The following is a 57,407-nucleotide window of genomic DNA, read 5'->3' as shown; positions in this document are numbered from 1 at the left end:
GTAGACGGATCCGATTCGTCGCGTGTGATGGATCGCACACGGATTCGCCGGATGCTGTTTCCGAAAATTCCGCTTAAAGCGAACATCGACCGGAAACTCAGACCGGAAGAGTGACACGCATCACCAGCCCGCCCCCCTCGCGCGGCACCGCGGAGATGCGGCCGCCGTGGGCGCGGGCCACCGATCGCGCGATGGACAGGCCCAGGCCGACCCCCTTGTCGCTGCCTGTGCGCTCCTGGCGCAGGCGCCTGAACGGCTCGAAGAGGTTGTCGATCTCGTACGCGGGAACCACCGGTCCGGTGTTGGTCACCAGCAGCACCGCCTGGCCGTGCTCGACCTCCGTGGTCACCTCCACCCAGCCGCCCGGCACGTTGTACCGGACGGCGTTCTGCACGAGGTTCAGCGCGATCCGCTCCAGCAGCACGCCGTTGCCCTGGACGACCGCGGCCCGGCGCTCGCCCCGCACCTCCACGCCCGTCTCCTCCGCCTCCGAGCGGACCTGGTCCATGGCGCGTGAGGCCACCTCCGCCAGGTCCACCGGCTTGCGTTCGACGATCTGGTTGTCGCTGCGGGCGAGCAGCAGCAGGCCCTCGACAAGCTGCTCGCTGCGCTCGTTGGTGGCCAGCAGCGTCTTGCCGAGCTGCTGGAGCTCCACGGGAGCTCCCGGATCGGAGAGGTGCACCTCGAGCAGCGTGCGGTTGATCGCCAGGGGCGTCCGCAGTTCGTGCGAGGCGTTCGCCACGAACCGCTGCTGGGCGGTGAAGGCCCGCTCCAGGCGGTCAAGCATCTCGTCGAAGGTGTCGGCGAGCTCCTTGAGCTCGTCGTCGGGTCCGTCCAGCTCGATCCGGCGCGAGAGGTCGGAACCGGCCACCTGGCGCGCGGTGCGGGTGATCCGGCCCAGCGGCGACAGCACCCGGCCGGCCATCGCGTAGCCGAAGGCGAACGCGATGATGCTCAGACCGAGCAGGGCGAACAGGGACCGGCGCAGCAGGTCGTCCAGGGCCAGTTCCCGCTGGTGCTGGAGACAGGCGGAGACGGCCTGGTTGAACTGCTCGCCGGAACCCTCCTCCGGGAGCGTGCACCAGTCCGTGGTGGGCTGGACCTTGCCCTCGACGATCTTGAAGGGCAGATCCGCGACGCCGACGTGCAGCGCCTGCGCGGTGAAGAGGTAGATGATCGACAGCAGCAGGATGCCCGCGATCAGGAACATCCCGCCGTACAACAGCGTGAGCCGTATCCGGATGGTGGGGCGCAACCAGGGACGGACCGGCTCCCTGGGGTCCCAGGTCGGCTTCGGAGGCGCCTCCGGCGGCGCGGGAATGCTGGCCACGCGATCAGATCCGGTAACCGGAACCGGGCACCGTGACGATCACGGGCGGTTCGCCGAGCTTGCGGCGCAAGGTCATCACGGTCACCCGCACCACGTTGGTGAACGGGTCCGTGTTCTCGTCCCAGGCCTTCTCCAGCAGTTGCTCGGCCGAGACGACCGCGCCCTCGCTGCGCATCAGGACCTCCAGGACCGCGAACTCCTTGGGGGCCAGCTGGATCTCCCTGCCGTCCCTGAAGACCTCGCGGCGGTTCGGATCGAGCTTGATGCCGGCACGCTCCAGCACCGGCGGCAGCGGCACCGTCGTACGCCGCCCGAGGGCACGCACACGTGCGGTGAGCTCGGTGAACGCGAACGGCTTGGGCAGATAGTCGTCGGCGCCGAGCTCCAGGCCCTCCACACGGTCGCTCACGTCCCCCGAGGCCGTCAGCATCAGCACCCGGGTCGGCATGCCCAGCTCGACGATCCTGCGGCAGACGTCGTCCCCGTGGACCAGGGGGAGGTCGCGGTCGAGCACCACCACGTCGTAGTCGTTGACCCCGATGCGCTCGAGGGCGGCGGCGCCGTCGTACACGACGTCGACCGCCATGGCCTCCCGGCGCAGTCCGGTGGCCACCGCATCGGCGAGCAGCTGCTCGTCCTCGACGACGAGTACGCGCACGTCGCTTTCCTCTCTCGGAAGCCCGTCACCGTGACAGGGCAGGTCTACGCACTGACTGTGCGGCTCCATCCTGCCCGTTACGCGCGTAAACCGGCTGTAAGGCGAACAGGCTCGACAACCGCACCGCGGAATAAGGAGGATTTCCGGGACAGTTGAGGTTTCCACCCGGGAAGGCCTGGGGAGGACGACTGCACATCCCGATCACGCCCTGTGTGTGGCGCACCACGACCTGTTCCAGGGTTGATCAACCCACCGTCGGCACACCCCCGTGCCACCGACCTACGACGAGGGGGCGCATCATGGACGCTTTCACTGCCGGACTGCTGCAGCGCATAAAGGCCGCCGAGGACGACCTGACGGTCGCCCGGGAGACGGGCGACGACTTCCTCGCTGACGTCGAGCAGGCGGAGCTGGACGACCTCCACCGCCTCGCCGCCGAGCACGGGGTGAAGCTCACCGCGGCCTGATCCCCGACCGTGCAGCCCCGAGGCCCGGCCCCGCTGAGCGGGGCCGGGCCTCGGGCATGGGGGGCGCCGCGGGTGGGGAACAAGCCCGCCGCAGACGGCACGCGCGCGCTCAGTCGTGCCACGCCCCCAGTTCCTCCAGCAACGCCTGCAACGGCTCGAAGACCCCCGGCACCGCCGCCACCGTGAGGTCGCCGGAGGGGCCGTCCCCGGGGCGGCCCCCGGTCAGCGCGCCGGCCTCGCGGGCGATCAGGTCGCCCGCGGCGAGGTCCCACGGACTGAGCCCGCGCTCGTAGTAGCCGTCCAGGCGGCCCGCCGCCACGTCCGCCAGGTCGATCGCCGCCGAGCCGCTGCGCCGGATGTCGCGCAGCTGCGGGATCAGCCGCTGGACTACGTCCGCCTGGTGGGTGCGGACGGTGTGGACGTAGTTGAAGCCGGTCGAGACCAGGGCCTGATCCAGCGGGGGCGCCGGCCGGCACCGTACGGGCCGGTCGTTGAGGAACGCGCCGCCGCCCCGCACCGCGTGGAAGGTCTCGCGGCGCATCGGCGCCTCGACGACACCGACCACGCCCTCGCCGTCGAGCTCCGCGGCGATCGAGACGGCCCAGGTGGGCAGCCCGTACAGGTAGTTCACGGTGCCGTCGAGCGGGTCGATGACCCAGCGCACACCGCTGGTGCCCACCGTGGCCGCGCCCTCCTCGCCGAGGAAACCGTCGTCCGGGCGGTGCTCGGTGAGGAAGCCGGTGATCAGCTTCTCCGCCGCGATGTCCATCTCGGTCACGACGTCGATGGGGCTGGACTTGGTCCTGGCGACGCCCAGGTCCTCCGGGCGGCCGTCCCTCAGCAGGGCGCCGGCCTTCCGGGCGGCTTCCAGGGCGAGGGGCAGCAGTTCCGAGGTGAGCGGGTCGGTCACAGGGGTCTCCTTCACGCGTACGGGCTGTCGGCGCCGGCCGCCGCCGGCTTGGGCGCGCGGGCCGGGCAGCATCCGACGGGGCAGAGGTCGTGGCTCGGACCGAGCCTTCCGAGCGCGCAGCGTTCCGCCGCGATGCCGCGCTCACTGGCGGCCCGTTCCAGCAGTAGGTCGCGCACCGCGCCGGCGAACCGACGATCGGCGCCCACGGTCGCGGAGCGGCGCACCGGCAGGCCCAGCTCCGCGGCCTTCGCGGTGGCCTCCGTGTCGAGGTCGTACAGGACCTCCATGTGGTCGGAGACGAAACCGATCGGGACCATGACGGCTGCCGGCGCGCCGGCAGCGTGCAGGCTCTCCAGGTGGTCGCAGATGTCCGGTTCCAGCCAGGGGATGTTCGGGGCGCCGCTACGGGACTGGTAGACGAGCTCCCAGGGGTGCTCGACGCCGGTCTCGTGGGCGACGGCCTCGGCGACGGTCCGGGCCACGTCGAGGTGCTGGCGGACGTAGGCGCCGCCGTCCCCGTGATCGTCGGCGGGGCCGGAGGCGTCGGCCGCGGAGGTCGGGATCGAATGCGTGGTGAAGGCGAGGTGCGCACCGGCGCGGACGTCTTCCGGCAGGTCCGCCAGGGAGGCGAGAACGCCGTCGATCATGGGCCGTACGAAGCCGGGGTGGTTGAAGTAGTGCCGCAGCTTGTCGACCCGCGGCAGTGGCCGCCCCTCCGCCTCCAGCGTCGCCAGCGCGGCCGCGAGATTCTCCCGGTACTGGCGGCAGCCGGAGTACGAGGCGTAGGCGCTGGTGGCGAGGACGGCGATGCGCCGGTGTCCCGCGTCGGCCATCTCGCGCAGGGTGTCGGTGAGGTACGGCGCCCAGTTGCGGTTGCCCCAGTGGACCGGGAGGTCCAGCCCGTGCTCGGCGAAGTCCTCGCGAAGGGCTTCGAGCAGCGCCCGGTTCTGGTCGTTGATGGGGCTGACGCCGCCGAAGAGGAAGTAGTGCTGCCCCACTTCCTTCAGCCGTTCCTTCGGGATGCCTCGACCGCGGGTCACGTTCTCCAGGAACGGGACCACGTCGTCCGGGCCTTCGGGGCCACCGAACGAGAGCAGCAGAAGGGCGTCGTAAGGCGCTGGGTCACGCAGATCGGACATGGGGTCGATCCTGCCACCCGCCTCCGACGGCGGAAAAGCCGCGGTGCGTCGGCGGAGGTTCGGCGCGTAATCTGTGAAGGCTGCCCTTACGCCTTACCGGAGTCCCTGTTGCCCAGTCCGTACCGCGCGATTTTCGCCACCCCCGGCTCTTTGGCGTTCTCCACCGCCGGCCTCCTCGGCCGGATGCCGCTGTCCATGCTGGGCATCGGGATCATGACCATGGTCTCCGAGCTCACCGGACGCTACGGCCTGGCCGGCACGCTCACCGCGACGCTCGCGCTGTCCGCGGCCGTTCTGGGCCCTCAGGTCTCCCGTCTGGTGGACCGCCACGGCCAGCGCCGAGTGCTGCGTCCCGCCACTCTCGTCACGCTCGCCGCCGTCACCGGACTGCTGATCTGCGCCCAGCAGGGAGCGCCGGACTGGACGCTGTTCGCCTTCACGGCCGTCGCGGGCTGCGCGCCGAGCGTCGGCGCGATGACCCGGGCGCGCTGGGCCGCCCTCCTGGAGGGCTCGCCGCGGGAGCTGCACACCGCCTACTCGGTCGAGTCGATCATCGACGAGGTGTGCTTCATCTTCGGGCCGATCATCTCCATCGGGCTGTCCACCTTGTGGTTCCCGGAGGCCGGACCGCTGCTCGCGGCCGGGTTCCTGCTGGTCGGCGTCTGGTGGCTGACGGCTCAGCGGGCCACGGAGCCGAAGCCGCACCCGGCGTCGCACGACACGGGTGGCAGCGCGCTGCGCTCCCCCGGCCTCCAGGTGCTGGTCGCGGCGTTCGTCGCCACCGGAGTGATCTTCGGCGCGGTGGACGTGGTCACGGTGGCGTTCGCGGAGGAGACGGGACACAAGGCCGCGGCGAGCTGGGTGCTCGCGGTCTACGCGCTCGGTTCCTGCCTCGCGGGCGCCGTCTTCGGCCTGTTGCACCTGAAGGGCGAGCCCGCCCGCAGGTGGGTGCTGGGCGTCTGCGCGATGGCCGTGAGTATGATCCCCCTCCAACTGGCCGGGAGCTTGCCGTTCCTGGCCGTGGCGCTCTTTGTCGCGGGCCTCGCCATCGCGCCGACGATGGTGACGACCATGGCCCTCGTCGAGGCGCACGTACCGCGCAGCAAGCTGACCGAGGGCATGTCCTGGACCGGTACCGGGCTCGCGGTCGGCGTCGCACTGGGTTCCTCGGCCGCCGGCTGGGTGGTCGACGCGCAGGGCGCCGCTGCGGGGTACGCGGTGCCCGGCGTCGCAGGGGTGTTCGCGGCCGTGGTGGCGTTCCTGGGGTACCGCCGGCTGCGCAGGCCGGTGCCGATGCGGGAGGGGCAGCGTGAGCAGCGTGATCAGGACCCGGAGCAGCGGGAGCAGTCCGTGGCGTAACTGGGCGGGGACAGTTGTCTCCCGGCCAGCGAGGGAAGTCCGCCCCGCGTCCGTGGAGGAGCTCGCCGACGCGGTCCGCTCGGCGGTCTCCGAGGGCCTTCGGGTCAAGACGGTCGGCACGGGACATTCGTTCACGGCCATAGCGGCGACCGACGGGCTGCTGATCCGGCCGGACCTGATGACGGGGATCCGCCGGATCGACCGCTCGGAGATGACCGTCACCGTCGAATCGGGCACCCCGCTCAAGCGGTTGAACACCGCCCTCGCCCGTGAGGGGCTGTCGCTCACGAACATGGGCGACATCATGGAGCAGACCGTGGCCGGCGCGACGTCGACCGGTACGCACGGCACCGGACGTGACTCCGCCTCGATCGCCGCGCAGATCAAGGGCCTTGAGCTGGTGACGGCCGACGGGGCGGTGCTGACGTGCTCGGAGAAGGAGAACCCCGAGGTCTTCGCCGCGGCCCGGATCGGTCTGGGGGCGCTCGGAGTCGTCTCGGCGATCACGTTCGCGGTGGAACCGGTCTTCCTGCTGACCGCCCGTGAGGAACCGATGTCCTTGGACCGGGTCCTGGCGGACTTCGACGCGCTGCACGCGGAGAACGAGCACTTCGAGTTCTACTGGTTCCCGCACACCGGGAACTGCAACACCAAGCGCAACAACCGCAGCTCCGGCCCGCCGGCGCCGCCCGGCAGGGTCGGCGCCTGGATCGAGGACGAGCTGCTGTCCAACGGGGCCTTCCAGGTGGCCTGTTCGCTGGGCCGCGCGGTACCCGCGGCCGTTCCCGCGATCGCCAGGCTCTCCAGCCGAGCGCTGTCCGCCCGTACCTACACGGACATTCCCTACAAGGTCTTCACATCGCCCCGCCGGGTGCGGTTCGTGGAGATGGAGTACGCGGTGCCCAGGGAGACCGCGGTCACGGCGCTTCGCGAGCTCAGGGCGATGATCGAACGCTCGCCGCTGCGGATCGGGTTCCCGGTCGAGGTGCGCACGGCCCCCGCCGACGACATCGCGCTGTCGACGGCCTCGGGCCGGGAGACGGCGTACATCGCGGTGCACATGTACCGCGGCACGCCGTACCGGTCCTACTTCACCGCCGTGGAGTCGATCATGACCGCCCACGGCGGGCGGCCGCACTGGGGAAAGATCCACACGCGGGACGCGCGATACCTCGCGGACGCCTACCCCCGGTTCGGCGAGTTCACTGCCCTTCGCGACCATCTCGACCCGGACCGGGTCTTCCAGAATCCGTATCTGCGCCGGGTACTGGGCGACTGACCCCGGCCGGCTGCGGCGCTTGGTGCGGCCCGTTCGTCGCCTTCCTGACGTTCCGTCCACCCATCGGGCTTCTGACGCACCTTCAGCTGCCTTGCCTCGTCTACCCGTTGCGCACCGAGATAGGACATTTGAACGAAGAGAACAGTTCCGTTTCTGGTGTTCTTGTGAAGCACAACACCTGGTCAGCGCGCGCTCGAGCGCCGATCCAGCACCCTCCTGCCGAAGTTCGGCGGCGCGGTTGTCCACCCGGATGGCCCGAATGGAGTACTGTGGCGAGCCCTGGGCCCGGCCTCCCTCGTGGTGTCCGGATCCCCAGGTTGGGGGCCGAAAGCGGCGCTCGATCCGGCGGCACCGCGGTGAAGCATGGAGATCTATCGCTCAGAGTGACGACCGATCACGCTGAGTGGCCAATAGATCACCGTGCCATAACGGCGATCCAGGGCTCGCGCCCGACACGCCGGGCAACTCGGCAAGGTTGTGGCAGGCTGCACCCGGGCAGGCCACACTCGACTCGACTAGCGGAAGCAGCGACGCAGGTGACGTCGGCAGGCACCACCCGGGAGGTCCCCATGCCCGAACTGCGTGTCGTGGCCGTCTCCAACGACGGCACACGACTGGTGCTCAAGGCTGCGGACAGCACGGAATACACGCTTCCGATCGACGAGCGCCTGCGTGCCGCCGTGCGTAACGACCGTGCCAGGCTCGGCCAGATCGAGATCGAGGTGGAGAGCCATCTCCGCCCCCGTGACATCCAGGCCCGTATACGTGCCGGTGCCTCCGCGGAGGAGGTCGCCCAGCTCGCCGGCATTCCCGTCGACCGGGTGCGCCGCTTCGAGGGCCCGGTCCTTGCCGAGCGCGCCTTCATGGCGGAGCGGGCCCGTAAGACGCCCGTGCGCCGCCCCGGCGAGAACACCGGTCCGCAGCTGGGCGAGGCCGTGCAGGAGCGGCTGTTGCTGCGCGGCGCCGAGAAGGACACCGTCCAGTGGGACTCGTGGCGCCGCGACGACGGCACCTGGGAGGTCCTGCTCGTCTACCGGGTGGCGGGCGAACCGCACTCGGCGAGCTGGACCTACGACCCGCCGAGGCGGCTCGTCCAGGCCGTCGACGACGAGGCACGCGCCCTGATCGGTGAGACCGACGACACGATCGCGCAGGAGCCGAGCTTCCCGTTCGTCCCGCGCATCGCGCGTCTGCCCAGGGACCGGCCGCTGGACCGCGCCCTGGACCGGCAGATCGAGCGCCCGGCCGTGCCGTCCGCCGACGCCGACGACGACGAGCGGGACTCGCTGACCAGCCTGCTGGAGGCCGTGCCGAACTTCCGCGGCGACATGGTCGTGCCCGAGCGGCCCGTGGCGTCGGAAGCACCCGCCGTCGAGCCCGGTCAGGAGGCCGAGGCCGAGGAGGAGCCGGTGGCGCCCGCCGCGTCGGCCGGCGCGGGTTCCGCGTATGCGGACGTGCTGATGCCGCGCTCCGTGGCCGGGCACCGGGATCGCCTGACGGGCACCACCGACCGGCAGGCGGAGGCGGACGGCGTCCGCCCCGGCCGTCGCGCCGCCGTGCCGAGCTGGGACGAGATCGTCTTCGGCACACGCCGTAAGAAACAGGAGTAGGAACGTTCCGCACAAGGGCCGGCCCCATGAGGGCCGGCCCTTGTGCTGTGCGCGGATCAGCCCGGCTGCGGTCCGGTCGCGACAGGACGGTCCGGGTTCCGCGACCATTCGGACCACGAGCCCGCGTACAGGGCCGCGTCGAAGCCGGCGATCTCCAGGGCCAGTACCTGCTGGGCGGCCGAGACGCCGGACCCGCAGTAGACCCCGACGGGCCCCGACTCCTCATGGGCCCCGAGCTCCATGAACCGCGCCGCCAGCCACTCGGCAGGGCGGAAGCGGCCCTGGTCGTCCAGGTTCTCCGTGGTCGGCGCGGAGACGGCACCCGGGATGTGCCCGGCTACCGGATCGATGGGCTCCACCTCACCGCGGTACCGCTCCCCCGCACGCGCGTCGAGCAGCAGGCCGTCACGGGCCGTCGCCGCCGCGTCGTCGGCGTCCAGCAGGGGCAGCGCCCCCGGCTTCGGCTCGAAGGCGCCCTCCTCCGGTACGGGAACCGTCGTCTCGAGCGGCCCCGTCCACGCCGCGAGTCCGCCGTCCAGCACCCGGACGTCGTCGTGCCCGGCCCAGCGCAGCAGCCACCAGGCGCGAGCCGCGCCCCAGCCCTTGTCGGCGTCGTACACGACGACAGGGGTGTCGGGACCGACGCCCGCCCGACGCATCACCGCGCCGAACTCCGCGACGTCGGGCAGCGGATGACGCCCGCCGACTCCGGGCGGACCGGCCAGTTCGGCGTCGAGGTCGATGAAGACGGCACCCGGGATGTGCCCGGCCTCGTACTCGGGCCGGCCGTGCGGCCCGCCCAGCCGGTAGCGGACATCGAGAAGGGCCGGCGGGGTGGGGCCGGCGAGCTCGGCGGCGAGCTCGGCCGCGGAGATGATCGGATTCATACGGCCATCCTTGCGCACATGCCTGGCGCACCGTAACGCCCCCGAAGCGGACGAGCCGCACCAAAACGGGCAACCTCCGGCGGGAACCCGCCATATCCGGCGCGGCCAGGGCGCAGCAGGCCCCCGGTGATGACAACATCGGCTCGAGCGCAACGGTCTCCGCAGAGCCTCCCCCGACCGTGGACGCGCCAAGTCCCCCCGTACGGCCACCACGATGGTCCGAGGAGAGAGTGACGATGACCGAGGCGACTCGGCGCCCCCCGGGCACGCCCTGCTGGGTGAGCCTCATGGTGCACGGCCTTGACGCGACACAGGAGTTCTACGCTGCACTGTTCGGCTGGGAGTTCTCGCCCGGCCCCACGCAGCTGGGGCCCTACGTGCGCGCGATGCTCGACGGCAAGGATGTGGCCGGCATCGGCCGGCTGCCCGCCGACCGCCATCTGCCCGTCGCCTGGACCGCGTATCTGGCGAGCGACGACGCCGACGTGACCGCGGAGGCGATCCGCAGCTGCGGCGGCACGATCGGCGTCGGGCCGCTCGACGCCGCCGAAGCGGGACGGCTGGTCATCGCCTCCGACCCGGCGGGCGCGGTGTTCGGGGTCTGGCAGGCGGCGGGTCACACCGGCACCGCCGTGCACGGCGCGCACGGGACACCCGTCTGGAACGAGCTGCGGACCAGGGACACTTCGTCGATCGGCAAGTTCTACCAGGCGGTCTTCGGCCATGACGCCAAGGAGGACGACACGGGGCCCGACCGGCTCACGCTGCGACTCGAGGGCCGTCCCGTCGCCACGGTGCAGGCAATGGGCCAGGCCCTGCCGCGCGACCGCGGCCCGCACTGGATGACGTACTTCGAGGTCGAGGACACGGACGCGGCCGCGCGCCGGGTGGTGGAACTGGGCGGGCATGTCGTCGAGGTGCCCGGGCCGGGCCCGCGCGGGCGGGCGGCGACCGTCAGCGACCCCGAGGGCGCCGTCTTCACGATCGTACGGTCGGACGTCCCCTGAGATCACGGGCGTCATGGCCGCCGGCACCGCCGTCCGCGTCGGTCTCGACGGGCAGGACGTCCGGGGAGAGCGCCGCCGCGTGGGCAGAGGCGGCCGTCATCCGCCGGCGGTGGTGACGCCGGCACAGGACCTCGTAACCGATCTCGTCCGGTGACTGGTTGACGTCCCCGACGACGACCTGCGCGCCTTCGACCACCATCACGCCGCCGACGGTGCGGGCGTTGTGCGTGGCGCGCGCACCGCACCAGCACAGTGCCTCGACCTGGAGCACCTCGACCCGGTCCGCGAGTTCGACGAGCCGCTGCGAGCCGGGGAACAGCTTGGAGCGGAAGTCCGTGGTGATACCGAAGGCGAAGACGTCCAGTTCCAGGTCGTCGACCACGCGGGCGAGTTGGTCGATCTGTTCAGGCGCGAGGAACTGCGCCTCGTCGGCGATCACGTAGTCGCAACGACCGCCCTTGGAGAAGCGGTCGACGAGGTACGCGTAGAAGTCGAAGCCCTCGGCGGCCTCGACCGCGTCGGTGACCAGTCCCAGCCGCGAAGAGAGCTTGCCCTCACCGGCCCGGTCGTCACGCGTGAAGATCATGCCCTGCAGGCCGCGCGCGGACCGGTTGTGCTCGATCTGAAGAGCGAGGGTGCTCTTTCCGCAGTCCATCGTTCCGGAGAAGAACACCAGCTCGGGCATGGGGGGTGGAGACCTTTCGGGTCAGGCGGCGGGGAGGATCACGTGCGTACCCGGCGGGTCAGGTACGGGCACGGCGGGTCACGAGCGTACTTCGAGGAGCGGCACGAGCTGTTCGGCGGGAGTCATCGAGCCGTGCATGCCCACCATGGCGGACTCGTTCGGTTCGTTGACGGAGGCGGTGATCACCACGTCGTCGTGCGCGGCGGCCACGACGTCGCCGATCCGCCCGTACACCCTGTCGTCGACCTCCGGACCGAACCAGCCTGCGGCGACGGCCTCGTCGCGGCTCGCCACCCAGAACTGCTCCCCCAGCACCTCGCGCCACACGGCGAGGACGTCGTTCTCCGCGCCGGGCACGGCGTACACGTGGCGTGCCCTGCCCTCGCCGCCGAGCAGGGCGACACCGGCCCGCAGTTCCCAGTCCTCGTCGAAGTCGATGCGGGACTGCTCGTCGAACGGGATGTCGATCATGCCGTGGTCGGCGGTGACGTACAACGCGGCGCGGGGCGGCAGCTGGTCGGCGAGCCGCTCCACCAGCCGGTCCGCGTACATCAGTTGTCCGCGCCAGGCGTCGGAGTCGATGCCGAACCGGTGCCCCTTGCCGTCGACCTCGCTGTAGTACGTGTAGACCAGCGAACGGTCACCCGCGGCCAGTTGCTCGGCGGCGAGGTCCATACGCTCCTCGCCGGTCAGCCGGCCGTGGAACGTGCCGCCGCTGAGCGCGACCTTGGTGAGCGGCGTCTGCTCGAACGCGGGCGACGACACCTGGGCGGTGTACACCCCCGCCCGGTCCGCCAACTCGAAGACGGTGGGATACGGCTGCCAGGCCTTCGGCGAGGTCCACGGCCTCCAGCGGAGCTGGTTCATCAGCTCGCCGGTCTCCGGGTTGCGCACCGTGTAGCCGGGCAGGCCGTGCACGCCCGGCGGGAGGCCCGTACCGACGGAGGCGAGCGAGGTGGCGGTGGTGGCGGGGAACCCCGCCGTGATGGGTGCTCCGGTACCGCCGCGGGACGTGCCGAGGAGCGAGGTCAGGAACGGCGCCTCGTCGGGGTGGGCCCTGATCTGCTCCCAGCCGAGCCCGTCGATCAGGAAGACGCAGTTCCGGTCGGCGGGCGTGAGCTCGGCGATGGACTGCTCGAGCCCCGGGACACCCTGGCCGGCGGCGAGGGTGGGGAGCAGGTCGGCGAGCGAGCCGCTGCCGTACTCGGGCGCGGGAGCCGCGTACACATCGAGCGAGACGGGGTCGTCCGGCCACACGGCGGGCTGGGCCATCAGCGCGTGGCTGCCGTGGCTTCGGAGAGCGCCTGGGCGAAGACCAGGGTCTGGCGGACGGTATCGGGCCCGTCACCGGCCTCGCTGACGCGCAGGCTGAGGTCGTCGGCGGTCGAGCTGCCGGTGTAGCCGTGGTCGGCGTCGCAGTTCGGGTCGCCGCAGGCGGCGGGCTCCAGATCGAGGCGCGAGACCGCGCCCCAGCCGATGGTGAGCACGACCTCGCGGGGCAGCGTGCCCGGGGTGTACGACTCCGGGTTGGCGACCACGCGGCTGACGACCACCGACGAGATCCGGCCGAGCTTCACCGACTCGGTGGACGTGGTGGCGTAAGGGGTCGGGGAGCCGGAGTCGGCGGCCTGCTCGTCGGTGTGGCTGACGATGAACCGGTTCGCCGTCAGGACGAGGACGGTGACATGGCGGCGGACCTCGTTCGCGTCGAACGTGGTCTCCTGGTGCACCAGGTACGACGCGATCGGCTCGCCGCCGACGGCGGCTTCCACCGCCTCGGCCACGAGTGCCGGGTAGTAGCCGCTGCGCTCGATCGCGGCGCGCAGCCCCTGGGTCGTCGTACCGGTCTTCGCCATGCGGTCCATCCTACGGGGCCCCAGGGGCACCGGGCGCTCAGTAGCTGGGGAGCCGGCGGGGCCCGAGATCGCTTCGGGGCGGCGGCGGGGCCAGTCGTACGGACGCGTCCAGCACGGTGAGGCCGTGCTGGGCGACGACAACGGGCTCGAGGCTGATGCCGACCACTTCCGGGTGGTCGTCGACCAGTCGTGACACGCGCAGCAGCAGTTCCTCGAGCGCGGAGGTGTCGACCGGGGCGGATCCGCGCCAGCCGAACAGCAGCGGCGCCGCGCGGATGGTACGGATCAGCTCCGTCACGTCACGGTCGGTGGCGGGAACGAGCCGGTGGGCGGTGTCGCCGAGCAGCTCGGAGGCCACACCGGCCAGCCCGAAGGAGAGCACGGCGCCGACGGCGGGATCGATGGCCGCGCGCACGACGGTGTCCACACCGCGCGGCACCATGGCCTGCACCACCGGCTGGAGCTCGGCGGGCTTGCCGAGCGTCTCCCCCAGCTCGCGGTACGCCTGGCGCAGCTGCGTCTCGTCGGCCAGGTCGAGGCGTACCCCGCCGAGATCGGCGCGGTGGCGCAGATGGGGGGCGGTGGTCTTGAGCGCGACGGGGTAGCCCAGCCGCGCGGCGGCCCGCACGGCCGCGCCCGGGTCGGGCGCGGGCAGGGTCGGCCGCACATGGACGCCGTAGCGCGCCAGGAGTGCGTGGGCGTCGGCCGTGGCGAGGCTGAATCCCCTGTCGTCGTCCGCCGCCGCGAGCATCCGCTCGATGTGTGCGGCGGCTCCGGCCTCGTCGATGTCGTCGTACACAGGGACCCGACCGGGCTCCGCGGCCTGTCGTCGCCACTGGGCGTACCTCACGGCCTCTGCGAGGGCCCGAACGGCCCGCTCGGCGGCGGGGTAGGCGGGGATCCGGCGGGTGTCGGCGCCGGGCGACGACGGGCCGCTGCCTTCGGCGGACCCCGTGGCGCCGGGGTCCGCGGGCGCGGCTTCCCCGGGCCCGCCGACGGCCGGGCGGGGCGCCTCGCTCAGCGTCGCCGCGCCGGGGCCGGCGGGCCCGTCATCCCCGTCGCGTTCGGCGGTGTCGGCCCGCCCGGAGGGGTCGGACGGCGGGGCGGTGCTGGCCGCCGCCGCGAGGGCGTCGGCCAACGCGCCCATCTCCACGTGCACGACCGCCACGGGCTTGGCCGGGGCCGTGGCCGACGCGTCTCGGAGGGCAGTGGCGAGGACCTCGCCGTCGCCCGATTCCGTGACGCCGTTCTCGCCGACCCAGGGGATCGCCGTGACGACGACGGCGTCGCACCCGTCGTCCTCCAGCGCCTGCGCGAGGGCGGCGCGGAAATCCGAGGGGGTGGCCGCCGTCGTGAGGTCGCGCGGCGGGAGCGGACGCAGCCCCTCCGTGAGGCAGGCGTCGTAGGCGAGCAGACCGAGCGACTCGGAGTTGCCGAGGATCGCCACCCGCGGCCCGCGGGGCAGCGGCTGCCCGGCCAGCATCAGGCCCGCGTCGACGAGTTCGGTGACCGTGTCGACGCGGATCACTCCCGCCTGGCGCAGCAGCGCCCCGACGGTCGCGTCCGGGATACGGGTGAACGGCACCGCGTGGCCGGGCGGCACGCTGCCGCTGTGCCGGGCTCCCTTGACCACCACGACCGGCTTGACCGCGGCGGTCCGGCGGGCGAGGCGGGTGAACTTGCGGGGGTTGCCGATGGACTCCAGGTACATCAGGACGACATCGGTGTCCGGGTCCTCGTGCCAGTACTGGAGGAAATCGTTGCCGGAGACGTCCGCGCGGTTGCCGGAGGAGATGAACGAGGACAGGCCCGCGCCGCGCCGGTGGAGTCCCGACAGCAGCGCGATGCCGATCGCACCGGACTGGGTGAACAGGCCGATCCGCCCGGGCACGGGGGCCTCGGGGGCCAGTGAGGCGTTGAGCCGGACGGCGTCCGAGGTGCTGATGATCCCGAACGAGTTGGGCCCGATGATCCGCATTCCGTACGACCGGGCCTGCCTCACCAACTCGCGCTGGCGCTCCCGTCCCGCCCGGCCGCTCTCCGCGTATCCGGCGCTCAGCACCACGAGCCCCTGCACTCCGTGCTCGCCGCAGTCCGCGACCACGTCGGGCACCCGCTCCGCCGGGACGGCGACGACCGCCAGGTCGACGGGCTCGCCGATCTCGCCGACCGACCGGACGGCGGGCACACCGTCGATCTCGCGCTGTTCCTGCGGGAACGCGCGGTTGACCGCGTACACCCGGCCCATGAACCCGCCGTCCAGAAGGTTGCGCAGCGCGGTGCGTCCGACGCCGCCGGGCAGCCGGCCGGTGCCGACGACGGCCACGGAGCCGGGCGCGAGCAACCGCTGGACCGAGCGTGCCTCGGCGCGCTGCTCGCGTCCGCGCTGCACGGCGAGGGACTCCGCCGTCGGTTCGAGGTCGAGGGTCAGATGGACGGATCCGTCCTCGAAGCTGCGCCGCTGTGTGTATCCGGCGTCGCGGAACACCTTGATCATCTTGGAGTTGGCGGGCAGCACCTCAGCGGCGAAGCGCCGGATGCCCCGCTCCCGCGCCACCGCCGCGATGTGCTCGAGCAGCGCGGACGCGACACCGCGCCCCTGGTGCGCGTCCTGGACGAGGAAGGCGACCTCCGCCTCGTCAGCCGGGGCGCTCGCCGGCCGACCCTGTGCGTTGATGCGGTCGTAGCGGACCGTGGCGATGAACTCGCCGCCGACCGTCACCGCGAGTCCGACCCGGTCGACGTAGTCGTGGTGCGTGAACCGGTGGACGTCCTTGTCGGAAAGCCTCGGGTAGGGGGCGAAGAAGCGGTAGTACTTCGACTCGTCCGAGACCTGCTCGTAGAAGCTGACCAGCCGGTGCGCGTCCTCCGGCGTGATGGGCCTGATCCGGGCGGTGCCACCGTCGCGCAGCACCACGTCTGCTTCCCAGTGAGCGGGGTAGGCGTGCTCCTGCGAGGTCTGCATGGGGGAAAGCCTACGCGCGGCCACCGGTCGCGGAGGCGGTTGTGCGCGGGCAGTCTGAGGGGGCCGACGGCGGCCCGCACCCCGGCAGGGTGGGCGGGGAGCACGCCGGGACACATGAGAGACTGGTCTAGACAACCCGCTAAGACTTGAAGGGCAACACCATGGCTGAGCGCCGCGTCAATGTCGGCTGGGCCGAGGGCCTTCACGCCCGCCCCGCGTCCATCTTCGTCCGTGCCGCGACGGCTGCCGGCGTCCCTGTGACGATCGCCAAGGCCGACGGCAATCCGGTCAACGCGGCCTCGATGCTCGCCGTGCTCGGCCTGGGCGCCCAGGGTGGCGAGGAGATCGTCCTCGCTTCCGACGCGGACGGCGCGGAGGCGGCCCTCGACCGCCTGGCCAAACTGGTGGCAGAGGGTCTCGACGAGCTTCCCGAGACGGTCTGAGGACGGTCCGGGCCCGACCGGCCTGACGCCCGCCGCCATTCACAGAAAAACCGCGGTGTTCCGGATCCGGAGCACCGCGGTTCTGCATTTCAGGACCGCGTTCGGCATTTCGCCTTCGGAGGTCGGACGGAAAAGTAAAACAGGGAAAAGGCCGACCCCATCACGCCTTCTTTTGTATACGCCCTCTGTTAATTCCGGCCGCTCGTGGTGTTTACGGCATGTTGCGAAGTCCTCACCCGCACGGTGCGGCGCAGCCGGTGCGCCGTGGCGGCACGCTCGGCGTGCGCGGCCGTCAACGCGCGCGCCCGCTCCGCGTCACCGCGCGCCACGGCGTCGACGATCGCGCCGTGCTCGGCCCACGACTCGACCGGGGCGAGAGGCTGCTCCACCGAGTACATCCAGGCGATCTTGTGCCGCAACTGGGTCAGCAGCGAGGTCAACCCGGGACTGTCGCAGGACTGCGCGAGCGTCTCGTGGAACCAGGAGCCGAGCGAGCGCAAGTCCTCGCCCTGTCCCCGGCGCGCCCGCTCCTGACCGAGTCTCACCAGGCCGCGCAGCACCCGCAGATGCGCTTCCGTGCGGCGTTGCGCGGCGCGCGCAGCGCCCAGCGGCTCCAGAAGCATACGGATCTCCAGGAGGTCGGCGGCCTCCTGCTCCGTCGGCTCCGCCACACAGGCGCCGGCGTGCCGGCGGGTCACGACGAAGCCCTCCGACTCCAGGGTGCGCAGCGCCTCGCGGACCGGGACGCGGGAGACGCCATAGCGGCGTGCCAGGTGTTCCTCCGTGAGCCGGCTGCCGCGCTCGTGGACCCCGGAGACGATGTCGTCGCGGATCGCCGTGCATACCGAGTGCGCGGGAATACGCATGACCGAACCTCCGCATTGATCCGAGCGAAACGCAGCCGATTGACGCGTGTTCCCGTGACTCTATTGCAATGAACGCGTTTTTCCGACGCCAGGGTGAAAACCATGGAAGTCTCTTGACGGAGACGGCAATCACTCAATGGCCGAAACGCCGCGGAATGCGCAGAAGGCCCCCGGCCAAGCCGGGGGCCTTCGAAGACGAAGCGCGGGGCGCCGGACGGTGGGCGCGGCGCGGCTCGACCAGCCTCAGATCCGCGGCCGCATCTCGGCCGGCAGATCCGTGACGGCAAGGTCGCGCGCCGAACTCGGCCCGCGGCCGCCGGGACGGCGCCATGAGTGTGGCGCAGGCCCAGGCGCGGCGGGGACGAGGGCGACGGACATGGGCCCGAAACCGGCGCGGGCGCGGGAACGGTGGGCGCGGTCCCGGGTGCGGCCGAGGGTCAGACGTTGACGCCGCGCGAGCGCAGGTAGGCGACCGGGTCGATGTCGGAGCCGTACTCGGCGGTGGTCCTGGCCTCGAAGTGCAGGTGCGGCCCGGTCGAGTTGCCGGTCGAGCCGGACAGTCCGATCTGCTGGCCGGGGGTGACCTGCTGACCGACGGAGACGCTGATGGACGACAGGTGGCCGTACTGGGTGTACGTGCCGTCGTTCATCCGGATCACGACGTTGTTGCCGTACGCGCCGCCCCAGCCCGCCTCGACGACGGTGCCGGAGCCGACGGACACGACGGAACTGCCGGAGGCGGCGCGGAAGTCGACGCCGGAGTGGCTGCCGGAGGACCAGAGGGCGCCGCCGGTCCGGTACCCGGTGGTCACGTGCGAACCGGCGATCGGGAGCCGGAAGGAGTTCAGCCGCTTGCGCTCGGCCTCGCGGGCGGCGCGCTCCTTGGCCTCGCGGGCCTCCTTGGCGCGCGCCTCGGCCTTGCGCCTGGCTTCCGCCTTCGCCTCGGCCTCGGCCTTCGCCTGCGCCCTGGCCTTGGCGGCGGCCTCCTGGGCCTCTCTCTCCTGGGCGGCGGCCTGGTCGGCTATCTCGTCGGCGAGCGACCCCATGGAGACGATCTGGGTGAGGCCGGTGTCCTCGACGGAGGGGGCCTCGGTGTCGGCGGCGAGCGCCGGGGAGGCGAGGGTTCCGATGACGCCGGTGGTGGCGAGGGCGGCGACGCCGGCCAGGTTCGCGCTCCTGCGCGTCAGGCGGCTCGGGGCACGATGCTTCCCGGTGGCACGGGTGAACGCCATGAAGAGGCTGGTCCTTTCCTTCCTTCTCGCCTACCGGGTTAGCTGACGGGTTCGGAGCAGGAAGGTCTCCTACGGCCCCCTCCGCACGGGCGAAGGAGGGCCGATTCACCCCAGGGACTACGTGGGTCCCCGGCTCCCCAGGCTCGCGCCTGACGGGGACTCGGCGATGGCTGCCCGATGCCGCGGGCGCGACGATCTCCAGGCGGACAGCCGGACCGACGCTAGGCAACCCGTTCGTCAATCACCAAACAGACAGCCCGTTTTGTAGCGCATACCACAGGGCAGACAGGCATTCAGTCCTGCAAATCGGACATAGAACGGAACCCCGGCAAACGATTCGAAGCCGGGGTTCCGTTTTCACGCGATGCGCGTTTTGAGTCGTCCCGCCGGGCGGCGTCCGATCAGCCCGTGACAACCCTCACTTCACCGATGCCGAGGGCCTTCACCGGCTCCTCGATCTGCGACGCGTCGCCGACGAGCACCGTCACCAGCCGGTCGACCGGGAAGGCGTTGACGACCGCCGCGGTCGCCTCCACCGTGCCCGTCTCCGCCAGACGCACGTACATCTGTGCCTGGTAGTCGTCCGGGAGGTGCTGCTCGACCTGGTCGGCCAAGGTGGCCGCCACGGACGCCGCCGTCTCGTACTTCAGCGGGGCGACGCCCACCAGGTTCTGCACGGCGACGTCCCGCTCGGCGTCCGTGAGCCCCTCGGCTGCGAGCGTGCGGAGCACCTTCCACAGGTCACCGAGCGCCGGACCGGTGTTGGGCGTGTCCACGGAGCCGCTGATGGCGAGCATCGAGGCGCCGGAGCCGTCCGGAGCGGAGCGCAGCACCTGGCCGAAGGCGCGCACACCGTAGGTGTACCCCTTCTCCTCGCGCAGCACCCGGTCGAGGCGGGAGGTCAGCGTGCCGCCGAGGCAGTACGTGCCGAGCACCTGCGCGGGCCAGACACGGTCATGGCGATCGCCACCGACGCGGCCGATGAGGAGCTGCGTCTGCACCGCACCAGGGCGGTCGACGATGACCACACGGCCGGTGTCGTCAGCGGTGATCGCGGGCACCGGGCGCGGGTCCGCCTTGTCGCCCGTCCACGCCCCGAGCGTGTCGCCGAGGACGGCGTCCAGGTCGATACCGGTGAGGTCGCCGACGATCACCGCGGTGGCGGTGGCGGGCCGTACATGCGCCTCGTAGAAGGCGCGCACGGCGGCCGCGTCGATCCGCGCGACCGTCTCCTCCGTCCCCTGGCGCGGCCGGGAGACGCGCAGCTCGGCCGGGAAGAGCTCCTTGGAGAGCTGCTTGGCGGCCCGGCGGCCCGGGTTCGCCGTCTCGTGCGGGATCTCGTCGAGGCGGTTGCGGACCAGCCGCTCGACCTCGCCGGCCTCGAAGGCGGGGGCGATCAGTGCCTCGGAGAGCAGCCCGAGCGCCTTGTGCAGCCGGGAGACCGGTACCTCGAGGGAGACCCGGACGCCGGGGTGGTCGGCGTGTGCGTCCAGGGTGGCGCCGCAACGCTCCAGTTCCGCTGCGAACTTCTCCGCGGAGTGCTTGTCCGTGCCCTCCGACAGGGCGCGCGCCATGATCGTGGCGACGCCGTCGAGACCCTCCGGCTCGGCGTCCAGCGGAGCGTCGAGCGAGATCTCGACGGCCACGACCTGCTGGCCGGGACGGTGGCAGCGCAGCACCGTCAGTCCGTTGTCCAGCGTGCCGCGGTCGGGGGCCGGGAAGGCCCAGGGCCGGGCGGTGCCCGGGGTCGGCTGCGGGTGGAAGTCCATGGTCACGGCAGCGTCGCTCACTGGTCCGTCCCCTCCTGCTCGTTTCCGTCGGCCGCTTCGGTCTCTTCTTCGGCGACCGGTTCGTAGACCAGCACCGCCCTGTTCTCCGGGTGCAGCCTGGCCTTGGCGACCGCCTGCACCTCCTCCGCGGTGACGTCGAGCACCCGCTGGACGGCGGTGAGCGCCAGCTGCGGGTCGCCGAACAACACCGCGTAGCGGCAGAGTTCGTCGGCGCGGCCCGCGACCGTGCCGAGACGGTCCAGCCACTCGCGCTCCAGCTGAGCCTGGGCGCGCTCCATCTCCCCCGGCGTCGGGCCCTCGGCCGCGAACCGGGCCAGCTCCTCGTCGACGGCCGCCTCGATCTGTGGCACCTCGACACCGCCGGACGTCTTCACGTCCAGCCAGCCCATCGACGGTGCGCCCGCGAGGCGCAGCAGGCCGAACCCGGCCGCGACGGCTGTCCGGTCGCGGCGCACCAGGCGGTTGTGCAGGCGGGACGACTCGCCGCCGCCGAGGACGGTCAGCGCCAGGTCGGCGGCGTCGCACTCGCGGGTGCCGTCGTGCGGGAGGCGGTACGCGGCCATCAGGGCGCGGGCGGGGACCTCCTCGACGATCTCCTCGCGCAACTGCGCGCCGATGTTCTCCGGGAGGGTGCCCTCCCGCGGCGGCTGCTTGCCGCTGTGGGAGGGGATGGACCCGAAGTACTTCTCGATCCAGGCGAGCGTCTGCTGCGGATCGATGTCCCCGACGACCGACAGCACGGCGTTGTTGGGCGCGTAGTAGGTGCGGAAGAAGGCGCGCGCGTCCTCGAGGGTCGCCGCGTCCAGGTCGGCCATCGAACCGATCGGGGTGTGGTGGTAGGGGTGGCCCTCCGGGTAGGCGAGGGCGGTCAGCCTCTCGAAGGCCGTGCCGTAGGGCACGTTGTCGTACCGCTGGCGTCGTTCGTTCTTGACGACGTCGCGCTGGTTCTCCATCGACTCGTCGTCGAGGGCCGTCAGCAGCGAGCCCATGCGGTCGGCCTCGAGCCAGAGCGCGAGCTCCAGCTGGTGCGTCGGCATGGTCTCGAAGTAGTTGGTCCGCTCGAAGCTGGTGGTGCCGTTCAGCGAGCCGCCGGCCCCCTGGACGAGTTCGAAGTGACCGTTCCCCTTCACCTGTGCCGAACCCTGGAACATCAAGTGCTCGAAGAGGTGGGCGAGTCCCGTACGGCCGTTGACTTCGTGGCGGGAACCGACGTCGTACCAGAGGCAGACCGCGGCGACCGGGGTCAGGTGGTCCTCGGAGAGCACCACGCGCAGGCCGTTGGCCAGGCGGTGCTCGGTCGCTGTCAGGCCGCCGGAACCGGTCGGCGCTGTGGCCGTGTGACCCATGGGCATGTACGTCCCTTCGATCGCGAAAACTCAGAGGTGCTGCCGGACCTGCCACTGTATGCAAGCGCGCTGACACCTGGCGAAGTTCCCGTGCCGCGATCTGCGCCGTTCCACCCGCGGGGCGGGCTCGAAGAAGGGTCGCGGTCGGTGTTGTCAGCGGGACGGTCCACAATGGTCGGCGTCAGATGCCCACCTGGTACGTGAAGGAGCAGCAGCCGCGATGGCCCGCCGCAGCACGAAGACCCCACCGCCGGACGACTTCGAGGAGCGCATCCTCGACATCGACGTGGTGGACGAAATGCAGGGCTCCTTCCTCGAGTACGCGTACTCGGTGATCTACTCCCGGGCCCTTCCGGACGCACGCGACGGCATGAAGCCGGTGCACCGCCGCATCGTCTACCAGATGAACGAGATGGGCCTGCGCCCCGACCGCGGCTATGTGAAGTGCGCGCGAGTCGTCGGCGAAGTCATGGGCAAACTGCACCCGCACGGCGACGCGTCGATCTACGACGCCCTCGTGCGCATGGCGCAGCCGTTCTCGATGCGCCTCCCTCTGGTCGACGGCCACGGCAACTTCGGCTCGCTGGGCAACGACGACCCGCCGGCCGCCATGCGGTACACCGAGTGCCGGATGGCCGACGCCACCAGCCTGATGACCGAGTCGATCGACGAGGACACGGTCGACTTCCAGTCCAACTACGACGGCCAGGAACGCGAGCCTGTCGCCCTGCCCGCCGCCTACCCGAACCTCCTGGTGAACGGCGCGTCCGGCATCGCGGTCGGCATGGCCACCAACATGCCCCCGCACAACCTGGGCGAGGTCATCGCGGCGGCACGCCACCTCATCAGACACCCGGGCGCGGACCTCGAGACGCTGATGCGCCACGTCCCGGGCCCCGACCTGCCGACCGGCGGCCGCATCGTCGGCCTGACCGGCATCAAGGACGCGTACGAGTCCGGGCGCGGCACGTTCAAGATCCGTGCCACGGTTTCTGTGGAGAACGTCACCGCCCGCCGCAAGGGCCTGGTCGTCACGGAACTGCCTTTCGCGGTCGGCCCGGAGAAGGTCATCGCGAAGATCAAGGACCTCGTCGGGTCGAAGAAGCTCCAGGGCATCGCCGACGTCAAGGACCTCACCGACCGGCAGCACGGCCTGCGCCTCGTCATCGAGATCAAGAACGGCTTCATCCCCGAGGCCGTCCTGGAGCAGCTCTACAAGCTGACGCCGATGGAGGAGTCCTTCGGCATCAACAACGTGGCCCTGGTCGACGGCCAGCCGCTCACCCTCGGACTGAAGGAACTGCTCGAGGTCTACCTCGACCACCGCTTCGACGTCGTCCGCCGGCGCAGCGAGTTCCGGCGGACCAAGCGCCGGGACCGGCTGCACCTGGTGGAGGGCCTGCTCGTCGCCCTCCTCGACATCGACGAGGTCATCCGGCTCATCCGCTCCAGCGAGAACTCGGCCCAGGCCAAGGAGCGGTTGATCGAGCACTTCTCGCTGAGCGAGATCCAGACGCAGTACATCCTCGACACTCCGCTGCGCCGGCTCACCAAGTTCGACCGGATCGAGCTCGAGAGCGAGCGCGACCGGCTGAACGGTGAGATCGACGAGCTGACCGGCATCCTCGAGTCGGACGCCGAGCTGCGCAAGCTGGTCTCCTCCGAACTGGCCGCCGTGGCGAAGAAGTTCGGCACTCCGCGGCGCACGGTGCTGCTGGAGTCCGCGGGGACGCCCGCGCCGGCGGCCTCGCTGCAGGTGGCGGACGACCCGTGCCGGGTACTGCTCTCCTCCACCGGCCTGCTCGCCCGCACGGCCACCGGGGAGCCGCTGGTCGACAGCCGCAGCCGGCGCTCCAAGCACGACCTGATCGTTTCCGCTGTGCTCACGACGCAGCGCGGCGAGGTGGGCGCGGTGACCTCGGCCGGGCGACTGCTGCGTCTGTCGGTGATCGACCTGCCGCAGCTGCCGGACACGGCCACCACGCCGAACCTCGCCGGGGGCGCTCCGGTCGCGGAGTTCCTCTCACTGGAGGCCGACGAGACCCTCGTCTGCCTGACCACGCTCGACGAGTCGTCGCCGGGCCTCGCGCTCGGCACGCTCCAGGGTGTGGTCAAACGTGTGGTGCCGGACTATCCCGCCAACAAGGAGGAGCTGGAGGTCATCACCCTCAAGGAGGGCGACCGGATCGTCGGCGGCGCCGAGCTCCACACCGGCGAGGAGGACCTGGTCTTCATCACCTCCGACGCGCAGCTGCTGCGCTATCCGGCCTCCCAGGTGCGGCCGCAGGGCCGCCCGGCGGGCGGCATGACCGGCATCAAACTCGCCGAGGGCGCCGAGGTCATCTCGTTCACGGCAGTGGATCTGGCGGGCGATGCGGTGGTGTTCACCGTCGCGGGTTCGCACGGGACGCTGGACGACTCGATCGCGACGGCGAAGCTGACACCGTTCGACCAGTACCCCCGGAAGGGGCGGGCCACGGGCGGCGTGCGCTGCCAGCGTTTCCTGAAGGGCGAGGACGTGCTGCTCCTGGCCTGGGCGGGCGCGGCGCCGGCCCGGGCGGCGCAGAAGAACGGCGAGCCCGCCGAGCTGCCGGAGATCGACCCGCGGCGCGACGGCTCGGGGACAGCCCTCGCGTCGCCGGTGGCGGTGCTGGCGGGGCCGGCGAGCTAGGACCCCGGCTGCCACGTCTTCGGACATCGGAACAAGGGACCGTCCGGGCCGATCCGTCGAGGGTCAGTCCGGACGGTCGCTCACCAAGAGGTCGTCGGAGGAGAAGTCGGACCGGGTGTCGGACAGTTCCTCGGTGGACCCGTCGCGTACGTATCGCAGGATTCCCCACAGGCTGTGTTCCTCCGGGGCCTCCTGCACGCCGGTGACGCGGGCGGCATCCAGTTCCGCCAGCAGGGCGGAGGCGTCGATGCCGGAGCCGATGAGGACGAGCCGGGTCTGCCGCCCGCCGTCCTGCGGCGGCCAGGGCTCGGGGTAGAAGCGCAGGAACCTGCCGACGGAGTGGACGGCGTAGCGGTTACGGGGATCGAGGGCGCCGAAGTCGACGAAGCCCTTGATGCGGTAGAGGCCCTCCGGCCGTGAGTCGAGGAACTCCAGCAGCCGGCGTGGGTGGAGCGGGTCGTCCGAGGTGAACGAGGCGCTTTCGTAGGCGGCGTGCAGATGGCGGCCGTGCCCGGTGCCGTTGCGGTCGTGTGTGTCGGGTTCGTGGACGTCGTCGAAGGAGAGCTGGCCCACACGTTCCGACGGCGGGCGCGGTTCGAAGAACAGCTCGGCGTCGACGCGCCCGTACGACGCCGGGATCACCGCCGCCCGGCCGGCGAGAGCGGTGATCCGCTCACACAGCACCCGCAGGGCCGCCTCACCGGCCCGGTCGGCCTTGTTCAGGACGACCAGGTCGGCGACCCCGAGGTGCCGGTCGATCTCCGGGTGCCGTGCACGGGTCTGCTCGAACTCGGCCGCGTCGACGACCTCGACGAGACCGCCGTACACGATCCTTTCGTTCTCGCTGGCCAGCAACATCCGGACAAGCTCCTGCGGTTCCGCAAGCCCGCTCGCCTCGATGACGATCACATCGAGGCCGACGGCCGGGCGCGTGAGCTTGTCGAGGAAGACATCGAGTTCGCTCGCGTCGACGGCGCAGCACAGGCAGCCGTTGCCGAGGGAGACGGTGGAATCGCCGAGCTGTCCGGCCACTGTCATCGCGTCGATCTCGATCGATCCGAAGTCGTTGACGATCGCGCCGATCCGGGTGCCGCGGCTGGTCCGCAGCAGGTGGTTGAGCAAGGTCGTCTTACCGGATCCCAGAAAGCCGGCGAGGACGATGACGGGGATCTGCGACGTGCTCAAGACTGCACCTCCGGGCTCCGCTGCGCTTCGGGCCCTCAGGATATGGGCCGAGGGCACGGGGCCTGCGAGCGCCGGTATCGGCCGGCGACACGGGGCCGGAGTGCGCAGTTGGTTGCGCCTGAGTCGCAGGCTGGCGACGGAGCTCGCTGGGGCATCCCACTGCACCCGGCTTCAGCGTCGGGACCACCGCAGTCCGCCCGGCCCTTCCTGCGGACTGACGTTGATCTTGAACGTGGAGGTGGCTGTTCCTGATGTCCTGGGCGTTGCCACTGAGCCTCAGTCCGTGAAGGTGACCTCGCCGACCGCCGGACCTGTCCGTTCTCGGGCATCTCGTTCGCCCAGAGAGCGAAGCCGGACTTGGCGTCGAACGCGTCACCGCTCTTGTGCGCCCCCCGAAGTGGCCGCCGGCCCGCACGACGGAGACGTTCTCGACCGTCGTCGGTCCGGTGCCGAAACCGTTCATCGGACAGCCGAAGTCCAGGGAACTGATGGTGATGCCGGGGTAGACCAGGCTGTCGGCGATGTCGGATGTTGCGGAAGGTGTCGTAGCCGCCGAATGAAAGACGGCCGCAAGGAGCGCAAGCGCTTTGCGTGCGGAACGCAATTTCGGAAAGCGGACAGCTGCGCTTACCGTTCCTAGGCATGAGTCCCGTTCCGACCGCCCCCGCCCGGCGACGGCGGTTCGGCTGGCCGCAGCGGGTCTTCTCACAGGTCCTGCTGATGCAGCTGACGATCGTCACCGGGGTCATCGCTCTGGCCACAGGCCTTTTCCTCGCCCCGCTCAGCGCCCAGCTCGACGATCAGGCCATGCGCCGCGCGCTCGCCATCGCGGAAACCACCGCGTCACCCGAGCTCGCCGAGGATGTGACCGGTTCCCGGCCGACCGCCGACGGCCCGGTCCAGGCCGAGGCCGAACGGATCAGGCAGGCCACCGGAGCCGAGTACATCGTGGTCATGGACGGGCGCGGCGTGCGCTGGTCCCACACCTCCCCCGCCCAGATCGGCCGGATCGTCTCCACCGACCCGAGCGAGGCGCTGGCCGGGCGGGACGTGATGGAGATCGACAGCGGCACCCTCGGGCGGTCCGCCCGCGGCAAGGTGCCGCTGCGCGACGAGGAAGGCCGGATCGTCGGCGCGGTGTCCGTCGGCATCGAGTACGACAGCGTGCGGGCCCGGCTGCTGGCGGCGATCCCCGGCCTGCTCGCCTACGCCGGCGGCGCACTGGCCGTGGGGGCGCTCGCCGCGTACCTGATCTCCCGCAGACTCCAGCGGCAGACCCATGACCTCGCCTTCTCCGACATCTCCGCCTTGCTCGCCGAGCGCGAGGCGATGCTGCACAGCATCAGGGAAGGCGTCGTAGCCCTGGACGCGGCCGGGCGTGTGCGGCTGCTGAACGACGAGGCGCAGCGGCTGCTCGGGGTGGGGCCGGAGGCCACGGGACGGCCGCTGGACGAGGTGCTGGGCGAGGGACGCGCCAGTGACGTCCTGGCGGGCCGGGTGAGCGGTGACGACCTGCTGACGGTACGCGGCAGCAGGGTCCTCGTCGCCAACCGGATGCCGACCGACGACGGCGGCGCCGTCGTCACCCTCCGCGACCGCACGGAACTCGAGCAGCTGGGCCGTGAGCTCGACTCCACCCGCGGGCTGATCGACGCGCTGCGCGCGCAGGACCACGAGCATGCCAACCGCCTGCACACCCTTCTCGGCCTGCTGGAGCTGGAGATGCACGAGGAGGCGGTGGAGTTCGTCACCGAAGTGGTCGGGGTGCACCGGGCCACCGCGGAGCAGGTGACGGAGAAGATCCACGATCCGCTGCTCGCCGCGCTGCTCGTCGGCAAGGCGACGGTCGCTGCGGAGCGCGGGGTGTCGCTGCGGATCGCGCCCGCCACCCTGCTGCCCGACCGGCTGGTGGACCCGCGCGGGCTGGTCACGATGGTGGGCAACCTGGTCGACAACGCGCTGGACGCGGCAGCGGGCACACCGGACCCGCGGATCGAGGTCGAGCTGCACACCGTCGGCAGCACGGTGATCCTCCGGGTCGCCGACAGCGGTCCCGGTGTCCCGGCCGAGCACCGCGAGCTGATCTTCACCGAGGGGTGGACCACCAAGGAACTGCCGGCCCACGGCAAGCGAGGCCTCGGGCTGCCGCTTGTCCGCAGGTTCGCCGAGCGGCAGGGCGGTAGCGCCACGGTCCGCGAATCGGCCTCCAAGGGCGCCGAATTCGTCGTGGTACTGCCCGACGCCCTGGCCGAGACCGGTCCGGACGAGGACCTCCCACCGATTTCCCGACCGCTCGACGCACCGGATCCCGGCGAGATCGGCATACCGGGTGGGGCGGGCGTCGCACGAAACCTCCGGCAGGCGCGATGATCGACGTACTGGTCGTGGACGACGACGTCCGGGTCGCCCGCATCAACGCTGCCTATGTCGCCAAGGTGCCCGGCTTCCGGGTCGTCGCTGAGGCCCATTCGGCCACGGAGGCGCTCGCGAGGATCGCCAAGGCGCCCGTCGATCTGATCCTGCTCGATCACTATCTGCCCGACGAGAACGGTCTGTCGGTCGTCCGGGAGCTCCGCGCGCTCGGCCATCAGACGGACGTGATCATGGTGACTGCCGCCCGGAACGTGGCGACCGTCCAGGCGGCGATGCGCCACGGCGCCCTCCAGTACCTGGTCAAGCCCTTCAACTTCGCCGGGCTGCGCGCCAAGCTCGAGGCGTACGCGACACTGCGGCGCGCCCTGGACGGCGGTGGGGAGGCGGAACAGGCCGACGTCGACCGGATCTTCGGCACGCTGTCGGCCGGGGCGATCGCGCCGGAACTCCCGAAGGGGCACTCCCCCACCACGGCCGAGCTGGTCCGCCGGGTGCTGCTGGCCGCCGACGGCCCGTTGTCGGCCCAGGAGATCGCGGAACGCGCGGGCGTGAGCCGGCAGACCGCCCAGCGCTATCTGAAGCTCCTCGAGCGGGCGGGCAGGGTGCGGCTCACGCTCAGGTACGGCGAGACCGGCCGCCCGGAGCACCGTTACGTGTGGGTGGCGAGCACCTGACGCCACCCGGACTCCGTTTCGGACCTCACGGCCAGCGCCGCGGCGTCAGACGGCGCCCGCTCCCGTCAGCGCCCGTACCTCGGTCTCGGCGTGCTTCGCCGCGTCCGGCGGTTCGGAGGAGACGATCGTGCCGATCCAGCCGGCCAGGAAGCCCAGCGGGATGGAGACGAGCCCCGGGTTCTCCAGCGGGAAGACGTGGAAGTCCACACCCGGGAAGAGCGACCGCTCACTGCCGGAGACGACCGGCGACACCAGCACGAGCAGCACCGCGGGCACCAGCCCGCCGTAGACGGCCCAGACGGCGCCGCGCGTGGTGAAGTTCCGCCAGAACAGCGAGTAGAGCAGGACAGGCAGGTTGGCGGAGGCGGCCACGGCAAAGGCCAGGCCGACGAGGAACGCGACGTTCAGGTCGCGGGCCAGCAGCCCGAGCCCGATCGCGACGGCGCCGATGCAGACGGCGGCGATCCGGGCGACGGCGACCTCGCTGTACCGGCGGGCGCACTCCTCCGCGCCCGCCGGCCTGGCCGCGCGCCGGCGCCGCAGCGTCGCGTACAGGTCGTGCGCGACGGAGGCCGAGGAGGCCAGCGTGATCCCCGCGACGACGGCCAGGATGGTCGCGAAGGCCACGGCGGCCACGACCGCGAACAGGACGGCACCCCCGGTGGACCCTGCCCCGCCGCCGAGGTCGAGGGCGAGCAGCGGCACGGCCGTGTTGCCCGCGGCGTTGGACGCCCGGACCTCGTCGGTGCCGACCACGGCGGCCGCTCCGAAACCGAGCACGATCGTCATCAGGTAGAAGCTGCCGATGAGACCGATGGACCAGACGACCGAGCGGCGAGCGGCCCGCGCGGTCGGCACGGTGTAGAAGCGGGACAGGATGTGCGGCAGCCCCGCCGTGCCCAGCACGAGCGCCAGACCGAGGCTGATGAAGTCCAGGCGTGCGGTCCAGTCCCCGCCGTACCTGAGGCCCGGCGCGAGGAAGTCCTTGCCGTGGCCGCTGCGTGCGGCGGCGGAGTCGAGCAACTGGTTGAAGTCGCCGTGGAATCGCATCATCACCAGCACGGTCATCGCGATCGCGCCCGCCATGAGCAGCACGGCCTTCACGATCTGGATCCAGGTGGTGGCCCGCATGCCTCCCATGGACACGTAGATCACCATCAGCGCTCCCACGCCGATGACGGTCCACGACCGGGCGGACTCGCTCGTGCCGCCCAGGAGCAGCGCGACCAGGCTCCCGGCTCCCACCATCTGCGCCACCAGGTACAGGACGGAGACGGCGACCGAGGAGGTGCCGGCCGCGATGCGCACCGGCCGTTCCTTCATCCTGGCGGCAACGACGTCGGCGAGGGTGAACCGGCCGCAGTTGCGGACCAGCTCGGCGACGAGCAGGAGCACGACGAGCCAGGCGACCAGGAAGCCCACGGAGTAGAGCATCCCGTCGTAGCCGTAGAGCGCGATGAGCCCTGAGATGCCGAGGAAGGAGGCGGCCGACATGTAGTCACCGGCGATGGCGAAGCCGTTCTCCATCGGGGAGAACAGCCGTCCGCCCGCGTAGAACTCCTCCGGGGAACCGTGCCTGTTGCGGCTCACCCAGGTGGTGATGCCGAGGGTGACCGCGATGAACGCGCTGAACAGCAGCAGGGCGAGCGCCTGATGGTCCCCGTTCAACGTCCGGCCCCTCTCGTCATCTCCTGCGTGTCCCACCGCAGATCGAGCGCGGCCCGGTCCCTCCGCAGTCGGGCGTGGCGGGTGTACGCCCAGGTCAGCAGGAAGGTGGTCAGGAACTGCGCGAGTCCCGCGACCATCGCCACATTGATCGCCCCGGCCACCGGCCTCGCCATCAGCCCCGGCGCGGTCGTGGCCGCGACGACGTACGCCAGGTACCACAGGAGGAAGGCGGCGGACGCGGGCACGACGAACCGCCGGTAGCGGGCGCGCACTTCCTGGAAGGCCTCGCTGCGCTGTACTTCCAGATAGATGTCGGCGGCGCTGCGTCCGGCCGTCAGGTCTCCCCCGGTGAGCGGCGCGCCGGGGGCAGGGGCTCCGGTGCTGTCCCGGTCGCTCCAGCCCGAGGCCAGCGCGTCGTACCACGGGTCCTCGAGCCGCACTTGTGCGGCGTCCGGGCCTTCCTGCTTCTCCACGCTCACCTCTCCTTGCCGACGAACCGTTTCGGCCGCCTGCCCAAGGATGGACAGAGTGGGAAGATCCCGGACTCTTCTCCGGGGGTCTTCACCCCATCAGGTGACGTTTGTCCCAGGAGGCTTCGCGAGACCCTCCCGATAGGCGTACCGGACCGCCTGTGCCCGGTCGTGCAGGCCGGCCTTCGCGAACAGGTTGTTGATGTGGGTCTTGACCGTGGCGGTGGAGATGCCCAGCGTCGCGGCGATGTCCGCGTTCCCCAGGCCCTCGGCGATCAGGGCCAGCACCTCGCCCTCGCGGGCGGTCAGCCCGTCGGGCAGCCGGGGACCGGCCGGCGGCGGCTCCGCCATGACCTGCTCGAGCAGACGCCGCTGGACCACCGGGGAAAGCCCGGCCCGGCCGGCGACGACGTCCTGGATCGCCCGCACGATCTCGTCCCCGTCGGCGTCCTTGGTGAGGTATCCCCGTGCGCCGGCCCGCAGAGCGGGGAAGAGCGAGTCGTCGTCCGCGTAGGTGGTCAGCACGACGACCTGGGTGGCGGGGTACTCACCGCGGATGCGGCGGGTGGCCTCCACGCCGTCGACCCGTGGCATCCTCAGGTCCATCAGGACGACGTCGGGCGACAGTTGGGCGACGAGCGCGAGCGCCTCCTCTCCGTCCCTGGCCGAACCGACGACCTCGATGCCGGGCAGCAGTCCCAGCAGCATCACGATGCCCTCGCGCACCACGGCCTGGTCGTCGGCGACCACGACCCGCGCGATCTCCCCGGTCATACCGGCACCCGAAGCCGCACCACGAACCCCTCCCCCTCCGGACCCGCCTCGAGCGTGCCGCCGAGCAACTCCGCACGCTCGCGCATACCGAGCAGACCGTATCCGGCGCCGGATCCTCCGAGTTCGCCGGACACCGGCGGCCCGTCCGGCGCCGGCCTTCCCGAGTCCCTCACTTCCAGGACCACTTCGGCGTCCAGGTAGGCGAACAGGATCCTGACCACCGCTCCCGGCGCGTGCTTGCGGACATTGGTCATCGCCTCCTGCGCCACCCTGCGCACCGCCTGCGAGGCGTCCGCGGACAACCGCCGCCGCAACCCGGTGACTTCGACGGACACCGGACCGCTTGCCGCCAGCTCCCGGAGGTACTCCTCCACGGGAGCCATCTCACCACGCAGCGCCGACAGCGCCTGTCGGGTCTCCGCCAGTCCCTCGCGGGCCATGCCGCGCGCGGCGACGACCCGCTCCAGGATCCGGTCGCGGAAGGGCCCTTCAGGGCCCCGCTCGATCTGCAGGCGGGCCGCTTCCAGATGCACCAGCTGCGCCGACAGGCTGTGCGCCAGCACATCGTGGATCTCACGGGCGATCCTGGCCCGCTCGGCGAGAGCGGCGGAGACCGCCTCGGCCTCACGGGCCGCCCGCTCCTGCGCGAGCAGCCGGAATCCCGCGCCACGGGCCTGGGCGTCGAGACGCAGGGCGCACCCGCCGAGCACGACGGCGGCGGTGGTGAGCAGTGCTCCCAGTGTGCTCTGCGCGGTCAGCAGGAATCCGGCCACCGGAAGCGTGACGATCGCGACGACCGGGGCCACCGGCAGCCGCTCGATCGCCATGAGGGCGACCGAGACCCACAGCACCATGGCCGGCACGTCCGCCCCGGCGGCGTGCGCACCGAGGCCGGTGACCGCGATGATGCCGAGCAGCCCCAGCGAGGCGGGCAGCCGGTTCTCGACAGTGGTGTGGTGGTAGCGCGCGGCGGACACCGCACAGCCCAGGAGACCCAGCGGCGGAAGCACCGCTCCCCAGCCGTGGAAGACCTCGGAGGTGTACGCGCTGTACACCGCCCACGACGACAGGGCGGCGAGCAGCGCGACGTCGAGCGCGTGCCGGGCCCTCGGGACACCTATGCCGGACAGGGCCTCGCGGGTGGGCCACTCGGTCCATTTGCTCCTGGGCACGCCGGGCACGTGTGTCCTCCTCCGTCGCACCCGATGCTAGGGAGCGGGGAGCCCGGGGGGATCGGACCAGGGGTGGAGTCCTCGGCTCCACCCCTGGGTGCACGACCGGTCGTACCGGTCAGGCGTCGATGCGCGAGCGGTCCAGCGTGGCCGCCGAGCTGGTGATGAACTCCTTGCGCGGAGCGACCTCGTTGCCCATGAGCAGGTCGAAGATCTGCTCCGAGGACTCCAGGTCCCCGATGTTGATGCGGCGCAGGGTCCGGTGACGCGGATCCATGGTCGTCTCCGCCAGCTGGTCGGCGTCCATCTCACCAAGGCCCTTGTAGCGCTGGATGGAGTCCTTGAACCGGACACCCTTGCGCTGGAACTCCAGCAGCGTCTGCCGCAGCTCGTTGTCGGAGTACGTGTAGACGTACTTGTCCTGGCCCTTCTTGGGCTGGATCAGCTCGATCCGGTGCAGCGGCGGCACGGCGGCGAACACCCGGCCGGCCTCCACCATGGGCCGCATGTAGCGCTGGAAGAGCGTCAGCAGCAGACAGCGGATGTGCGCGCCGTCGACGTCGGCATCGACCAACAGGACGATCTTGCCGTAGCGGGCGGCGTCGATGTCGAACGTCCGGCCCGAGCCGGCCCCTATGACCTGGATGATCGCCCCGCACTCGGCGTTCTTCAGCATGTCGGAGACCGACGACTTCTGGACGTTGAGGATCTTGCCGCGGATCGGCAGGAGTGCCTGGAACTCGCTGTTGCGCGCCAGCTTGGCGGTGCCGAGCGCCGAGTCGCCCTCGACGATGAAGAGCTCGCTGCGCTCGACGTCGTCACTGCGGCAGTCGGCGAGCTTGGCGGGCAGGGACGAGGACTCCAGGGCGGTCTTCCTGCGCTGCGCCTCCTTGTGCTGGCGGGCCGCGATACGCGTACGGGCGGCCGCCACGGCCTTCTCCAGCACCGCGCGGGCCTGTGCCTTGGCGTCCCGCTTGGTGGACGTCAGGAACGCCTTGAGCTCCTTGGCCACCACGTTGGCGACGATCCTGTTGGCCGCGGAGGTACCGAGGACCTCCTTGGTCTGGCCCTCGAACTGCGGCTCCGCGAGGCGGACGGTGACGACGGCGGTGAGCCCCTCCAGCGCGTCGTCCTTCACGATGTCGTCCTCGGCGACGCGCAGCATCTTGGCGGAGCGCAGCACCTCGTTCATCGTCTTGGTCACGGAACGTTCGAAGCCGGTCACATGGGTGCCGCCCTTGGGGGTGGCGATGATGTTGACGAAGGACTTGAGCGTGGTGTCGTACCCGGTGCCCCAGCGCAGGGCGATGTCCACGCCGAGCTCGCGGGTGACCTCCGTCGGCGTCATGTGGCCGCGCTCGTCGAGCACGGGGACGGTCTCCTTGAACGTGCCCTGGCCGGTGAGCCTCAGCACGTCGCAGACCGGCTTGTCCTGGGCCAGGTACTCGCAGAACTCGCTGATCCCCCCGTCGAAGCGGAAGGTCTCCACGCTCTTGCCCTCGCCGCCGGCGTCGCTCAGGCCGCGCTCGTCATGGACGACGATGGTCAGGCCGGGCACGAGGAAGGCGGTCTGACGGGCGCGCTGGTGGAGCGTCTCCAGGGAGAGCTTGGCGTCCTTGAGGAAGATCTGGCGGTCCGCCCAGTACCGGACGCGGGTGCCGGTCCTGGCCTTCGGGACGCGCTTGCCCTTGCGCAGGCCGTTCGCCGGGTCGAAGGGAGCGTCGGGGCCGGACTCGGTGAAGATGCCGGGCACGCCGCGCCGGAAGCTGATCATGTGGGTCGCGCCACCGCGGTCGACCTCGACGTCGAGGCGGGCGGAGAGGGCGTTCACCACCGAGGCGCCTACACCGTGGAGACCGCCGGAGGCCGCGTAGGAGCCGCCGCCGAACTTGCCGCCGGCGTGCAGCTTGGTCATCACGACCTCGACCCCGGAGAGCCCGGTCTTGGGCTCCACGTCCACGGGGATGCCGCGGCCGTTGTCCCGAACCTCGACGGAGCCGTCCTCGTGGAGGATCACCTCGATGTGGTCGCAGTGGCCGCCGAGGGCCTCGTCGACGGAGTTGTCGATGATCTCCCAGAGGCAGTGCAGGAGGCCGCGGCTGTCGGTCGAGCCGATGTACATGCCAGGTCGTTTGCGAACCGCCTCGAGCCCCTCCAGGACGAGCAGGTGCCGCGCGGTGTAGTTGGAGCCGTCACGGTCTGCTGTCAGCAGTGCTGTGGACGGCACGGACGATTCGGCGGTCACGCGGTTCGCTCCTCGCTGAATTTCAAATGTGGCCAAGGGGGGTACGGGCCCGGCGTCGGTCGCCGGTGAGAGCGTACCGAGGCCTGGTAGAGCCGATGTAACGCCACCCACCCGATTTCTCATGCTAGTGCAGCTTCGCATGGGTGTTCGATAGCTCGATGGAGTGACGTGCACATCACGTTCCCAACGGGGCATGAACCATTTAGGCTCCGGGCACGTCCTCATCAACAACCGGCACCCGGCCGGGAGGGCCAAACGAGACAAGCAATGCGAAATCCGTAGAGCGAAGCAATACGGCTCATTCGCCGCCAACCGGCAGCAGACAGCCACCTCGGGAAAAAGTTTCGAGGAAAAGCCACGAGCGGGAACGTTTTCGGCCTGGTTGGATGTTGACCCTGGTACGACAGCTCGTCGAGCTAGAGAAGAGGCGACGTGACTACTGTTCTGACCCCCGCGAGCCCGCTGACGGCCGCTGACCGCTGCGACCGCTGCGGCGCCCAGGCTTATCTGCGCGTCGTACTGATCAGCGGTGGTGAACTGCTCTTCTGCGCCCACCACGGGCGCAAGTTCGAGCCGGAACTCAAGAAGATCGCCGCGGAAATACAGGATGAGACGGACCGCCTGACGGCTGTGCCGGCAGACACCGGCGAAGAGGATCACTGACACCTCACATCCCGACGAGCCAAGGGCCGGTCCAGGACCGGCCGATGGGCGGCTCCCCCGGCCACTGGGGGAAGCCGCCCGCTCTCGTTCCGTGACTTTTTTCCGGGTGCCGCGGCCGGACCGATCAGTCGGCGCCCATCGTGCTCGGCACCACCGCAGAGACCCGCGTATAGACGCCCGGACCATCAGGGCGCCCGCAGCCGCTGCCCCAGGAGACCAGGCCGATGAGCTTGCCTCCGGCGATCAGCGGCCCTCCGCTGTCCCCCTGGCAGGCGTCGTGCCCGCCCTTCGGGTCCCCCGCGCACAGCATCGTGGAGCTTCTGTACCTGCTGCCCTGCCCGCCGGGGTAGGCCTTCGCGCACGTCTCGTCCGGCAGGACGGAGACCCGTGCCGCCCGCAGCGACGACGCGTAACTGCCATTGCCCTGTGTGTCACCCCATCCGTACACGGTCGCGGCCGTGCCCACCTCGTACGCCGGGTCCCCCGCCGCCGCCACCGGCAGCACATGACTCTTGGGCAGGGCCTCCGAGAGGGTCAGCAGCGCCATGTCTGCACTGTTCGTCACCGGGTCGTACGCGGGCGTGACCCACGTTCCCCGTACCGGCACCTCCCGGCCGCCGTCGCCGGCCAGCTCCGAGCGTCCCGCGATCACCAGTAGATCGCGCACGGACGCGGCCTCCTTTCCGAGGACGGCGTTGCTCAGACAGTGAGCTGCTGTCATCACCTTGGTGGGCGCCACGACCACACCTCCGCAGAACTGTCCGCTCCGCGCTGGGCCGAACCGGTCACGGCTGGCCAGCGCGACCACCCATGGACTCTCGTCGGCACGAACCTCGTATCCGCCGACGACGACGCTGTCGGCGGCGGCAGGGAAGGACATCGCCGGTGTTGTCACGACCGCTGCTGCGATCAGAGCCGGCAATCCGGCGATGCTTCGGGCAGTGGGGCGACGCATACGGTCTCCTGACTCTGCGTGAATCCGATCCCACCCAGAGTCGTCCAACCGGCCGCCTCGCGCACCCTCGCGCCACGCCGAAGGGCCCGGCTCCCCCATGGGGATCCGGGCCCTTCGAAGCCGTTCGGCGCGCATGTCCGGCGCCTCGATCAGGTGCGGCCTAGTCGAGGTAGTCGCGCAGGACCTGCGAACGCGACGGGTGACGCAGCTTGGACATCGTCTTGGACTCGATCTGCCGGATGCGCTCTCGCGTCACGCCGTAGACCTTGCCGATCTCGTCCAGGGTCTTCGGCTGGCCGTCGGTGAGACCGAAGCGCATGGACACCACGCCCGCCTCACGCTCGGACAGGGTGTCGAGCACCGAGTGGAGCTGCTCCTGCAGGAGGGTGAAGCTGACCGCGTCGGCCGGGACGACCGCTTCGGAGTCCTCGATCAGGTCGCCGAACTCGCTGTCGCCGTCCTCACCGAGCGGGGTGTGCAGCGAGATCGGCTCACGGCCGTACTTCTGGACCTCGATGACCTTCTCGGGGGTCATGTCGAGCTCCTTGGCCAGCTCCTCCGGAGTGGGCTCACGGCCCAGGTCCTGAAGCATCTGGCGCTGGACGCGCGCGAGCTTGTTGATGACCTCGACCATGTGCACCGGGATACGGATGGTGCGGGCCTGGTCGGCCATGGCGCGGGTGATCGCCTGACGGATCCACCAGGTGGCGTACGTGGAGAACTTGTAGCCCTTGGTGTAGTCGAACTTCTCGACCGCGCGGATCAGACCGAGGTTGCCCTCCTGGATCAGGTCCAGGAAGAGCATGCCGCGGCCCGTGTAGCGCTTGGCCAGCGAGACGACCAGCCGGAGGTTGGCCTCCAGCAGGTGGTTCTTGGCGCGACGGCCGTCCTCGGCGATGATCTCGAGCTCGCGCTTGAGCTTCGGGGCCAGCTTGTCCGAGTTCGCCAGCTTGTCCTCGGCGAAGAGACCGGCCTCGATGCGCTTGGCGAGCTCGACCTCCTGCTCGGCGTTCAGCAGGGGGACCTTGCCGATCTGCTTCAGGTAGTCCTTGACCGGGTCGGCGGTGGCACCGGCGACCGCGACCTGCTGCGCGGGCGCGTCGTCCTCGTCGTCGTCGGAGAGGACGAAGCCCTTGCTCTCACCCTCGGGCTCTTCCTCGTCGCCCTTGCCCGCGGGCTGGGCCTCGTCGAGCAGCTCCTCGCCCTCGGCGTCGTCGCTGTCCTTCTTGGCGGTGGTCTTCTTCGCCGCCGTCTTCTTGGCGGTGGTCTTCTTCGCCACCGTCTTCTTGACCGTGGCCTTCTTGGCGGCCGCCTTCTTCGCGGGCGTGGTCTCCGAGGACTCGTCAGCCGGGACCTCGACGGTCTCGGCGGTCGGAGCCGCGGTGGCCGCAACGGTCTTCGCCGTGGTGGTCTTGGCGGCGACGGTCTTGGTGGCGGTGCGCTTTGCCGGGCTCTTCGCTGCGACGCTCTTGCGGGCGCGCTTGGGCGACTCCGCTGCACTGACCATCAGCGTCACACCCTCTTCCTCGAGGATCTGATTGAGGCTGCGCAGAACATTCTTCCACTGGGTTGGCGGAATCTGGTCAGCTTCGAAGGCACGACGCACGTCATCGCCGGCGATCTGCCCATCAGCCTTTCCCCGCTCGATGAGCGCCATCACAGACTCGGACTCGGCGATCTCCGGCGGGAGCGTACGGGATGTGCTGGCCGACACGAACAACCTCTCGGAACGATGGAAACGGCTTCCGGCCCCACCCATGATCGGGCCGGAGCCGACGACCACCGGGCTGCGGATGTGCCGGTGGCGCGGGCAACACCCAGGAGCTGTCACAGCGCCGTGTACGGCGGCTGTATTCCCTCCTCGGCTGTCACCTCTTAGGTCATCGCGCTGTCTCGAGGAGTGTTACGCCCAATCCACGTGGTCCGAGTCACACCCCAAATGCCGCTTTACGGTCGAAGTGGTGCGATCGGTGCAGTGCGAGTCGCCGGACCCCCCTGGGAATCCGGCGACATGCAGCCCGAACACCGTCGCACTCACCGACCGCCGCCGAGGTCAGTGCTCACGCGGCGCGGGGACCACTCGCTCCCCTTCCGGGTGAACGGTGAGAAGCCGGCGCATGGCGGACTCGGCGGCGTGGGCGTCACCGGAGGCGAGAGCTTCCGCGATGTGGGCGTGGTGCGACAGGGACGCCTCGGTCGGGCGGTCACAGCCCGCGACCGGGCCGCCGGACACCTGGAGCGCGGCCGAGACGATGCCCGACAGGTGCTCGAGCATGCGGTTGCCCGCGAGCTGGATGAGCAGGGAGTGGAATTCGGCGTCGGCACGCGAAAAGGTGAGGCCGTCACCCTGGGCCAGGGCGTGGCCCATGATCTCGACCATGTCACCGAGACGCTGCTGGACGTCCTCACGGCCGTGACCGGCGGCGAGTCGGGCCGCCAGTGGCTCGATCGTCCAACGCAGCTCGCTCAGCTCACGGCGCTGGTCGTCGCGCTGCGGGCCGAAGGCGCGCCACTCGATGATGTCGGGGTCGAGAAGGTTCCAGTCGCTGACGGGCCGGACCCGGGTGCCGACATTGGGGCGGGCGCTGACCAGCCCCTTCGCCTCGAGGACACGGAGAGACTCCCGCACGACCGTGCGGGAGACCTCGAAGCGCTGGCCGATCTCCTCGGGGACGAGCGGACGGTCGGCCCCGAGATCGCCCGAGACGATCATCTGGCCGAGCTGCTGGACGAGTTGGCCGTGCAGGCCGCGACCGCGGCTGCCTGCCGTACGGCGGCCCACCCGGCCCAATTCGGTGTCGGCCGCTTCCCAGGCGGTAGGAGCGACGCGATCTGCCGCGGGCGACTCCCCGTAGCCGTAACGGTCGAGTTCCCCCGGACCGGCCAGACCGGTCTCGGCGGGGCGGGCGGGGGGCATCATGGTGTGCGCAAGGGTACTCACGCATCCTTTGTCGGCTCAGCTTCCGAGCCCCTTGAGGTCTTTGGTGAAAAGCACACGAAAGGGTGATCGGCGCTCACCCTGCAATTGACGCCTTATCGGGAATAAACGGGCATTCCTCAGGGCGTTGTGGGCGGTTCACGGACAGCCGGTCGCGGTTGATCACCAAAAGGCCCTCCGGTGAAGGCCGGTGAACACATACGTGCAGATCAGGCCACCAGCGGCAACATCGGCGCGACGCCCACGGGTTGCGGCGGCAACCGCATCGCTGCGATCGGCCGGCGATCCGCCTTGGGAAGCTCGACCCCGCCACGCTTTCGGAGCCCGCCGGGCAGTCGGCGATCGAACGGACTGCCGGTACGACAAGCACCTTGTGTGCGCGGGGTGCCGCGAGGACCGGCCCGGCCAGAACCGCCGCGACTCCGGCCGCGGCGACTCCGAAGACCCCCCGCGGCGAGCAGGCCCGACCATGCGCATCCGCCCCAGAGGGCGCACCAACCATTCGCCGGCGCAGGCCAGTCGGGCGGCAGCGCCACCGATTCCGCCTGAACACCAGCCGGAGCGCGCGTGCACATCGAGGGCCGCCACGAGCCGCCGCGAGCGTGACGGCGGACGCCGCCGTCACACAGAGCTTGGCCAGAACCAGTCCCAGCCGGCGGGGCACCGTGCCCCGCGCGGACGTGAGAGCCGGGTAACGGAACTCCTCACCGATGGCGAGCGCACCGATCAGCCCGGCCCCGAACGCCGCGGGAGGCAACGGCAGGAAACCGGGCCGGGCGGCGATGGTGTGCGGCTTCACCGTGGGCGCGCCGGTCCGGGCGAGCATGAGGCACAGGGCGAGCGAGGCGGCAACCGCGGCCGGAGCAATCAGCGGAGAGGTCCGGACACCGAGGAGCCGGCGGAACGGAACTCGTAGCGCAGTGGCCACCGGGGACTGCGCACCGGCTGCGGCGCCCTCGGAACGGCGGGGGTGAAGGGCCGCGGGGGCGGGGCGGGGGTGGGGGGGGGGGGGGGGGGCGGGAGGGGGGGGGGGGGGGGGCCGGCTCGGGGGTTGCTGCCGGAACTGGAGCTGAGGACGGGGAGGTAGTCGAGGGCGGGGTGGCGCGGGACTCCGCTGGAGTTGCGGTCTCGGTGACGGGCCCGCCTCGGGCGCCGGAACCGTGTCGCCGACCTCCTCGGTGAGGCGGTGGACGAGTGCGCCGTGCCGGAAAGCGGTCCCGCCCACCTCGGCACAGCTGCTGCCGAAGACGGCAAGCACACCACCGCTCTCGGCGACCACCTCCATCGAGCGCCGCTTCGCGCGCGCCCCGCGCGCGAGGACGGCGGAGAGAGGGACCGCGTGCGGGGTGGGGCGACCGGGGGCCGGAGCCGGGTCCGTGAGAACTCTGCGGCCCGGCGAGCAGGCGCCCCTCGTACAGCGTGACGACGCGGTCGGCGACCCGGGCGGCCTCCTTGGGCTCGCGCAGCGCGCACAGAACCGTTCCGCCATGAAAAGCGTGCGCCCGCAGCAGCGCGAACAGCCGGCTTCGGTCGCGGGGCGAGAGCCCGGCCGGGGTAGTCGAGGACCAGCGTCTGCGGGTGGCCGAGAAGGGCGGACGCCAGCCCCAGTCGGCGGTCCATGGCCGAGGGAGCTCCCTGGAGGCGCGTTCCAGCGCCGGCTGCCCCGTGGACTCGCGGAGGAGTAGCCCGGGCGCTGATTTCCGCGGGCGCTCACGGCGTGCCTGCGACAGCCCTGCCCTTCCGGACCGTGCGTGCGGGGCCACTGCGTGCGGCCCCGCCCGAGGTCAGACCTCGGGCCGCAGCATCGGCGGGTTCAGGATCGTGGCGCCGCCGGCCCGGAAAAGCTGGGCGGGCCGGCCGCCCTGCCGGGTGGTCGTGCCACCGGCGGGGACCAGGAAGCCTGGCGTACCAGTGACCTTGCGGTGGAAGTTGCGGGGGTCGAGGGCGACGCCCCACACAGCCTCGTACACCCTCCGCAGCTCTCCGACGGTGAACTCCGGTGGGCAGAACGCCGTGGCCAGGGACGAGTACTCGATCTTGGAACGGGCCCGTTCCACGCCGTCCGCCAGGATCACCGCGTGGTCGAAGGCCAGCGGCGCCTGCTGTTCGTCCTCCCGGGCGAAAGCAGTACCCCGGGCGAGGAGTTCCTCGACCGGCGCCCAACGGGCGCTGTTAGCGTCGCCGCCGGCACGGGGTGCCGGCAAGTCCGGGGCCAGCACGAGATGCGCGACGCTCACCACCCGCATCCGTGGATCGCGCTTGGGGTCGCCGTATGTGGCGAGCTGTTCAAGGTGGGCGCCGTTGGCCGATCCCGGGGAGGCGGGGTCGTGCGCGCACAGTCCGGTTTCCTCGGCCAGTTCGCGCGCGGCCGCCGCCGCCAGGTCCTCATCGCCCCTGACGAAGCCTCCGGGCAGCGCCCACCGTCCCTGAAACGGCGGCTCGCCTCGGCGTACGACGAGGGCGCAGAGCGCATGCCGACGCACGGTGAGCACGACCAGGTCGACAGTGACGGCAAAGGGCGGGAAGGCCGACGGGTCGTAGGGCGACATGCCGCGATCATAGTCGTCTGCCTGACGATAAACACACCCTTCCCAGCCTGTGCCCCGACGTTTTCGGCTCGGCTCCGGAAGTCCACCGCCATATGGCTCCCACCGCCCAAGTGGAGCCCGCCTGCGTCCTTCTCGACGGGTGCCGGACGGCTCGGGGCCGCTGCGGATGCTCGACTGTCGCCGGACGCTGTCGACCGCCGCGGACTGCGCGATCGTGCCCGTTGCCGGACCCGAAGGTCCGCCGACAACCGCTGGGCCCGCACGCCGTCGGCCACGCCACCGGCACGCGGTCATCGTCTGCTCCTGGCACCGCGCTGCCCGCTGCGCCGTGCGGCACGTGTACGAGCACGAGCGGCCGCTGTTCCGTGGCGTGGGCGGCTGGGCGCGGCACCACTCCGGGGGTGCGTGCGGTGCAAATCGGCCTGGTCCGGCTCGTCGGCGGACGGCCGGACGGGCCCGCCGCGCCGCCGCCGACCGGCCGGAGTGCGGTGCGCGTCGGCGCAGGGTGCTGACGGTGTCCCCTGCGGGGGGACGTCGCGTTGGCCCCGCAGGCAACGGCGCACCGTCTCCGGGTCCAGCCCTTCGTTGCACGCCTGGTGCAGCAGGCGTGCGAAGACGTACTCGGGGTCTGCCCGGAGGGCGAGCCCCAGTGCCACGCGTGCGCCCGGCTCGTCGCCGACGGACCAGGACACCCATCCGGCGAGGGTGAGGGTCGCCGCGGCGTGCTCCGTATAGGGCCCGGCGCAGCGCCTCGACAGAACACGCCAGAGACGCAGGGCCGGAACCGCTTCCTCGCCTTCCATCCATTGCGCTGCCCGGTCCCTCGTCTCCCGGTCCTGGAGGCCGAGGATCACCGCGGCGGCTTCGTCGTCCGAAACGAGCCGGTCGTCATCGGCATCAGCAGCGGGATCGACGTCGGCACGAGGGGCTTCCGCCATCCGTTCCAGCAGAAGGCGTGCCAGCGCGACGGTCTCTCCGGCGACCTCCTGCCGACCCTGCGCGTCGAGAATCCTGGAAGTCAGTGCGGCACCTGCGGCATCCAGCGCTCGCACCTGCTTCTCCGTCGCCGGTCCGGGCTGCGGGGCGAACCGCCGCTCCATGTCGCGCAGGCTTCCGCGCACCCGGACACCCGCGTACGCGGCCGCGGCGGCCATGACCGACGTGCCCGGCAGAGCGAGGGGCGTGCCGTCGGGCGGGCAGCAGCGGGCGTCAGGACAGCAGTAGGACCAGAAACGGCCGTCGGAAATGCACAATGCCTCGTAAACGGGTACGTCGAGGCCTCCGCAGGCGGTGCGCAGCCGCTGCGCGAGCGGGCGCAGGCGCTCCATCACCCGGTCACCCGTCTCGTCGCCGACCGGGTCCTGGCACAGGAAGACGACGATGCCGTCGGGCCGTGGGCCGCGGCGACCGCTGCCCCGGATCAGGCACTCCGCGAGCTGCGCCGCGACGGGCTCCCATTCCCGTGGCGCACGCGGAATGCCGAGCCGCAGCCGCCCGCCGAAGCGTCCGTTGCTGCCGTGCAGGGCGACGAGCACGATCGAATCGGTCGGGTGGAAGCCCATCACGTACGGAAGCGCGTCGGCGAGTTCGCCAGGGCCGCGCAGGGTGATCTGCTGGTCGGGGCCTGATCCGGTGAGGTCGTGGTGCTTGTTCATGCCCCGACGGTCCCGTGCCGGCCCGACTCGTCGCGACCCCTGTGGATAAAGTTGTCCACAGGGCATGGGCTCGTTCGCGCTTTGTCGGTGTCATCGGGTTGCATGGGTGCATGACCAACGCAGACCGCGTGGAGCTTCGGGCTTCCGCCGATTCCGTACTGGCACGGCTCGTCTCCGACACCTCCGGCCGTGCCCGGCTGCGTGAGGACCAGTGGCGGGCCATCGAGGCCCTCGTCGCCGACAAGCGCCGTGCGCTGGTCGTCCAGCGGACCGGATGGGGAAAGTCCGCGGTCTACTTCGTCGCGACATCCCTGCTCCGGGCCCGCGGTAGCGGCCCCACCGTGATCGTCTCTCCCCTTCTCGCGCTCATGCGCAACCAGGTGGAGGCAGCGGCCCGGGCTGGGATCCGCGCCCGGTCGATCAACTCGTCGAACACCGAGGAATGGGAGACGATCCAGTCCGAGGTCGCCGCGGGTGAGGTCGACGTTCTGCTCGTGAGCCCCGAGCGGCTGAACAACCCCGACTTCCGCGATAACGTGCTGCCCCGGCTCTCGGCCGCGACCGGTCTGCTCGTGGTGGACGAAGCCCACTGCATCTCGGACTGGGGCCATGATTTCCGACCCGACTACCGCCGACTGCGCACCATGCTCGCCGAGCTTCCCGCCGGCGTCCCCGTCCTCGCGACTACCGCCACCGCCAATGCCCGGGTCACGGCGGACGTCGCGGAGCAGCTCGGCACAGGCGCGGGCACGGACGCCCTGGTGCTGCGCGGCCCGCTGGACCGGGAGAGCCTCAGCCTCGGTGTGCTGCAACTCCCGGACGCCGCCAGCCGTCTTGCCTGGCTGGCCGACCATCTCGGCGAGCTGCCGGGTTCCGGAATCATCTACTCGCTGACGGTCGCCGCCGCCGAGGAGGTGACCGCGTATCTGCGCCAGTGCGGTCACACGGTGACCTCGTACACCGGACGCACGGAGAACGCGGATCGCCAGCAGGCGGAGGAGGACCTGCTCGCGAACCGCGTGAAGGCGCTGGTCGCGACCTCGGCGCTCGGGATGGGGTTCGACAAGCCGGACCTCGGCTTCGTCGTGCACCTCGGCTCCCCCTCGTCGCCCATCGCCTATTACCAGCAGGTGGGTCGCGCCGGCCGTGGCGTGGAGCATGCGGAGGTGCTGCTTCTGCCGGGCAAGGAGGACGAGGCGATCTGGCAGTACTTCGCGTCCGTCGCCTTTCCTCCCGAGGAACTTGTGCGGCGCACTCTCGATGTGCTGGCGCAGGCGGACAGGCCGCTGTCCCTGCCCGCGCTGGAGCCCTTGGTGGAGCTGCGGCGCACACGGCTCGAAACGATGCTCAAGGTGCTCGACGTCGACGGCGCCGTGCGCCGGGTAAAGGGCGGCTGGACCACGACGGGCCAGCCGTGGTCCTACGACGGGGAACGCTATGCGTGGGTGGCCCGGCAGCGCGCGGCCGAGCAGCAGGCGATGCGCGAGTACGCCCGCTCCACCGGCTGCCGGATGGAGTTTCTGAGGCGCCAGCTCGACGACGAGGAGGCGACGCCCTGCGGCCGCTGCGACAACTGCTCCGGAGCGCGATTCAGCGACAAGGTGTCGGCGGGGGCACTGGACGCGGCACGTGGGGAGCTGGGCAGGCCGGGCGTCGACGTCGAGCCCCGCAAGATGTGGCCGACCGGACTGGCCGCCGTCGGCGTCACCCTCAAGGGCCGGATCCCGGAGAGCGAACAGTCCTTCACCGGCCGCGCGCTGGGGCGTCTTTCGGACATCGGCTGGGGGAACCGACTGCGCCCGATGTTCGCCCCGCAGGCAGCGGACGGCCCCGTTCCCGACGACATGGCCGACGCGGTCGTGACCGTGCTCGCCGACTGGGCCAAGGGGCCCGGCGGCTGGGCCTCCGGGGCTGTGGACGCGCCGGCCCGGCCCGTGGGCGTGGTGACGATCGCCTCCCGAACCAGGCCCCGTCTGATCGGCTCACTCGGCAGCCGTATCGGGCAGGTCGGCAGGATGCCCCTGCTCGGCACCGTCGAGTACGTGCCGGAGGCACTGGAGGTACACGTTTCGCGCACCAACAGCGCGCAGCGGGTGCGGGCGCTGCACGAGACGCTCGTCGTGCCGCCACATCTGGCCGAGGCCTTGGCCGCCGCGGACGGCCCTGTTCTCCTGGTGGACGACTACTCGGAGAGCGGCTGGACCCTGGCCGTGGCGTCGCGGTTGCTGCGCAGAGCAGGCGCGCAGGGCGTGTTTCCGCTGGTCCTTGCCGTCCAGTCCTGATGCGGAGGGGTCACCGGTGGCAGACAGGGGAAGGGATATGAGAGTCATACCCATCGATATCAGCCGGTCGTGCCGAATTGCTCGTTGCCGCATTCCCATGCGCCAGGAAGAATTGGACTGCTCCCCGCACGGCCCGTAAGCGGTCCCGTAGGGCCATGCCGCGGCGCGCCCTCACCCGACCCTGCCCGCACTGTGGGCGCGTATGCGAAGGGAGGACCGTGACCTTCGGATTCGCTTCGTCCGCAGCCACTTCGATCACCGCATCGGCCAACTCCGCCAACCGCCTTGCCCGGTTGCTCGAACCGGCCGAGTGGGCAGCGGCCGGAATCCCGCTGCTGCGCAACCCGCGCGAGGTCGTCGGCGGACTGCACGCGCGACACCGTCCCGCCCCGGCGACAGCTGTCGTCGCCGTGCTCGATCACGAGGAACGGCTCGCGGCCAGCGCGTCGTTCACCCGGCGTGCCGTCCCGGCGGACGGCTGGGAGTTCCGCAATGCGCTGCTGGCCCATCTGCGCCGCGTGATCCCCCACGATCTGCGTCGGCGTACGCCGGTGCGCACCGCCGTGCTGCTCTACTGCCGTGAGGGCGACGAGCGTTGGACGGAGGAGGACGGGGCCTGGATGTGGGGCCTGCGGGACGCCTGCACGCTGCACGGCCTTCGGTGCGGCGCGTACATCACGCTGACCCGCGGCGGTTGGCAGGTGCTGGGCGAGGGCCGGGGCGGCCGACACCCCAACTCGACGTCCTCACCCGGTCGTCTGGCGGACGCCGGGACCGACAGCGACCATGTACCCCTGCGTACGGCAGGGGGCGCCGTGGACGCGCTCCGGCGCACGGCGGCCCGCTGAAGGTGCGATCCACCGGCTGCCCAGGCACTGGGCAGCCGGGTCGCGACCGGGCCGTGCGGCCCGTTCCGCCGGTGCGGATCAGACGCCCGCGCCGAGCACGGCGTTGATCCGCTCCGGGTCACCGCACACGATGAGAAGCGCCGAAGCCCTTTCCATCGCGGCCGGCAGCGCGCGGGCGGTGGTGTCGTCCGTGCCGCCATTGACGGCGACAACGACCACGGGGCGTACTGCGGCGCGCTCCACGGACGACGCGTCCGCGTAGAAGACATCGTCGCGGGAATCGTGCTGAGCCCAGTAGGCATCCTCGCCGAACGACAGCTCGTGAGCCGCCCACGGGTGCTGGTCTCCGGTGGTGAACACCAAAACGTCGCCGGGGGCGCGACCGGAGTCGAGCAGCAGGTCGACAGCCTCGTCGGCGGCGTCCACCGCGCCACCCGCCGGGGCGGGGACGAGCTGGACCTGCGGCGCGGAACGATTCTCCGGCCGTGACGGCTTGGGCTTGCCGGCAGCGCCGGTCGCACGCTGCGCGGGCGGGGAGGGCCGGGACGGACCGGGGCCCGGGTGACCGGGACGCGGCGAGGCCGCGGAACGCGGACCGGGGACGGGACGGGGGGTCGGCGCGGTGCGGCCTGTGGCCGGAGTGACGCGGGGACCCTGGGCGCTCTCGTGAATGTGAGGCTCCTCGGGAATGAGAGGCATGGGTGGATGTCTATCAAACGCCGCTGCGGATGGCATCGGCGGGTGGCACAAACCGTGCGACGGGTGTTGACGGCGGGGCGAGTTCAGAAGTCGAAGCCGAGCTGGCCCCCGCTTTCGAGTTCGGCCGCCTCCGGCGAGAGCCGGACCTTCTTGAGGTGCCGCCATTGGGGCAGGTAGTCGAGATAGGCCCAGGACAGCCGGTGGTACGGGGTGGGTCCGAGCTCCCGGAGGGCGGCCTTGTGCACGGGCGACGGATAGCCGGCGTTGTCGGCGAAGCCGAACGCGGCGAACTCCTCCGGCAGTTGCGCCATCATCGCGTCCCTGTGCACCTTGGCGATCACCGATGCCGCGGCCACGGCCACACAGGACTGGTCGCCCTTGATCACGGTGCGCACCTGCCAGGGCACTCCCAGGTAGTCGTGCTTGCCGTCGAGGATGATCGCGTCCGGGCGTACGGGGAGCGCTTCCAGGGCCCGGCCGGCGGCCAGTCGGAGCGCCGCGGTCATCCCCAGTTCGTCGATCTCCTCGGAGGAGGCGTGACCGAGGGCGTGAGCCGTGACCCAGCCTTCCAGAAGCTCCGCCATCTCCGCCCGGCGCTTGGGGGTGATCAGCTTGGAGTCGGTGAGGCCGACGGGGGGCCGGCGCAGGCCGGTGACCGCCGCGCAGACCGTGACCGGTCCCGCCCACGCTCCGCGGCCGACTTCGTCGATCCCGGCAACGATCTTGGCGCCGGTCGTGGCCCGGATCGAGCGCTCGACTGCGTGGGTAGGTGGTTCGTAGGCCATGGCGCCAACAAGGGTACGCCGCCCCGGCAGCCGGATGACACCCGGCTCCTGGTCACATTCCGCGGGGCGGCGGCGGACAGCTGTGGGGCCGGAGCAGCGGGACCATGACCTGGTCGATCATCTCGGCGAGGTCCGGGTCCGGCCAGCGGCTTCCACAGATCTTGGAGCGGTACATCAGCAGGCCGGGAATCACGTCGAAGACAAGTTCACAGGCGGCGTCCGCCCGGACGTCGCCACGGCGGACGCCCCGGTGCACCACCTCGCGGAAGAGCTGGGTGGAGGGCCCGATCACCTTGGTGTTGATCAGGTTCTGGAAGCGTTCCGCGGTGACGGTGTCACATTCATAGAGCACCGAACGCAGCGCGATCCCGGTACGGGAGAACATCGCGTCACGCACCCGCCGGCAGACGTGAAGGAGGTCCTCCCGGACGCTGCCGCGGTCGGTGGCCTCGTCGAGGCTCGGCAGACCCGCCTCCAGGGCGTCGGCGACAAGATCTTCTTTCGAGGGCCAGCGACGGTAGACGGCCGCCTTGCCTGTCTGCGCCGAGGCGGCCACCCCCTCCATCGTGAGACCGCTCCAGCCGACCGTACTGAGCTGCTCCAAGGCGGCTTCGAGGATCGCACGTTCCAGCACGGGCCCTCGTCGGCGCAGGGCGACCGGCGCAGCCTCCGCGGCACCGGTCCAGCGCGAAGTGGCCATCTTCATATCTCCGTTGGGGACGGGAGGTTCAGTGAACGCTTGCGTTCACTGACGGGGACTCTCTACGGTTGACGAGAAAGTGAACGGCTTCGTTCACTAACTCATGCGTGGGGGACTCATAGTGACAACCTCTCAGTTAACCGCACCCGCCCCTCCAGGGACTGCCCGCCGACCGGGGCGCCCGGGCATCGCGCTCACCGTCATCGCAGCGTTGCAGCTCATGGTGGTCCTCGACACCACGATTGTGAATATCGCACTCCCGCACATCCAGGGGGCACTCGAGTTCACCACGACCCAGCTCTCATGGGTGGTGAACGCCTACACACTCACCTTCGGAGGGCTTCTGCTGCTCGGCGGCAGAGCGGGCGACATCCTCGGCCGTCGCCGGGTGTTCGTCTCCGGCGTGCTGCTCTTCACCTTCGCCTCGCTGCTGTGCGGCATCGCCCAGGAGCCCTGGCAGATGCTGGCGGCCCGCGCACTGCAGGGCGTCGGTGGTGCGATCGCCTCGCCCACGGCACTCGCTCTGATCACCACGACCTTCCGTGAGGGGCCGGAACGCAATCGCGCCTTCGGTATCTTCGCGGCCGTCTCCGCGAGCGGCGCCGCCATCGGGCTGCTGGCCGGAGGCATGCTCACCGAGTGGCTGGACTGGCGCTGGGTCTTCTACGTGAACCTGCCCATCGGCATCCTCATCGCCGTTCTCGCGCCGGTGTTCATCAACGAGTCGGAACGCAACCCCGGCCGATTCGATGTGGCAGGCGCCCTCACCTCGACCGCGGGCATGGCATCGCTCGTCTACGGCTTCATCAGGGCCTCGGAGGACGGCTGGAGCGATGGGCTCACACTCGGTGCGTTCGCAGCCTCCCTGGTGCTGCTGACCGCGTTCGTACTGACCGAACGCAAGACCCGTGACCCGATCACACCGCTGCGGATGTTCGCAGACCGCAACCGTTCCGGCACGTATCTGATCATGATGAGCCTCGCGGCGGCGATGTTCGGCATGTTCTTCTTCATCGTCCTGTTCGTGCAGAACGTGCTGGACTACAGCCCCATCACGTCCGGACTCGCGTTCCTCCCGGTCACGATGGCGATCATGACCGCGGCCGGCCTCTCCACGAGGCTGCTGCCGGTGCTGGGCCCGAAGCCCTTCCTGACCGCCGGTGCGGTCCTCACGGGCAGCGGCATGGCCTGGCTGACGCTCATCTCCCCCGACAGCTCCTACCTGGGCGGAGTGCTGGGGCCGATGCTGCTCTTCGGTTTCGGCATGGGTCTGGTGTTCGTGACAGCGACGCTGACCGCCGTGTCCGGCGTGGCGCAGCACGAGTCGGGCGCGGCCTCCAGCCTGCTCAATGCCACCCAGATGGTTGGCGGTTCACTCGGCCTGTCGATCCTCATGACGGTCTTCGGGACAGCCGGCCGCGAAGAGGCGGAGCGCCAGATGCCGTCGTTCCTCGCGGAATCGACGCCTGCCCAGCAGGAGGCCTTCGCGCGGACCCACGAACTGCCGCCCCCGTGGGGTCACCAGGTGCTGGCCGAAGGCATCGCCACCGCGTTCTGGGCGGGGGTGGGCCTGGTCGCTCTCGCCGTCGTGACAGCGGTTCTCGTGGTGCGGGTACGCAAGAGCGATCTGGAAGCACTCAGCGGAGCGGCGGGCCCCGGCGGCCACGCCGCATGACACCCCGGATACAGGCCGTACGCGGGGGGACGGCCTGTATCCGCTTCCGGGCGCTCCGGCCTCAGCCGAGCCGGTCGGCGCCGGGCAGCCAGCCGGGCAGCTTCTCGGTCTGCTCCAGCCAGTGGGCCGGAGGCTGTCCGCCCTTGCTCGCGGCGACGACTCCGCAGGCGATGGCGCACGTGGTGTCGACGTCACCGCCGACCTGGGCGGTTGTCCAGAACGCCTGCTCGAAGTCGCCGAGTGATCTGGCCGCGGACCAGAGCGCGAACGGCACCGTGTCATGGGCGCTGGTACGCCGACCGCAGCCCAGGACCGCGGCGACCGTACCGGCGTCGTCGTAGTCGAGCATGTCCCGAGCCCGGCGCAGTCCGGCGCCCACCGCGCTGCGCGGCACCAGGGCGACCACGCCGTCCAGCAGGTCAGCCGGCGCGGGCGGGCCGGCGGGGTCGGCGGCGAGCGCCGCCGCCGCGGCCACCGCCATGGCGCCGACCACTGCCTCCCGGTGCTGATGCGTGGGATACGAGGAGATCTCGGCCTGGTGCGTAGCCTGCTCGGGGTCGTCCGCGTACCAGGCGCCGAGGGGCGCGATCCGCATCGCGGAGCCATTGCCCCATGACCCCTGGCCCTTGAACAGCGCAGCAGCCAGCTCCCGCCAGTCGCCGCCCTCCCTGATCAGCCGGAGGAGCCGGTTGACCGCAGGGCCGTAGCCGCGGTCGAAGTCGTGGTGCTCGGCGAAGGACCGGGCGAGGGCGTCCTGGTCAACACGGTGGTGGTCGGCGAGCACGGCAACGACGGAGCAGGCCATCTCTGTGTCGTCGGTCCACTGCCAGACGGACGGCGGCAGCTCGCGCCTCTTGAGCAGCGGATAGTTGGAGGGAACGAAGAACTGGGAGCCCAGAGCGTCTCCCACGGACAGGCCGCGCAGGCTGTCCAGAGCGCGTGCGAAGCGCCGGTCGGATGCGGATTCAGCGGTCATCTTCCTGCCACTCTATCCGGTGGCCCCGTACGGTTCCGGGGCCCTCCACTGCTCGAAGGGCCGGTCAAGGTGGTACTTGCCGTCATCGCCGAGTTGCAGGGTACGTGTCTCGCCGTTGCCCGGATTGGACAGCGATTCGAACTCCGCGACGGTCCAGTGGAACCACCGCATGCAGAACAGCCGCATGGTCAGTCCGTGCGTGACCAGGAGGACGTTCGGCGGATGGTCCGGGGCTTCGAAGCTCCGGTGCAGGCTCTCCAGGAAGGCGCCGACCCGGTCGTACACATCGGCCCCGGACTCGCCCTGCGCGAAGCGGTAGAAGAAGTGGCCATAAGCGTCGCGGTACGCCTTCTGGAGCCTGACGTCCTCCCGGTCCTGCCAGTTCCCCCAGTCCTGCTCCCTCAGCCTCGGCTCTTCCCTGACCCTCACCAGTTCCGGGTCGAGCCCGAACGCCTGGAAGGTCTCATGGGTGCGGCGGTACGGGGAGACGTAGACGCTGACCCGCTCACGGCCGAACAGGTCCCGCAGCCGCGCCCCCGTCTCTGCGGCTTGGACCAGACCCGCCGCGGTGAGCTGCAGGGCATGGTCGGGCTCGCGTTCGTACACCGTGTCATCGGCATTACCCACCGATTCTCCGTGCCGGACGAGGACGATACGTCGCGGTCGTGACATACCAAGACCCTATGGCGACATCCGTTCAGTCGAGGAGCCGCCCCGAGGCCATCCGGAGGACCTGGCCGTCGCACCGCCGGCGCAGCAGACGGTCGTGGGAGACGACCACCAGCGCACCGGTCCACCGGGACAGGGCCTCCTCCAGATCCTCGACGAGGCCGGGTGCGAGATGGTTGGCCGGTTCGTCGAGAAGGAGCAGGTCCGCAGGCCGGGCCAGCAGCCTGGCGAGGGCCAGCCGTCGGCGCTGCCCGGCGGAGAGGGAACCCACGGAGATGTGCAGGTCTCGTGAGCGGAAGAGCCCGTAGGACAGCAGCAGTTCCGCGGACTCGTCGTCCGCGAGCGCGAGGCCGGCCGGAAGACCTCGAGCAGTGGCTCCGCAGGCCGGTTCACCGGAATCTCCTGGACGAGGAAGCCGGTTCTTTCCCTGCGTGTCACAGATCCGGTGTCGGGTTCGACAAGGCCGGCCATGACCCTGAGCAGGGTGGATTTCCCGGCGCCGTTACCGCCGTGGATCAATATCTTCTGCCCGGCGCGACGCTGAGCCCCGCCAGGGAGACATCGTCGAAGAGCAGTCTGTCGCCGCGGGAAACGGTCACTCCGCGCACGGAGATCTGAGTGGGCATGGGCACCTCCGCGGAGATATAACGCAACGGTTGTCGCGTTACGAGCAGGTGGCACACTCAAGTCACCTAATGCAACGGGAGTAGCAATTGACTGAATCGGGATCCGCCCCCGGCACGCTCCGCCCCGGAGGTCGCACCGCCCGCACCCGGGCCGCCGTCCGCGACGCCGTCCTCACGGGCCTGGTCGAACACGGCTACCCAGGCCTCACCGTCGAATACGTCGCCGAACACTCGGGCGTGCACAAGACGACCCTGTACCGGCGCTGGGGCGGCATCGAAGGCCTCTTGGCCGACACGCTCGTCCTCGCCGGCGAGGACGACTGGAGCCCGCCGGACACGGGGAGCCTTGAAGGAGACCTGCGGGCGCTGGCACGTGAGGTGGCCGAATCCTTCGCCGATCCGGGACAGGCAGCCGCCCCTACCGCGATCATCGCCGCCGCCTTCCAGTCCCCGCGCGCCGCCGAAGCGCTGCACGCCTTCTACGCGGAGCGGTTCTCCCGCTGTGAGGGAGTCGTGCACCGGGCGGTGGAACGCGGCGAAGCACCGCCCGGGACCGACGCGGGCGCCGTCGTCCGTGCGGTCAGCGCGCCGGTGTACTTCAGGCTCTTCATCACCCGCGAGCCGATAGACCCGGCGCTCGCCGACCAGTCGGCCGCCGCCGTCCTCGCGGCGGTGCGGGCAGGGGCCTTCGCCACGGCGCGGACAGCAGGGCGGACGGTCCCTGGCGGCTGATCACACCGTCCAGGACGGCTCGAGCTCCACCACGTCACCGGCCAGTGCCACGACATCCGTCTGCGTCTGGGCGCGCAGCAGTAGACGCTCTATACGCTCGTCGCGGTATTTCCCGTGCTCAGCCGACGACAACCACATCGACATCACCAGAAACTCGCAGCCGGGCGCCTCTCCGAAGACCCCTCGCACCATTCCCGGCGACCCGGCCATGGCCGGGTTCCACACCTTCTCCTGCATCAGGGAGTAGTGCTCGACCCTGTCCTCACGCACCTTGCAGTGCGCCACTCTGACCACGTCGGCGTCCGTGAACCGCGGCTCGAAGCCGGTCTTGACGTCGAAGCGGTAGTCGAAGAGCTTGGCCCGGATGTCCTTGTAGGTGCCCGACTGCCCGGCCGCGAGCCGGTCGTGGGAGCGGGCCATGAAGGAGTCGTAAAAGGCCCGGGTCTCCCAGAAGGCGAAGACATGCGCCACGTTCGGCCGTAGTCTGCTCCACCCTCCGCCCTGTCCCCGGAACCCTGGCTCACCCGGCAGCCCCGCCCATTTCCGCTGCCCGCGTTCGAACCCTCGGCGGTCCACCACCGTGCAGCGAATCCACTTGACCAGCACCGCGCCATCGTACGGCGCGGAAGGTGGCGTCGGTCACTCTCCGCGCCACTCGGCCCCCGACTGCGGTCGGTACGTCGAACGGGGCGGAGCGCCCGATGAGTTCGCGCCGTACCGCACGCCGTCCGCGGCCCCCACAATGATCACCATGACCGACCTGCACACCAATCCGCTCTTCCATCGCCTCCGGTCCGCCGAGCGCATCCTCGTCGCCGGCGCCGGCGGCGGATTCGACGTGTACGCAGGCCTGCCGATCGCGCTCTCCCTGCACCACCAGGGCAAACAAGTCCACCTGGCCAACCTCACGTTCAGCGCCACCGAGGGGCTGCCCCTGGATGCGTGGCTCGCCCCCGACGTGGCGATGATCGGCCCCGACACGGCACCGCACCAGGTGTATTTCCCTGAGCGCTCACTGGCCCGGTGGCTCGCCACTCACGGCTACCCCGACACCGTTCACGCCCTCTCCCGCGTGGGCGTCCAGCCGCTGCGTGCCGCATACCGCGCACTGATCGAGCAGTACGGCATCGACGCAGTCGTGCTGGTGGACGGAGGCACGGACATCCTCATGCGCGGTGACGAATCGGGTCTCGGCACCCCTGAGGAAGACCTGACCAGCGTCGCCGCCCTGCGCGGCATCGGGGGACCCGAACGTCTCGTCGTGTCCGTGGGTTTCGGTGTCGACGCGTACCACGGTGTCAGCCATGGACTCGTGCTGGAGAACATCGCGGCGCTCGAGACCGACGGCGCATACCTCGGCGCGTTCTCCGTCTCACGCAACACCCGCGAAGGCGCCCTCTTCCTCGACGCGGTGGCCCATGCCCAGGCCACGACGCCTGATCACCCCAGCATTGTGAACGGCTCCATAGCCGCAGCCGTGCGGGGCGGCTTCGGCGATGTGCAGTTCACCTCCCGCACGCGGGGCAGCGAACTCTTCATCAACCCTCTGATGTCGATCTGTTTCGTCTTCGAACTCGAGGGGATAGCTCGGCGCTGCCTGTACCTGGACCGGATCGAACACACCCAGCTGATCCGCCAGGTCAGCAGTGAGATCGCGGCATTCCGAGATGAGGTCGTGCGCCAGCGGCCGCCTCGCCGCATCCCGCACTGAGCGGATACGGTCAACGAACCCATTTCATCCGGCAGTTACGGGGAAGGAAAAAGCGGTGAGCAGCCTCAACAAGGGCGTCCGGAAGGCGGAGGTGACCCTCAGGTGGGATCCGAGTCCGCTGGGAGAGCCGCCCCATGACCTCGACATCGTCGCCGCGACGTACCCCGCTCGAGCGCCGTTCGGCGAGCCGGCGTACGTCGTCCACTTCGACAGCCGCTCGCCCGACGGCACAATCATCCTGACCAGAGAGAGCAAGACGGGACAGGGCTTCGGGGCCGATGAGGTCATGACTCTGGAGTTCGACCGGCTGGCGGCGGAGTACGGCCGTGTCGTGCTCGGCGTGGTGATCCAACAGCGTAATGGACGCACGGTGTTCGGTGATGTCGCGAACGCCTCGGTCCGGGTCCTCGAGGGGCACCAGGAGATCGGACAGCACGACTTCACGGCCGTCGCCCGCTCCAAGGCGGCCAAGGTCGGCGAGTTCGTCCGGGGTGAGTCGGGGGACTGGGCGTTCAGCGACTCGCTCGTCGGCTTCGACGCGGACCCTCAGACCTTCGTCACGGTCATGGGCGATCCCACGCCCTGAGCAAGCGTCCGCCGTCCGACGCTCGCAGGACAGGGGGAGGGCAGGACCGAAGGGCCCATGGAGAAGGGGACCGGCCAGAGGCCGGTCCCCTTCTCAACTGCTGGTCAGCGCCGTGTGCTCGCTACGCCGGATGCCGCATCGACGTGGTTTCGCCCAAGGTCAGCTGCAGCCGCTGGTCGAGCCGCAGCCCTCGCAGATGTAGCACGAGCCTGCGCGCTGCATCTTGGTCCCACAGGAGAAGCAGAGCGGGGCGTCGGCGCTGATACCGAGCTGCATCTCGACGAGCTCGGCGGATGTGTGCGCCTCCTTCGGCGCCGGGATCTCCGCCTGCGGGGCGGTGACGGCCTTCAGCGGCTCCTGCTGCCGGGGGGCGGACTGGGCCAGCGCCTCGACATCCATCTCGTCCTCCTCGAGCGAGGGCTCGTAGGAGCCGGTCTCCAGGTGACGCTGACGCTCCTCCGCGGAGTGGATACCGAGGGCGGACCGGGTCTCGAAGGGCAGGAAGTCCAGCGCCAGGCGGCGGAAGATGTAGTCGACGATCGACTGCGCCATCCGCACGTCCGGGTCGTCCGTCATACCGGCCGGCTCGAAGCGCATGTTGGTGAACTTCGAGACGTAGGTCTCGAGCGGAACGCCGTACTGCAGGCCGACCGAGACGGCGATCGAGAAGGCGTCCATCATGCCGGCGAGGGTGGAGCCCTGCTTCGACATCTTCAGGAAGACCTCGCCGAGACCGTCGTCCGGGTAGGAGTTGGCGGTCATGTAACCCTCGGCGCCGCCCACGGTGAACGAGGTGGTGATCCCGGGGCGGCCCTTGGGAAGGCGCTTGCGGACCGGGCGGTACTCGACGACCTTCTCGACCGCCGCGCGGATGGTCTCCTCGGTCTTCTGCGTGACCTCGGCCTTCTCCTGCTCCTTCTTCTTCGCGGAGAGGGGCTGGCCGACCTTGCAGTTGTCGCGGTAGATCGCGAGCGCCTTGACGCCCATCTTCCACGCCTCGAAGTAGACCTCTTCGACATCCTCGACGGTCGCCGTCTCCGGCAGGTTGACCGTCTTGGAGAGCGCGCCGGAGATCCACGGCTGGATCGCGGCCATCATGCGGACGTGGCCCATGGCGGAGATGGAGCGCTCACCCATGGCGCAGTCGAAGACCTCGTAGTGCTCGCTCTTCAGGCCGGGCGCGTCGACCACGTTGCCGTGGTCGGCGATGTGGGCGACGATCGCCTCGATCTGCTCCGGCTGGTAGCCGAGGCGGCGCAGGGCCTGCGGGACCGTGCCGTTGACGATCTGCATGGAG

48 protein-coding genes, 1 pseudogene and 1 riboswitch (1 of these 50 cut by a window edge) are annotated in these 57,407 nt (G+C 70.7%); of the genes and pseudogenes, 16 read left to right on the top strand and 33 right to left on the bottom strand.

Annotated elements, in window-relative coordinates:
• Window positions 1-97: 97 nt before the first annotated feature.
• Window positions 98-1,330: a sensor histidine kinase gene (locus MDN94_RS17240; protein ID WP_482726639.1), complete on the bottom strand. Its 1,233-nt coding sequence runs from the start codon at window positions 1,328-1,330 to the stop codon at window positions 98-100.
• A 4-nt stretch (window positions 1,331-1,334) separates the two neighbouring features.
• Entirely contained in the window at window positions 1,335-1,988 is a 654-nt protein-coding gene (locus MDN94_RS17235) for a response regulator transcription factor (protein WP_005310963.1), read from the bottom strand.
• 299 nt (window positions 1,989-2,287) lie between these two features.
• Here MDN94_RS17235 and MDN94_RS17230 point away from each other — a divergent pair, with 299 nt between their 5' ends.
• A complete protein-coding gene (locus tag MDN94_RS17230) occupies window positions 2,288-2,455 on the top strand; it encodes a hypothetical protein (RefSeq protein WP_167306803.1) in 168 nt (55 codons plus the stop codon).
• A 109-nt stretch (window positions 2,456-2,564) separates the two neighbouring features.
• Here MDN94_RS17230 and MDN94_RS17225 read toward each other — a convergent pair whose 3' ends face one another.
• The gene (locus MDN94_RS17225) at window positions 2,565-3,365 is read right to left on the bottom strand and encodes an inositol monophosphatase family protein (RefSeq protein WP_482726638.1); all 801 of its coding nucleotides are present in this window, start codon (window positions 3,363-3,365) and stop codon (window positions 2,565-2,567) included.
• A gap of 11 nt (window positions 3,366-3,376) precedes the next feature.
• Complete coding sequence (locus MDN94_RS17220; protein ID WP_482726637.1) at window positions 3,377-4,504, bottom strand: ferrochelatase; 1,128 nt, start codon at window positions 4,502-4,504, stop codon at window positions 3,377-3,379.
• 108 nt (window positions 4,505-4,612) lie between these two features.
• Between MDN94_RS17220 and MDN94_RS17215 the strand changes: the two genes are divergently transcribed.
• The 3 genes from MDN94_RS17215 to sepH all read left to right on the top strand — a co-directional run bounded on the left by MDN94_RS17215 (window position 4,613) and on the right by sepH (window position 8,752).
• A complete protein-coding gene (locus MDN94_RS17215; protein ID WP_482726636.1) occupies window positions 4,613-5,863 on the top strand; it encodes an MFS transporter in 1,251 nt (416 codons plus the stop codon).
• Window positions 5,814-7,142 carry a D-arabinono-1,4-lactone oxidase gene (locus MDN94_RS17210; protein WP_482726635.1) on the top strand — a complete coding sequence of 443 codons (1,329 nt, stop codon included), beginning with the start codon at window positions 5,814-5,816 and terminating at the stop codon, window positions 7,140-7,142. The genes MDN94_RS17215 and MDN94_RS17210 overlap by 50 nt, the downstream gene beginning before the upstream one ends.
• A gap of 569 nt (window positions 7,143-7,711) precedes the next feature.
• Window positions 7,712-8,752: a septation protein SepH gene (gene sepH / locus MDN94_RS17205; RefSeq protein WP_482726634.1), complete on the top strand. Its 1,041-nt coding sequence runs from the start codon at window positions 7,712-7,714 to the stop codon at window positions 8,750-8,752.
• 56 nt (window positions 8,753-8,808) lie between these two features.
• On the opposite strand, the gene MDN94_RS17200 is transcribed toward sepH, so the two are convergent.
• On the bottom strand, window positions 8,809-9,639 hold the full coding sequence (locus tag MDN94_RS17200) for a sulfurtransferase (RefSeq protein WP_482726633.1): 831 nt from the start codon (window positions 9,637-9,639) through the stop codon (window positions 8,809-8,811).
• Window positions 9,640-9,875: 236 nt separating this feature from the next.
• On the opposite strand from MDN94_RS17200, the gene MDN94_RS17195 reads away from it, so the two are divergent.
• Window positions 9,876-10,646 carry a VOC family protein gene (locus tag MDN94_RS17195; RefSeq protein WP_482726632.1) on the top strand — a complete coding sequence of 257 codons (771 nt, stop codon included), beginning with the start codon at window positions 9,876-9,878 and terminating at the stop codon, window positions 10,644-10,646.
• Here the strand turns inward: MDN94_RS17195 and MDN94_RS17190 are convergent.
• The 4 genes from MDN94_RS17190 to MDN94_RS17175 form a co-directional block, all read right to left on the bottom strand.
• Window positions 10,618-11,331, bottom strand: a complete 714-nt coding sequence (locus tag MDN94_RS17190) for a thymidine kinase (protein ID WP_482726631.1) — start codon at window positions 11,329-11,331, stop codon at window positions 10,618-10,620. The two genes, MDN94_RS17195 and MDN94_RS17190, sit on opposite strands and share 29 nt — an antisense overlap.
• A gap of 78 nt (window positions 11,332-11,409) precedes the next feature.
• Window positions 11,410-12,603 (bottom strand): alkaline phosphatase family protein, encoded by a 1,194-nt coding sequence (locus tag MDN94_RS17185; RefSeq protein WP_482726630.1) that lies wholly within the window; start codon window positions 12,601-12,603, stop codon window positions 11,410-11,412.
• Complete coding sequence (locus MDN94_RS17180) at window positions 12,603-13,187, bottom strand: DUF5998 family protein (RefSeq protein ID WP_307708671.1); 585 nt, start codon at window positions 13,185-13,187, stop codon at window positions 12,603-12,605. The genes MDN94_RS17185 and MDN94_RS17180 overlap by 1 nt, the downstream gene beginning before the upstream one ends.
• 37 nt (window positions 13,188-13,224) lie before the next feature.
• Window positions 13,225-16,152: a bifunctional acetate--CoA ligase family protein/GNAT family N-acetyltransferase gene (locus MDN94_RS17175; RefSeq protein ID WP_482726629.1), complete on the bottom strand. Its 2,928-nt coding sequence runs from the start codon at window positions 16,150-16,152 to the stop codon at window positions 13,225-13,227.
• Window positions 16,153-16,313: 161 nt separating this feature from the next.
• On the opposite strand from MDN94_RS17175, the gene MDN94_RS17170 reads away from it, so the two are divergent.
• Window positions 16,314-16,595: an HPr family phosphocarrier protein gene (locus MDN94_RS17170; RefSeq protein ID WP_005310999.1), complete on the top strand. Its 282-nt coding sequence runs from the start codon at window positions 16,314-16,316 to the stop codon at window positions 16,593-16,595.
• 188 nt (window positions 16,596-16,783) lie between these two features.
• Here the strand turns inward: MDN94_RS17170 and MDN94_RS17165 are convergent, their stop codons facing one another.
• The 4 genes from MDN94_RS17165 to MDN94_RS17150 form a co-directional block, all read right to left on the bottom strand.
• Window positions 16,784-17,461: a GntR family transcriptional regulator gene (locus MDN94_RS17165; protein ID WP_482726628.1), complete on the bottom strand. Its 678-nt coding sequence runs from the start codon at window positions 17,459-17,461 to the stop codon at window positions 16,784-16,786.
• A gap of 437 nt (window positions 17,462-17,898) precedes the next feature.
• On the bottom strand, window positions 17,899-18,693 hold the full coding sequence (locus MDN94_RS17160; protein ID WP_482726627.1) for a M23 family metallopeptidase: 795 nt from the start codon (window positions 18,691-18,693) through the stop codon (window positions 17,899-17,901).
• Between the two features lie 13 nt (window positions 18,694-18,706).
• Window positions 18,707-18,869, bottom strand: a riboswitch (cyclic di-AMP (ydaO/yuaA leader).
• 225 nt (window positions 18,870-19,094) lie between these two features.
• Window positions 19,095-20,483: a M16 family metallopeptidase gene (locus MDN94_RS17155; protein ID WP_482726626.1), complete on the bottom strand. Its 1,389-nt coding sequence runs from the start codon at window positions 20,481-20,483 to the stop codon at window positions 19,095-19,097.
• Window positions 20,480-21,835 (bottom strand): M16 family metallopeptidase, encoded by a 1,356-nt coding sequence (locus MDN94_RS17150; RefSeq protein ID WP_482726625.1) that lies wholly within the window; start codon window positions 21,833-21,835, stop codon window positions 20,480-20,482. The genes MDN94_RS17155 and MDN94_RS17150 overlap by 4 nt, the downstream gene beginning before the upstream one ends.
• A gap of 214 nt (window positions 21,836-22,049) precedes the next feature.
• On the opposite strand from MDN94_RS17150, the gene MDN94_RS17145 reads away from it, so the two are divergent.
• Entirely contained in the window at window positions 22,050-24,500 is a 2,451-nt protein-coding gene (locus MDN94_RS17145) for a DNA gyrase/topoisomerase IV subunit A (RefSeq protein ID WP_482726624.1), read from the top strand.
• A 63-nt stretch (window positions 24,501-24,563) separates the two neighbouring features.
• Here MDN94_RS17145 and MDN94_RS17140 read toward each other — a convergent pair whose 3' ends face one another.
• Both MDN94_RS17140 and MDN94_RS17135 read right to left on the bottom strand, forming a co-directional pair.
• Window positions 24,564-25,685, bottom strand: a complete 1,122-nt coding sequence (locus tag MDN94_RS17140) for a CobW family GTP-binding protein (RefSeq protein WP_482726623.1) — start codon at window positions 25,683-25,685, stop codon at window positions 24,564-24,566.
• A 171-nt stretch (window positions 25,686-25,856) separates the two neighbouring features.
• A pseudogene (locus MDN94_RS17135) lies at window positions 25,857-26,242 on the bottom strand (hypothetical protein); the annotation flags it as partial.
• An 85-nt stretch (window positions 26,243-26,327) separates the two neighbouring features.
• Between MDN94_RS17135 and MDN94_RS17130 the strand changes: the two are divergent.
• Window positions 26,328-28,055 carry an ATP-binding protein gene (locus MDN94_RS17130; RefSeq protein WP_482726622.1) on the top strand — a complete coding sequence of 576 codons (1,728 nt, stop codon included), beginning with the start codon at window positions 26,328-26,330 and terminating at the stop codon, window positions 28,053-28,055.
• The gene (locus MDN94_RS17125) at window positions 28,052-28,732 is read left to right on the top strand and encodes a DUF7342 family protein (RefSeq protein ID WP_482726621.1); all 681 of its coding nucleotides are present in this window, start codon (window positions 28,052-28,054) and stop codon (window positions 28,730-28,732) included. The genes MDN94_RS17130 and MDN94_RS17125 overlap by 4 nt, the downstream gene beginning before the upstream one ends.
• 45 nt (window positions 28,733-28,777) lie before the next feature.
• Here the strand turns inward: MDN94_RS17125 and MDN94_RS17120 are convergent, their stop codons facing one another.
• From MDN94_RS17120 to MDN94_RS17100, 5 genes are all read right to left on the bottom strand, one after another.
• A complete protein-coding gene (locus tag MDN94_RS17120; protein WP_482726620.1) occupies window positions 28,778-30,400 on the bottom strand; it encodes a solute symporter family protein in 1,623 nt (540 codons plus the stop codon).
• Window positions 30,397-30,873: a DUF485 domain-containing protein gene (locus tag MDN94_RS17115; protein WP_482726619.1), complete on the bottom strand. Its 477-nt coding sequence runs from the start codon at window positions 30,871-30,873 to the stop codon at window positions 30,397-30,399. Before MDN94_RS17115 ends, MDN94_RS17120 begins: the two co-directional genes overlap by 4 nt.
• A 96-nt stretch (window positions 30,874-30,969) precedes the next feature.
• A complete protein-coding gene (locus MDN94_RS17110; RefSeq protein WP_482726618.1) occupies window positions 30,970-31,644 on the bottom strand; it encodes a response regulator in 675 nt (224 codons plus the stop codon).
• Window positions 31,641-32,816, bottom strand: a complete 1,176-nt coding sequence (locus MDN94_RS17105) for a sensor histidine kinase (protein WP_482727097.1) — start codon at window positions 32,814-32,816, stop codon at window positions 31,641-31,643. The genes MDN94_RS17110 and MDN94_RS17105 overlap by 4 nt, the downstream gene beginning before the upstream one ends.
• A 118-nt stretch (window positions 32,817-32,934) precedes the next feature.
• Window positions 32,935-35,061 carry a DNA gyrase/topoisomerase IV subunit B gene (locus MDN94_RS17100; protein ID WP_441266652.1) on the bottom strand — a complete coding sequence of 709 codons (2,127 nt, stop codon included), beginning with the start codon at window positions 35,059-35,061 and terminating at the stop codon, window positions 32,935-32,937.
• Between the two features lie 432 nt (window positions 35,062-35,493).
• Between MDN94_RS17100 and MDN94_RS17095 the strand changes: the two genes are divergently transcribed.
• Window positions 35,494-35,724 carry a DUF7455 domain-containing protein gene (locus MDN94_RS17095; RefSeq protein ID WP_005311020.1) on the top strand — a complete coding sequence of 77 codons (231 nt, stop codon included), beginning with the start codon at window positions 35,494-35,496 and terminating at the stop codon, window positions 35,722-35,724.
• A 124-nt stretch (window positions 35,725-35,848) separates the two neighbouring features.
• On the opposite strand, the gene MDN94_RS17090 is transcribed toward MDN94_RS17095, so the two are convergent.
• From MDN94_RS17090 to MDN94_RS17070, 5 genes are all read right to left on the bottom strand, one after another.
• Window positions 35,849-36,679 carry a serine protease gene (locus MDN94_RS17090; RefSeq protein WP_482726617.1) on the bottom strand — a complete coding sequence of 277 codons (831 nt, stop codon included), beginning with the start codon at window positions 36,677-36,679 and terminating at the stop codon, window positions 35,849-35,851.
• A gap of 160 nt (window positions 36,680-36,839) precedes the next feature.
• Entirely contained in the window at window positions 36,840-38,393 is a 1,554-nt protein-coding gene (locus MDN94_RS17085) for an RNA polymerase sigma factor (RefSeq protein WP_482726616.1), read from the bottom strand.
• 339 nt (window positions 38,394-38,732) lie between these two features.
• Window positions 38,733-39,599: a FadR/GntR family transcriptional regulator gene (locus MDN94_RS17080; RefSeq protein ID WP_482727096.1), complete on the bottom strand. Its 867-nt coding sequence runs from the start codon at window positions 39,597-39,599 to the stop codon at window positions 38,733-38,735.
• Window positions 39,600-41,401: 1,802 nt separating this feature from the next.
• Window positions 41,402-42,166, bottom strand: coding sequence for an NUDIX hydrolase (locus MDN94_RS17075; protein WP_482726615.1), 765 nt, complete (start codon window positions 42,164-42,166; stop codon window positions 41,402-41,404).
• Between the two features lie 290 nt (window positions 42,167-42,456).
• On the bottom strand, window positions 42,457-43,821 hold the full coding sequence (locus MDN94_RS17070) for a DUF4192 domain-containing protein (protein ID WP_482726614.1): 1,365 nt from the start codon (window positions 43,819-43,821) through the stop codon (window positions 42,457-42,459).
• Between the two features lie 110 nt (window positions 43,822-43,931).
• On the opposite strand from MDN94_RS17070, the gene MDN94_RS17065 reads away from it, so the two are divergent.
• Together MDN94_RS17065 and MDN94_RS17060 are read left to right on the top strand one after the other, a co-directional pair.
• On the top strand, window positions 43,932-46,103 hold the full coding sequence (locus MDN94_RS17065) for a RecQ family ATP-dependent DNA helicase (RefSeq protein ID WP_482726613.1): 2,172 nt from the start codon (window positions 43,932-43,934) through the stop codon (window positions 46,101-46,103).
• A gap of 218 nt (window positions 46,104-46,321) precedes the next feature.
• Window positions 46,322-46,951, top strand: coding sequence for a hypothetical protein (locus MDN94_RS17060; RefSeq protein WP_482726612.1), 630 nt, complete (start codon window positions 46,322-46,324; stop codon window positions 46,949-46,951).
• Between the two features lie 78 nt (window positions 46,952-47,029).
• Here the strand turns inward: MDN94_RS17060 and MDN94_RS17055 are convergent, their stop codons facing one another.
• The 3 genes from MDN94_RS17055 to MDN94_RS17045 all read right to left on the bottom strand — a co-directional run bounded on the left by MDN94_RS17055 (window position 47,030) and on the right by MDN94_RS17045 (window position 49,135).
• Complete coding sequence (locus tag MDN94_RS17055) at window positions 47,030-47,650, bottom strand: hypothetical protein (protein WP_482726611.1); 621 nt, start codon at window positions 47,648-47,650, stop codon at window positions 47,030-47,032.
• 83 nt (window positions 47,651-47,733) lie between these two features.
• Window positions 47,734-48,435 carry a ribonuclease HII gene (locus MDN94_RS17050; RefSeq protein WP_482726610.1) on the bottom strand — a complete coding sequence of 234 codons (702 nt, stop codon included), beginning with the start codon at window positions 48,433-48,435 and terminating at the stop codon, window positions 47,734-47,736.
• A 52-nt stretch (window positions 48,436-48,487) separates the two neighbouring features.
• Complete coding sequence (locus MDN94_RS17045) at window positions 48,488-49,135, bottom strand: TetR/AcrR family transcriptional regulator (protein WP_482726609.1); 648 nt, start codon at window positions 49,133-49,135, stop codon at window positions 48,488-48,490.
• A 121-nt stretch (window positions 49,136-49,256) separates the two neighbouring features.
• Between MDN94_RS17045 and MDN94_RS17040 the strand changes: the two genes are divergently transcribed.
• Window positions 49,257-50,810: an MFS transporter gene (locus MDN94_RS17040; RefSeq protein ID WP_482726608.1), complete on the top strand. Its 1,554-nt coding sequence runs from the start codon at window positions 49,257-49,259 to the stop codon at window positions 50,808-50,810.
• 61 nt (window positions 50,811-50,871) lie between these two features.
• Here MDN94_RS17040 and MDN94_RS17035 read toward each other — a convergent pair whose 3' ends face one another.
• From MDN94_RS17035 to MDN94_RS17025, 3 genes are read right to left on the bottom strand one after another with little or no spacing between them, the layout of a single operon-like run.
• A complete protein-coding gene (locus MDN94_RS17035; protein WP_482726607.1) occupies window positions 50,872-51,786 on the bottom strand; it encodes an ADP-ribosylglycohydrolase family protein in 915 nt (304 codons plus the stop codon).
• 12 nt (window positions 51,787-51,798) lie between these two features.
• Complete coding sequence (locus MDN94_RS17030; protein WP_482726606.1) at window positions 51,799-52,458, bottom strand: histidine phosphatase family protein; 660 nt, start codon at window positions 52,456-52,458, stop codon at window positions 51,799-51,801.
• A gap of 25 nt (window positions 52,459-52,483) precedes the next feature.
• Window positions 52,484-52,732, bottom strand: a complete 249-nt coding sequence (locus tag MDN94_RS17025) for an ATP-binding cassette domain-containing protein (RefSeq protein ID WP_482727095.1) — start codon at window positions 52,730-52,732, stop codon at window positions 52,484-52,486.
• 436 nt (window positions 52,733-53,168) lie between these two features.
• On the opposite strand from MDN94_RS17025, the gene MDN94_RS17020 reads away from it, so the two are divergent.
• On the top strand, window positions 53,169-53,813 hold the full coding sequence (locus MDN94_RS17020) for a TetR/AcrR family transcriptional regulator (RefSeq protein ID WP_482726605.1): 645 nt from the start codon (window positions 53,169-53,171) through the stop codon (window positions 53,811-53,813).
• Here MDN94_RS17020 and MDN94_RS17015 read toward each other — a convergent pair whose 3' ends face one another.
• Window positions 53,814-54,419, bottom strand: a complete 606-nt coding sequence (locus tag MDN94_RS17015; protein WP_482726604.1) for a YdbC family protein — start codon at window positions 54,417-54,419, stop codon at window positions 53,814-53,816. It abuts the gene before it with no gap.
• A 145-nt stretch (window positions 54,420-54,564) separates the two neighbouring features.
• Here MDN94_RS17015 and MDN94_RS17010 point away from each other — a divergent pair, with 145 nt between their 5' ends.
• Window positions 54,565-55,524 (top strand): DUF1152 domain-containing protein, encoded by a 960-nt coding sequence (locus tag MDN94_RS17010; RefSeq protein ID WP_482726603.1) that lies wholly within the window; start codon window positions 54,565-54,567, stop codon window positions 55,522-55,524.
• A complete protein-coding gene (locus tag MDN94_RS17005; RefSeq protein ID WP_482726602.1) occupies window positions 55,481-56,110 on the top strand; it encodes a TerD family protein in 630 nt (209 codons plus the stop codon). Before MDN94_RS17010 ends, MDN94_RS17005 begins: the two co-directional genes overlap by 44 nt.
• 159 nt (window positions 56,111-56,269) lie before the next feature.
• Here MDN94_RS17005 and MDN94_RS17000 read toward each other — a convergent pair whose 3' ends face one another.
• A protein-coding gene (locus MDN94_RS17000; RefSeq protein WP_482726601.1) for a vitamin B12-dependent ribonucleotide reductase crosses the window boundary here: on the bottom strand, window positions 56,270-57,407 show its 3' portion. It continues 1,754 nt past the right edge of the window; the window shows 1,138 of its 2,892 coding nt (coding positions 1,755-2,892); its start codon lies off the right edge, out of view; the stop codon is at window positions 56,270-56,272.

The organism is Streptomyces sp. WAC00040 (assembly GCF_056835925.1).
The sequence above is the reverse complement of the archived record's forward strand: the minus strand, read 5'-3'. Positions and strand labels throughout refer to the sequence as shown.

What these genes read in the sequence shown, in the direction of transcription:
- MDN94_RS17230 (WP_167306803.1), top strand. Translation starts at nt 2,288, where the DNA reads ATGGACGCTTTCACTGCCGGACTGCTGCAGCGCATAAAGGCCGCCGAG.
- MDN94_RS17220 (WP_482726637.1), bottom strand. Translation starts at nt 4,504, where the DNA reads ATGTCCGATCTGCGTGACCCAGCGCCTTACGACGCCCTTCTGCTGCTC.
- sepH (WP_482726634.1), top strand. Translation starts at nt 7,712, where the DNA reads ATGCCCGAACTGCGTGTCGTGGCCGTCTCCAACGACGGCACACGACTG.
- MDN94_RS17200 (WP_482726633.1), bottom strand. Translation starts at nt 9,639, where the DNA reads ATGAATCCGATCATCTCCGCGGCCGAGCTCGCCGCCGAGCTCGCCGGC.
- MDN94_RS17195 (WP_482726632.1), top strand. Translation starts at nt 9,876, where the DNA reads ATGACCGAGGCGACTCGGCGCCCCCCGGGCACGCCCTGCTGGGTGAGC.
- MDN94_RS17190 (WP_482726631.1), bottom strand. Translation starts at nt 11,331, where the DNA reads ATGCCCGAGCTGGTGTTCTTCTCCGGAACGATGGACTGCGGAAAGAGC.
- MDN94_RS17185 (WP_482726630.1), bottom strand. Translation starts at nt 12,603, where the DNA reads ATGGCCCAGCCCGCCGTGTGGCCGGACGACCCCGTCTCGCTCGATGTG.
- MDN94_RS17180 (WP_307708671.1), bottom strand. Translation starts at nt 13,187, where the DNA reads ATGGCGAAGACCGGTACGACGACCCAGGGGCTGCGCGCCGCGATCGAG.
- MDN94_RS17175 (WP_482726629.1), bottom strand. Translation starts at nt 16,152, where the DNA reads ATGCAGACCTCGCAGGAGCACGCCTACCCCGCTCACTGGGAAGCAGAC.
- MDN94_RS17170 (WP_005310999.1), top strand. Translation starts at nt 16,314, where the DNA reads ATGGCTGAGCGCCGCGTCAATGTCGGCTGGGCCGAGGGCCTTCACGCC.
- MDN94_RS17165 (WP_482726628.1), bottom strand. Translation starts at nt 17,461, where the DNA reads ATGCGTATTCCCGCGCACTCGGTATGCACGGCGATCCGCGACGACATC.
- MDN94_RS17160 (WP_482726627.1), bottom strand. Translation starts at nt 18,693, where the DNA reads ATGGCGTTCACCCGTGCCACCGGGAAGCATCGTGCCCCGAGCCGCCTG.
- MDN94_RS17150 (WP_482726625.1), bottom strand. Translation starts at nt 21,835, where the DNA reads ATGCCCATGGGTCACACGGCCACAGCGCCGACCGGTTCCGGCGGCCTG.
- MDN94_RS17145 (WP_482726624.1), top strand. Translation starts at nt 22,050, where the DNA reads ATGGCCCGCCGCAGCACGAAGACCCCACCGCCGGACGACTTCGAGGAG.
- MDN94_RS17130 (WP_482726622.1), top strand. Translation starts at nt 26,328, where the DNA reads ATGAGTCCCGTTCCGACCGCCCCCGCCCGGCGACGGCGGTTCGGCTGG.
- MDN94_RS17125 (WP_482726621.1), top strand. Translation starts at nt 28,052, where the DNA reads ATGATCGACGTACTGGTCGTGGACGACGACGTCCGGGTCGCCCGCATC.
- MDN94_RS17110 (WP_482726618.1), bottom strand. Translation starts at nt 31,644, where the DNA reads ATGACCGGGGAGATCGCGCGGGTCGTGGTCGCCGACGACCAGGCCGTG.
- MDN94_RS17090 (WP_482726617.1), bottom strand. Translation starts at nt 36,679, where the DNA reads ATGCGTCGCCCCACTGCCCGAAGCATCGCCGGATTGCCGGCTCTGATC.
- MDN94_RS17080 (WP_482727096.1), bottom strand. Translation starts at nt 39,599, where the DNA reads ATGATGCCCCCCGCCCGCCCCGCCGAGACCGGTCTGGCCGGTCCGGGG.
- MDN94_RS17075 (WP_482726615.1), bottom strand. Translation starts at nt 42,166, where the DNA reads ATGTCGCCCTACGACCCGTCGGCCTTCCCGCCCTTTGCCGTCACTGTC.
- MDN94_RS17070 (WP_482726614.1), bottom strand. Translation starts at nt 43,821, where the DNA reads ATGAACAAGCACCACGACCTCACCGGATCAGGCCCCGACCAGCAGATC.
- MDN94_RS17065 (WP_482726613.1), top strand. Translation starts at nt 43,932, where the DNA reads ATGACCAACGCAGACCGCGTGGAGCTTCGGGCTTCCGCCGATTCCGTA.
- MDN94_RS17055 (WP_482726611.1), bottom strand. Translation starts at nt 47,650, where the DNA reads ATGCCTCTCATTCCCGAGGAGCCTCACATTCACGAGAGCGCCCAGGGT.
- MDN94_RS17050 (WP_482726610.1), bottom strand. Translation starts at nt 48,435, where the DNA reads ATGGCCTACGAACCACCTACCCACGCAGTCGAGCGCTCGATCCGGGCC.
- MDN94_RS17045 (WP_482726609.1), bottom strand. Translation starts at nt 49,135, where the DNA reads ATGGCCACTTCGCGCTGGACCGGTGCCGCGGAGGCTGCGCCGGTCGCC.
- MDN94_RS17035 (WP_482726607.1), bottom strand. Translation starts at nt 51,786, where the DNA reads ATGACCGCTGAATCCGCATCCGACCGGCGCTTCGCACGCGCTCTGGAC.
- MDN94_RS17030 (WP_482726606.1), bottom strand. Translation starts at nt 52,458, where the DNA reads ATGTCACGACCGCGACGTATCGTCCTCGTCCGGCACGGAGAATCGGTG.
- MDN94_RS17010 (WP_482726603.1), top strand. Translation starts at nt 54,565, where the DNA reads ATGACCGACCTGCACACCAATCCGCTCTTCCATCGCCTCCGGTCCGCC.
- MDN94_RS17005 (WP_482726602.1), top strand. Translation starts at nt 55,481, where the DNA reads ATGAGGTCGTGCGCCAGCGGCCGCCTCGCCGCATCCCGCACTGAGCGG.